Source organism: Aquimarina discodermiae (assembly GCF_040786235.1).
In the GTDB taxonomy this organism is placed as follows: Bacteria; Bacteroidota; Bacteroidia; order Flavobacteriales; family Flavobacteriaceae; genus Aquimarina.
This window is the reverse complement of record NZ_JBFMKP010000024.1, coordinates 1-57,671: the sequence shown is the minus strand read 5'-3', so window position 1 is coordinate 57,671 and position 57,671 is coordinate 1. Positions and strand designations below refer to the sequence as shown.

Below are 57,671 nucleotides of genomic sequence, written 5' to 3'. Positions count from 1 at the left end.
GGGTTTATTTAGGAATTAATAAGCTCGTTAATCAAAAAACGTTGCAGTTTTCTACAAATTTTGTGCTTCAGCCAAAGTATGAAATCTCTGATGTAAGACCCGATTCTCCTGCTTATTTAGAAGGATTAAGAAAAGGAGATGTTGTATTATCGGTAAATGGAAGGTTAGCATATCGCTATAAACTCTCTGATTTGAATGATTTATTCTATTCTGAAGAAGGAAAAAGTATTAAGATGCAAATAGAAAGATTAGGAGTAAAAATAAAGTTCCAGTTTTTTCTTAAGAAAGTGATTTAATTTAGAGAAGTATTAAAAATAAAGTATAAAAAAAGGATATCTTATTGATATCCTTTTTTTGCATGTTGTATAATTGCTTATTAGTTTTCTAAAACACTTTTGTCTAATACCGTTCCTTTAATTTTTATAGCCTTGGTGGCCTCTTCGGCGTTAGAATATACTGTTATTGTTTTACGAATAGGTCCGACTCTTTTTGTGTCATATTTAACCTCGATAACGCCAGTTTCTCCAGGAGGAATTGGCTTTTCTGGTTTTTTAGGAATTGTACATCCACAACTAGAGTATACTTTTGAAATAATTAAAGGGGCGTTTCCTGTATTTGTAAATTCAAATTTTCTCACACCATCACTTCCTTTGGCTATTTCACCATAATCTACAACTTCATTTTTAAATTGTATACGTGCTTGGCCATCCTGCGCTTGAAGGGTTGTGGCTAGAAAACCAATACATAAAACGATTAATATTTTTTTCATAACGTAGGTTTTTGTTGAATGTAAAAGTAATTACTTTTTATTCAATTGCAAAATCATACCTTTAAATGTTACACTATTAATTAGAATAAATTTATAACAAATCAAGTGTAACTATTTAATGTTCTTAGTAATGTTTTATACTGTTTTCTTGTTTAATTTTTAAAAAAATTCATATTTCTGGTTTTATTCTTCATACTTTAATAAGTATTTTTGCATTTCAAAAATCAAAAACCAGACCAAAGTATGGCTTTAGCAGGAAAATATGATGCAAAATCGATAGAAGAAAAATGGTATTCCTATTGGATAGAAAATAATTATTTTCATTCAGAAGTCGACGAAAGAGAAGCGTATACAATTGTTATTCCACCTCCAAACGTAACAGGGGTTTTACATATGGGGCATATGCTTAATAACACAATTCAAGATGTGTTAATAAGAAGAGCTCGTTTAAAAGGGTATAACGCTTGTTGGGTACCAGGAACAGATCATGCATCTATTGCAACAGAGGCCAAAGTGGTTGCAAAGTTAAAAGAAGAAGGAGTAGATAAAAAAGACCTTACAAGAGAAGAGTTTTTAGAACATGCATGGGATTGGACTCACAAACATGGTGGGATTATTTTAGAGCAATTAAAAAAATTAGGAGCCTCATGTGATTGGGAACGTACCTCATTTACAATGGATCCTAATCTATCAGCATCGGTAATAAAGGTTTTTGTAGACCTGTATAATAAAGGCCTTATTTATAGAGGTTATAGGATGGTTAATTGGGATCCTGAAGCAAAAACGACTTTGTCAGATGAAGAGGTGATTTATGAAGAGAAACAAGGAAACCTGTATTATCTAAAGTATAAGATAGAAGGAACCGAAGATACTCTTACCATTGCAACTACGCGTCCAGAGACAATTATGGGAGATACAGCAATCTGTATTAACCCTAATGATGAGCGCTTTACTCATTTAAAAGGTAAAAAGGCAATTGTGCCGATTGCCAATAGAGTAATCCCTATTATAGAAGATGAGTATGTCGATATAGAGTTTGGTACTGGATGTTTAAAAGTTACTCCAGCACATGACCCTAACGATAAGGTATTGGGTGATAAACACAATTTAGAAATAATTGATATTTTTAATGAAGACGCTACTCTAAATTCTTATGGATTACAATATGAAGGTAAAGATCGTTTTGTAGTTCGTAAGGAGATTGTTAAAGAGCTTAAGGAAATTGGAGTTCTTGAGAAAGTAGAAACTCATCTTAATAAAGTGGGGACAAGTGAGCGTACTAAGGCAGTAATTGAGCCAAGGTTAAGTGACCAGTGGTTTTTAAAAATGAAAGACCTGGCCCAACCGGCTTTAGATGCGGTGTTAGATAAGGAAGTGAATTTGGTTCCCGAAAAGTTTATCAATACCTACCGTTATTGGATGGAAAACGTTCGAGATTGGAATATTTCACGACAATTATGGTGGGGGCATCAGATACCTGCGTATTTTTATGCAGACGGAAAAGAAGATTTTGTAGTTGCAGAAAGCAAAGAAGAAGCCTTGCAACTTGCCAAAGATAAAACAGGCAATACTGATTTGACTATTGCAGATTTAACTCAGGACCCAGATGCACTTGATACTTGGTTCTCATCATGGTTATGGCCTATGAGTGTGTTTAATGGTATCTTAGAACCCGATAATAAAGAGATAAATTACTATTACCCAACTAACGATTTGGTGACAGCTCCAGAAATTTTATTTTTCTGGGTCGCTAGAATGATTATTGCGGGATATGAATATAAAAAAGAGAAGCCCTTTACCAATGTTTACTTAACGGGAATCGTACGAGATAAACAACGCCGTAAAATGTCCAAATCATTGGGTAATTCTCCTGATCCTTTAGAGTTAATTGGTAAATATGGAGCAGATGGGATTCGTGTGGGAATGTTATTAAGTTCACCTGCTGGAAATGACCTAATGTTTGATGAAGACTTATGTAAGCAGGGAAGTTCGTTTGTAAATAAAATATGGAATGCCTTTAGGTTGATCAAAGGTTGGGAAATAGATAATACTATTGAACAGCCAGAAGCATCAGCAATAGCAATAGAATGGTATGCTTCTAAATTTCAAAAGTCACTCATAGAGCTAGAAGATCATTATTCTAAATATAGGATAAGTGACGCCTTAATGACAACCTATAAACTGGTTTGGGATGATTTCTGTAGCTGGTTATTAGAGATGATAAAACCGGCCTATGGAAGCCCGATAGATGCAAAGACCTATGAACAGGTAATTGCTATACTAGAAAATAATCTAAAGGTTTTACATCCTTTTGTACCTTTTATTTCTGAAGAAATTTGGCAACAAATTACAGAAAGGTCTACAGAAGAAGCTTTGATTGTTGCAAGTTGGCCAGAGGCTCAAAACGTAAATAATGAGGTGATCGAGGGATTTGAGATTGCTGCAGAAGTAGTTTCAGGAATTCGTACCGTGCGGAAAGAGAAAAATATTTCTTTTAAAGAAACAATAGAGCTTTCAGTTCTTTCTAAAGAAGAAGACAATACTTTTTTTGATGCGGTAATATCTAAACTAGGAAATGTATCTTCCTTAAATTATGTAGCTGCCAAAATAGATGGTGCGCTTTCTTTTAGAGTGAAGTCTACCGAGTATTTTATTCCAATTTCAGGAAATATTAATGTAGAAGAGGAGATTAAAAAGTTGACCGAAGAACTTTCCTATACAGAAGGTTTTCTGAAATCTGTTCAGAAAAAACTGCAAAACGAGCGTTTTGTAAGTAATGCTCCAGAACAGGTGATTGCCAATGAAAAAAAGAAACAGGCTGATGCCGAAGCCAAAATAGCAACACTTAGGCTTAGTTTAGAAAACTTACAATAATGCGTTATATGTGAGTTGCTTATGAAGCGCCAAAAAATATGATTATCAACAAACAACTTCGTTCAGGAGTTGTTTGTTGTTTATACGGTAGATGTTTTAATTGATTTATAAATCAGTAGTATCTTTTTTTAGGATTTTTAAAAGATAGTTTGCTGCTGCAAAAGGAGTTGTTTTGTGTTGTCGAACTGCTTCGAGTTTGATAGGTAATTCTTTCTTTATTTTTGCATTAGTATAGAACGATTTTTTTAATTGTTCATCAATTGTTTGTAATAACCAGGATGAATTCTGTTCTATTCTGTTTTTTTCAAAAAAACCATTTTCGGTTGTTAGCTTCACATAACTTGTAATCATATCCCATATCGCTTCAATACCGATTTCTTCAATAGCGCTGCAGGTAAGTACTTTTGGAGACCATTCGTTTTGAGCAATAGGGTAAAGGTGTAATGCTTTTGCGAATTGATTTTTTGCTTTTCGAGCATTTAGGACATTGTCTTTATCTGCTTTATTTATAACGATGGCATCTGCCATTTCAATAATTCCACGTTTAATTCCTTGAAGTTCATCACCAGCTCCTGCTAGTTTAAGCAATAGAAAAAAATCTACCATACTATGGACCGCTGTTTCGCTTTGTCCTACACCAACTGTTTCTATTAGGATCGTATCATATCCTGCTGCTTCACAAAGAATAATTGATTCTCTTGTTTTTTGAGCTACACCTCCAAGAGACTTACCAGAAGGAGAAGGGCGAATAAATACTTTTGATGATTGAACTAGAGATTCCATTCTGGTTTTGTCACCCAAAATACTTCCGTTAGATAAGCTACTGCTTGGGTCTATAGCAAGTATCGCAATCTTTTTTCCTTTTTTTAGTCCTAGTTTTCCTAGAGCTTCTATGAAAGTACTTTTTCCAACACCAGGAACTCCCGTTATACCTATTCGAACAGAGTTGTTAGCATGTGGGAGACACATTTCCAAAAGCTGTTGGGCTTTTACTATATCTTTCTTTTTGGTGCTTTCGATCAAAGTAATTCCTTTGCTTAATGCAGCAGATTTTCCTTTTACTATGTCATTAAATATAGCGTCTACGACAACCTCTTTTTGTTGTAATTTTTTAAATCTATCAATAGCCTTGCTGTTGGTGTTAACAGAAGATGTTTCAGATTTTTGAATATGTTTATGAGAATCTTTTGACACTGTATGGATTTATAACAAAAGTATAAATTCCTAGTAGAATTATATAATAAGCACGATCTTTTATAGGGTGATAGGAACAGCAATGGCAGTTCTGTCCCAAGCCAAATAAAGTATGGTAAAATCTTTAGCGTTTTCAAAGTAAATAGAAAATTGCTCTACAACATTTAATAATGGGTGCACAGGTACTTCTACGGTAAGAGCATCATAGGTTTCATTTCGTTTAGGAGTGCCATTCATGTCTACTCCCCAGCTATATTCTTTTTTATTAAAAATTACTTTCCAAGATTTTGCGTTAGGAACAGTCCAAAGCGTATATGTGCCTCTTTTTAGTATAGAACCATCTACCATAATATCCTTAGAAGTAGTAAAGGTTGTTGCTTCATTGGCACCTGTTCTCCAGACTTGATCAAATGGTACAAGATTTCCAAAAATTTTACGTCCTTTTTTAAACGGTCTGTTATAAAACACAGTAAAGGTTACATCTTTTGCTGTGTGTGTTATCGTTTCTTCGGGGCTATGTTTTTTTGTATTTTTTTTCATTAAATACATAGCTAAAAAACTAATAATAACTAACCCTAGGATTATAAATAATGTTTGTTTTAAAAGCTTTGGCATCCTGATGTAATTTTGATCCTAAATATAACTCTTTGCCATTACAATTTTGGTTTATTGTTGATAAAAGTAATTGTAAAAAAACAACACATTTTTTAAATAATAGTATCTAGAATAAGTCTTTATTTGTTTGAAAGCTAGGGTTTTGTTGTAATTATGGTTTTTTTATATATAATTTTGCAACAAGAGAGATGTGTTTTCGTCTTTTATAAAGAGAGCTATTTAAAGCAGTTTTAGATAAGTAGTCACTAACCAAAAGTAAAAGAAGTTTGTTACAGAGCGAATTAATAGAGCAATGTAGGGCCAATGATCGTAGAGCGCAAATGAAACTCTATAATAAATACTGTGATGGTATGTATTATGTAGCATTACGTTTTCTTAAAGATCCGTTTGAAGCAGAAGAAGCAATGCAAGAATCTTTTATTAAGGCATTTGCTAGACTTCATCAGTTTACGGGGGACGTGACGTTTGGTGCTTGGTTGAAAAGAATTGTTATAAATAAAAGCATTGATATGCTTAAGGCAAAGAAGTTAAATATGGTGGCGATAAATGAACAAGTAATGGGTACGGTAGAAGAACAAAATGATTGGTCTGTATCAGATTCTGTTACTGTAGATGAGGTTAAGAGAGCTATTGAAAAATTACCAGAAAAATATAAATATGCAGTGATGTTGTTTTTGATAGAAGGCTATGATCATAATGAAATTAGTGAGATATTGGATATTACTCCTGTTTCTTCGAGAACTTTGGTGCATAGAGGAAAAAAACAATTGCAAGAACAATTAAAACATTTAAAAGATGGCACAGGATATTAGAGAGCTGCTTAGGCAGGACAAACAAATTCCTTCTGAAAGACTAAGAGATGGCCATGATGTAAGATTTATGGCTAGGTTAGAAGCAGAGCTTCCGGTTAAAAAGGCAAAATCCCGAGCTTATAGCTGGCTTAATATTGCTGCAAGTATTGTGGTTATCATTTCTGTGTCGGTCCTTACTTATAATCAGTTTGGGAGTAAAAATCAGGGAGATGGTCAAGTAGTAGATATTGATAATGCAGTGATCAAAAACTCTTCAGTAGTGTTGGCAAAACAAACATCTCCTTTGGCAAAAATATCCCCAGAGTATGAAGAAGTAGAGAATAATATCCTTACGAGTATACGATTTCAACTATCAAATATAGAAATTGATGATAAAAATAGAGAATTGGTTGAAAGTTTTAAATCTAAGTTAAATGATCTCGATAAAGAATATCAAAGATTAAATAAAGAATTACTAGAGGTAGGACCAAACGTTCAGAGTGTTGAGGCAATGATGGAGAACTTGACTATTAGACTATCACTATTAACAAGACTAAAAGATAAATTAAAAGAATTAGAGCGAATTGAAAATGAAAATTACAATGAAATACAAGCTTAGTTTTTTTGTTATTAGTGCTTTGTGTGTTTGTGCTGAAGGTTTCTCGCAAAGCAAACAAAATAAATTAAGCGAAAAGATAACAACTAATAGCGATGTTGTTGTTACCCTTAATTCAAGCCATACAAGTGTCGTTTTTGAGACCTGGAATAGAAATTCGGTAGGAGTAGAAGCTTATATAGAAGGGGATCTTTCTGATGAAGATGCAAAGAGAATATTAGAGAGCTGGCAAGTAAATGTTATTGGAAATGAAAATGAGGTAATGATAAGTTCTACTGCAGGTAATTTTTGGAGTAGAAATAATAGAGCGGTTTCTAGTGCAGAACTGGATAAAAATATTCAGGAGTTAAGAAAGCTAAGTCCTATGATTTCTGATATGCTAGGACCTTTGATGGAAAACATAGCCAGAAACCCTATGCCAAGCACTCTTTCGCAAAATCAGGCCAACGTGAGTTATGACACAAACAGATCTAATAATGGTAATGATGAAAAATACATTCAGCAATGGGAGAGTCAGATTCGTGAGAAATTTAAAGATGATGTGGATAATGGAAAATTAGAATGGGTAAAACGACTTGATGAAAATGCTATTAATGGAAAACCTATTCAAATGGAAATTCGCTTGGAAACATGGGGAGAGCAATACGGAAAACAAATGAATGCGTGGGCGACGCAATTAACAAGAGATATAGAAAGCCAAAATAGAGGAGGAGCAAATATCACGGTATATCAATATAATTATAATAGTTCAGCTCCTTCTAATGTGGTAAATAAAACTATAAAAGTAAATGTGCCTAAAGGAGTTCGATTAAGGATTAATGCTCGTCACGGAGATGTGAAATTGGCAGAAAGAGCAATTGATGTGCGGGCGTCTTTATCTCATACCAAATTATCTGCTAATGTTATAGATGGAAATCAAACTTTTATTAAATCTTCATACTCACCCGTTTCCATTCGAGAGTGGAATAGTGGAAGATTGGTTGTGAATTATGTTAAAAACTGTAGAATACAAAAAGCAAAGAACCTATTGGTTAATGCAGATTCTAGTAACATTTTTATTCAAAACTTAGAAGAAAATGGGGCTATTTCTGGAAGCTTTGGAGCAATAAACATAATGAGTCTAGGGGAATCTTTCTCTACATTAGACTTGGCAGTAGAGAAATGCGATTTCAAGTTAAACTTACCTCGAACGGCTTTTAACTTGTCCTATAGTGGAGCACAAAGTATTATCTCTTTACCAAAAACCTTAGAGATAAATACAAGGAAAAATTTTGGGAATGTTTTTGTTAACGGTTTCCAAAAAACAAGAAGTACAAATAAGATGATTACAATTAATGCAAAGTATAGCAAAATTGTGCTAAATGATGAATAAAACTTCTGATATATAGAATATTATAGTTGTAGTGTTAATTATAAAAATGCCTTGCTAATTATATAGTGAGGCATTTTTTTTATAACATAAATTTAACAAAAATAAAACATCAATTCGTAAAAAGATGTGTCTTTTCATCTGGTTAAAATGGTTCTTTGTCTGTTTTTTTATGTTTTTTAATTTTTAAATAATTGATAGTCAGTTATTTATTGTTTTAGGAAGGTGATTTTAACACTTTTTGTGTAATTTGTCGAAAAACAAAACCACTTGATCTAAAAGTAAGGTTTTTAGTTTGCGTAACGGCAATTTAATGATATTATTGTATGGTAAAACCGTAGTAAAGTATTGAAGCTTTACTGTAAAGTATACAGAATGAAATCAATAGTATTTTTTTTAATTAGTATCTTTTTTGTTGGTAATATTTGTGCAAATGACACAGATCAGTCTCTTGAGGTTGAAAAAGAAGGTCTTGTTGTGTCTGTGGTGAATTTTGAAGAAGGAGATAAAATCAAACTTTTTGATGTAGAAAGTGGTGACCACATTTTGTCTAAAACACATGGAGATATTGATCTTAGTCAATTACCTATAGGTATGTACTTGTTAGAGAATACGCATGGTAAGTCTGTAATGATAGAACGTTTTGAAGAAGAAATACAAATAGAAGGAGTTTTAGAAACAGCAAATAATGATTTTGTTTTGGAAAGAGATTCAGTAAGAGCTGATATGCCTTCTAAAGTTAATGAAGAGGAAGAGTTTATCAATTATTACGAAAATACACAAAGAGATCTTTTGGCTATAGAAAGAGAAGGAGATGTTATAACTGTGGTAGATTTTGAAGAAGGAGATGTTATAAAGTTATTTGAAGTAAAAAATACGGTACATATATTATCTAAAACAATTAATATAGTTGACCTTAGTCAATTACCAGCAGGGATTTATTTTCTTGAAAATAACAAAGGAGAATCTGTGGTGTTAGAAAAGTTCTTAGATAATGATCAAGTTGCAGATATGGAATAGTAAAATAATTACTTACAACAATAGATAAACCCTGATGATTTTTCATCAGGGTTTTTTTATGAATTTATGCTCTATATTCTTCTATGTTTTAGATCTATTTACTTATTAGATCGGTGTATTATGTAATAGTGTTTTGAAGAAGGTAGTTGTAAAATGTCTTTGTTGATTTCATTATTTACTCAAACGATTGGTTCTAATGCAAGAGTAATACCATTTCTGATTTGAATTTACCCAATAAAACGGCATCCTTTTACATGATCCTTCAAAATAAAAATTAACCGTAGCTATGGCTATGCTGAACTTTTCTTTTTTGTCCAATGCAAAAATATATTGTTTTCTTATGAGCAAATTCAAATCAGAACTGGTATAACTTTGGGCAGTATATGGGAAATAATGCGATTTATGAATAAAAATTTAGCATCTGATCACGTTATTTTTCCCCTGCATGTTCTTCATAAAATAAAACAATAACTATGGTTATTCTTTAAGTTGATTCATTAGTCTAGCAAAAAATTATTGCAATTGTTTTAGGCAATTCTCATCTATAAATCGCATAACTTTTTTTTCTAAATGGTTTGTTTCATAAAAAAAAGACAATCTTGTTTATAAGATTGTCTATACTCATTATTAACAAAAACGACTAAAGTTATTGTTTGTCTAAATTTTTTGTCATGTTAAACCCGACAAATAAACCTAAACCTGCCATTAGGAATATAGTACCAGGATAAGCAATATCCTCATCAACATGTAAAGAAAAATGTAAAATTCCTGCAATAAAAATCCCAATTCCAATTCCCATTAATAACAATGAAAAGTTTAAAACAAGGACTTTCCATACAGGGGTTACTCTTTTTTCTTTACTACTATAAAAAATAGAGGCGTCTGCACCTTTTTCTATAAGGGCCATTCGTTCTCTGTTTCTTGCAGAAACAAATAAATAAAAAATTCCAAAAATACACCCAAATACGGATAGTGGGATTAAAGCTTCTAAAAATGTCATAATTCCTAAAATTTTATTGATTGATATACTGTTCGTTTTCTATTAAGACGCCTGTTTTTTTTAGCCGGTTACAAAAACGGTAAAAATATTTTGTATTTTATATTTCGAGTTGTAACCGATATGAATGTTCTGTCGTCTTATGAAGAAATGAACCATCAATCAGATCAATATTATATATCCAAAGTACTCGAAGGGCATGTAAATGCATTTTCGACTTTGGTAGAGCGATATCAAAACCTGGTATACACCGTTGCATTTCGAATGGTGAAGAATAAAGAGTTGGCAGAAGAAGTAGCTCAGGATAGTTTTGTAAAAGCTTTTAATTCATTGAGTATGTATAGAGGTGATGCTAAGTTTTCGACTTGGTTATACACCATTGTTTACAGAAAAAGCTTAGACGCAATAAAAAGGAATAAAAAAAAGGTAACTACAGCACTTATTGAAGAAGTTAGTGAGGGTGATATTGGTACAATAGGGGATGCTTTGGGGTATTTGGAGGATAAAGATAGAAGGAAGGTGGTGTCCGCCAGTATCGCGAGTCTTTCTGAAGATGAGGCTGCTATTATAACATTGTATTATTTTGAAGAAAAATCTGTAAAAGAAATTGTACAGATTACGGGTTTAACAGTGGATAATGTGAAAATTAAGTTGTACCGAAGTAGAAAAAAACTATATTCGATATTAAAGCATCACGTTTCCCCAGAAATATGTAATAAAAATGGAAGAGCAATATAAAGATATTCGTGATTTGGTAAAGGAAGCAGGCTTAGAGTGTCCTTCGTCAGATTTTTTGAGTAATGTAATGAATAAGGTAGAAGTTTCTTCGGTGCAAGCCCCAGTATCTTATAAACCTCTTATTTCTCGTAAAGGATGGGGTGGGATTATTTTTGTGATAAGTCTAGTGATATTTTTGTTGTTGTCGTTTGAAAGTGACGAAAACTCTTTTTTTGATAAGCTCAATTTTTTGAATATATCCAAGAGAAATTTTGAAGCCCCTTTTTCGGGATATACACTTCATAAATCTACCATTTATGGAATTTTACTTTTGTGTTTTCTCTTTTTTGTTCAGGTAACTATGCTAAAAAGAAAAATTGATAAAGACTTCTCTTAGAGAATTTGTCGTAAATTTTTGTGAAATGAGTGTGGTATCAGTTTAATATTTTGTTTTTTGTATAATATTAAAATTAAGAGAACGTTACGTTTTTATAAATACCTATATAAATACAAAACTCAACACACAAATGAAAAATTATTTATTATGCTTACTCGTTGTGTCATCGCTGTTTACAGCTTGTAAAAGTGATGATGAAGAAACACATGATCATGATCCTAATGCGAGCGTAGATTATTCTGCGACGATCATGTCTCCTGATACAGAGAATAAAAAAATGGATGAAGAAATTCATATTCATGCTGTATGGGAAAGTAAAACCAAACAAACAGTTCATCATGTTAAGGTGAAAATATATAACAAGGCAGACAATACGGCTGTTGTTTATGAAAAACCTAAGGAAGCTCATGTGCATAAAGAGAACGGAAAACATGAGTTACATGATGATGTAACATTGTCTACAGAAAATGGATTTTCAAGTAACTCTGATTGGGTAGTCGAAGCTAAAACCTGGGGGCATGAAAAGGGGGAAAATGAAGTCGTAAAAACAATGGAGTTTCATATTGATTAATCCATTTTATAATAAACAAAAAGCCAAAACATTTTTCTGTTTTGGCTTTTTTATTTGTGTTATGTTGAAAGGTTAATTGTCAATAATCACCCATTCACCTTTTTCTATTAAAGGGATAGCTTGTTTGTATTTTACAGTTTTATTTTCACCACTCATAACGTGTTTGATGGTTACCCTGTCGTTACGACCAATTTTTGGTTGCTCTCTAACAATAGTTTCTGTAACCTGAGGTTGCCCTTGTGTTTGTCCGGCAGCTCGGTTTTGAGCCGCTCGTTCATCCATATTAGGGATTTCCTCTTTAGAGGTTTCTAACTTCTCTTTCTTTCTAACTTGACGTGCTTCAGAAATGTCCTGAGTATTACCTGTCGGCAATTCTCCTTTAAACAAGAAAGAAATTACATCTTTATTTACTTCCTCGATCATAGCTTTAAACAATTCAAAAGCTTCGAACTTATAGATTAGTAAAGGATCTTTTTGTTCGTGTACTGCTAGCTGAACACTTTGTTTTAATTCATCCATTTTTCGAAGATGCGTTTTCCATGCATCATCGATAATAGCTAATGTGATATTTTTTTCGAAATCGGTGATTAATTGTTTTCCTTCAGATTCGTATGCTTTTTGTAAATCTGTAGCAACATTGATACTTTTTATACCATCTGTAAACGGCACTAAGATTCTTTCGTAGTTGCTAGAAGGGTCTTCGAATACTTGCTTGATTACTGGGTATGCAGTTTCTGCATTACGTTTCATCTTATCTTGATAATGCTCATATGCAGTTTTGTAAACTTCTCCTGCAATTTTTTGAGTATCCATCTTTTCAAATTCAGCTTCAGATACCGGACTGCTCATAGAGAAATAGCGAATTAGCTCAAATTCGAAATTTTTAAAGTCCTGAGCGTCTTTATTTCCGCCGGTGATAACTTCTACTGTGTCATAGATCATATTTGCAATATCGACTCTTAAACGCTCTCCAAATAATGCATGATAACGACGTTTGTAAACTACTTCACGCTGTGCATTCATTACATCATCATATTCTAATAGTCGTTTACGGACACCAAAGTTATTTTCTTCGACTTTTTTCTGCGCTCTTTCTATGGATTTAGAAATCATAGAATGCTGAATAACCTCTCCTTCTTTTAAGCCCATTCGGTCCATCATCTTTGCAATTCTTTCAGAACCAAATAATCGCATAAGATTATCTTCTAACGATACATAGAATTGAGAGCTTCCTGGATCTCCTTGTCGACCAGCACGACCTCTTAACTGTCTGTCTACACGTCGAGAATCATGACGCTCTGTACCTACAATTGCAAGACCTCCCGCAGCTTTTACTTCGTCAGATAGTTTAATATCTGTACCACGACCTGCCATATTGGTTGCAATAGTTACCATACCTGTATTACCTGCTTCGGCAACAATATCGGCCTCTTTTTTATGCAATTTGGCATTTAATACATTATGAGGTACTTTACGAATCGTAAGCATCCTTCCTAACAACTCAGATATTTCTACAGAGGTTGTACCAATAAGTACAGGCCTCCCTGCTTTTGATAGTTCGGTAACTTGATCTATTACTGCGTTGTATTTTTCGCGCTTAGTTTTGTATACCAAATCTTCTCTATCATGTCTCGCAATAGGACGATTGGTTGGTATTTCTACTACATCTAATTTGTAAATTTCCCAAAGTTCACCTGCTTCTGTAACGGCGGTACCTGTCATACCTGATAGTTTACCGTACATTCTAAAATAATTCTGTAATGTTACAGTAGCAAAAGTTTGCGTTGCATCTTCAATCTTTACATTTTCTTTGGCTTCTATTGCTTGGTGTAATCCATCACTATATCTTCTACCGTCCATAATACGACCGGTTTGTTCATCGACAATTTTTACTTTATTGTCCATTACTACATATTCTACGTCTTTTTCGAATAATGAATATGCTTTTAGAAGTTGTCTTAATGTGTGTATTCTTTCACTTTTTACACTATAATCTCTAAAAAGTTCTTCTTTCTTTTCGGCTTCATCTTCTTTAGATAGTTCTAGCTTCTCGATTTTTGCAATCTCCATACCGATTTGAGGTAAGACAAAAAAATCGGGATCTTCTTTGCCAGAAAGGTAATCTACTCCTTTATCGGTAAGGTCAATCTGATTATTTTTTTCTTCTATAACATAGTACAAATCTGCATCGATTTTATGCATTTCACGATTGTTGTCCTGCATATAGAAGTTTTCAGTTTTTTGAAGTAATTGTTTTACACCTTCTTCACTTAAAAACTTGATTAATGCTTTATTTTTAGGAATTCCCCTATATACCTGAAGTAGTTTAAAACCACCTTCTTTAGTATCCCCTTCTTTAATTAGCTTTTTGGCTTCTGCTAGGACGGTTGTAAGGTATTTTTGCTGTACAGAGACAATGTCTGATATTTTTGGTTTTAGTTCATCAAATTCGTGAACATCTCCTTTTGGAATAGGACCAGAAATGATTAATGGTGTACGTGCATCATCGATCAATACTGAATCTACCTCATCTATGATCGCGTAATTATGAGGTCGTTGTACCAAATCTTCTGGAGCGTGAGACATATTATCTCTTAGGTAGTCAAAACCAAATTCGTTATTGGTTCCGTATGTGATATCTGCATTATATGCTGCTCTACGTTCTGCAGAGTTAGGCTTATGGTTGTCGATACAGTCTACAGTAAGACCATGGAATTGAAAAATAGGCGCCATCCATTCACTATCACGACGAGCAAGATAATCGTTTACGGTTACAAGGTGAACACCATTACCAGATAAAGCATTAAGATAAACAGGAAGTGTGGCCACTAATGTCTTTCCTTCTCCTGTTTGCATTTCGGCTACTTTCCCTTGGTGTAGTGTAATTCCACCAATTAACTGCACATCATAATGGATCATGTCCCATTTAACTTCTTTTCCTGCAGCATCCCAACTTGTTGACCAAATGGCTTGGTCATTGTCAAGGGAGATATGGGTTCTGGTTCCCGATAACTCTCTGTCATATGCAGAGGCGGTTACCGTAACAGTATCGTTGTTTGCAAATCGTTTTGCAGTTTCTTTTATTACAGCAAAAGCTTCTGGTAGAATATCGTTTAAGGCTTTTTCGGTAGTTTGATAAGCTTCTTCTTTTAGTTTATCAATCTCGCCATAGATATCTTCTTTTTTGTCTATGTCTTCTGTAGTATTGGCTTCTTCTTTAAGTAAGTCGATTTTAGAATTAATGGCTGCTCTGGCATCATCTATTCGTTTTTTAAACTCAACAGTTTTGGCACGTAATTCGTCATGAGAAATGTTTTCTAATGCTTTTCCGGCTTTTTTAATGAGCTCAACTTTTGGTTGAACCTCTTTTATATCTTTTTTGGATTTATCTCCTACAAATACTTTTAATACAGAATCTAAAATTCCCATAATATATGATTATGTGTTTAATGAGATTTTAATTTCAATTTTGAAACTAACTGATTTACCTCTTGCAAAGAGGTAGCAATAAGGCTTGATCTCTTAAATATCGAGATTTATCCTATCTCAAGACCAAATGATGGCCTGTTATACAATACTTTTATGTCGTAAATAACATTTTAATCCAAATTCTATTTTATAAAAACGAATACATGTTAAGGTTGTTGTGAAATATGATGTTTATATATTTCACAATTTTTTAGCACATGTAACCGATTCTAATAATAGAATTAAGGTTAAAAGCGGCGTAATTTACGCAAAAAAAAAGCCTCTTTCGAGACTTTTAATACTATTTTAATTCATTTAATATTCATCCTCATTCCAAAGATAATCTTCGTCAGTCGGATAATCAGGCCATATCTCTTCTATAGAGTCATATGAGTCTCCTTCATCTTCAATTGCTTGTAGGTTTTCTACAACCTCTAGAGGTGCTCCAGTACGAATTGCATAATCGATTAATTCGTCTTTTGTAGCTGGCCAAGGCGCATCACTTAAATAGGATGCTAATTCTAAAGTCCAATACATATGTTTACTGGTTTAATTTTTTTTGCAAAAATAATTTTTTAGTTTAAAAAGTCAAGTAAAAAATTAATTATTTAAACAATAATTATAAGAACGTGATTTTCTGGGCTTTCCCATTAATTATTTTGCAGTGGTTTTGTTGTTAGGATTTTTTTCAGGAATCCATTTAATTTCTTCTGCTCTTAGATCGAATGACAACTTTCGTGCCAGTACAAAAAGGTAGTCAGATAGTCGGTTTAAATACTGTAAGTTTTTCTCTTCAAAAGGCTCGATTTCATAGAGAGCACTAGCCAAACGTTCTGCTCTGCGACATACACAGCGGGCTACATGACAGAATGACACAGTTTGGTGACCTCCTGGTAATACAAAATGTGTCATAGGCGCTAGTGATTCATTCATAGCATCAATTTCTTTTTCTAAAAACTCAATATCTTCAGAAGAAATAGTTGGAATGTTAAGTCTTTTTTGACCACTCTTTAAAATCGCTTTTTCGGGATCGGTCGCTAACACTGCTCCAACTGTAAAAAGTTTATCTTGTATGTCGATAAGTGTTTTTTTGGAAGAGTTATCAATTTCTTGATCTCTAATAAGTCCTATATAAGAGTTTAACTCATCTACAGTGCCGTAACTGTCGATACGAATATGATGTTTAGGGACTCTGGTTCCTCCAAACAATGCTGTGGTCCCTTTGTCACCTGTTTTTGTGTATATTTTCATAGAGAGTTATTTTTTCTTTTTTTCGTAATTCTTTCTGAAATTACGTTTATCACGGTTATATAGCTTGTTTTTGTTTCGTTTTGTGTTCCAGGAAACGATCACAAATAAAACAGCAATTGCTAATACTGTTAAAATAAGCTGTGTTTGTTCTGAAAGCATAGCTACTATCTTGATGTTTTTAAGTAAAAGTAATAAAATACAGAGTAGCTACACGATCAATACTATTTTTTTTGTGTTCTGAAGTGTAGTAAAACAAAATATACACGGCTTGTTTGATCTTTGATGTATTGCAGTTTTAGTGAACAGCGTTATTATGATGTCAAACCAACGACTACAAACATTAAAAAAACTGTACATTTGTAGTGCTATGGAATTTTCTTCAAAATTATTAGAGAATGCTGTCTATGAGATGTCCCAGTTACCTGGGGTAGGTAAGCGTACAGCATTAAGATTGGTATTACATTTACTAAGACAGCCAGAAACACAAACAGAGCATTTGGTGAAGGCTTTGGGGGCCTTAAGGTCAGATGTGAAATTTTGTAAATCATGTCATAACATAAGTGATGTCGCTATATGCGAAATTTGCAATAACCCAAATAGAAATAGAGAACTGATTTGTATAGTAGAGGATATACGAGATGTTATGGCAATTGAAAATACGGGTCAATATAGAGGGCTATATCATGTCTTAGGCGGAAAAATAAATCCATTAGAAGGCATCGGCCCTCATGAATTAACTATTGCTCCTTTGGTAGAAAAAGTAAAAAAAGGAGAAGTAAAAGAATTAATTTTTGCTTTGAGTGCTACCATGGAAGGAGATACTACAAATTTTTATATTTATAAGCAATTAGAAGGGTTATCTATAAAAACATCTACCATTGCTAGAGGAATAGGAGTAAATGATGAATTAGAATATGCAGATGAGCTTACGTTAGGAAGAAGTATACGTAATAGGATACCTTTTGAAAATGCTTTGAAAAGTTAAAGAAGCAAAACTTAAATTTTTACACCCTGAAACTATCTGTTGTTATTGTAAATTACAATGTTCGTCATTTTCTTGAGCTATGCTTGATAAGTGTTAAAGATGCATTGCGAGATAGTAAGGCAGAGGTTATTGTAGTTGATAATGGTTCTAAAGATCAGAGTTGTAAAATGATAAAAGATCGATTTGCTTGGGTGCGGCTTATTGAAAATGAACAAAATATAGGCTTGTCGAGAGCTAATAATCAAGGAGCTAATCAGGCAAAAGGAGAATATGTTTGTTTTCTTAATCCAGATATAGTAGTGGGATCAAGAACATTTTCTAATTTATTAGATAGAGCTAAGCTATTACCGAATTTAGGGATTGTGGGTCCAAGACTCATAGATGGTAAGGGTAGGTTTCTTAATGATAGTAAACGCAATATTCCGTCACCGTTAACCTCATTACAAAGACTTTTAGGGGTTAATTTTGGTAGTGTAAAGAATTATTATGCCAAGCATATACCTTCAGAAAAAAATGGTTATGTCGATGTGCTGTCGGGTTCTTTTTTATTAATAAAGAAAAAAGCGTTCGATTCGATAAATGGTTTTGATGAAGATTTCTTTTTATGTTGCGAGGATATAGATTTGTGCTATAGAATGAAAAAAAAAGGATTTCAGAATTATTATATAGGAGATACTGTAGCAATTCATTATAGAGCAGAAAGTATTGGGCGTAATGAGGTTTATGTAAAGCAATTTTATAATGCAATGAGAATCTTTTATAAAAAGCATTTTCAAAGCAATTGGTTGTTTGATGTGCTGATTTCTATTGCCATACAAATGGTAGCTTCGATTTTGGGATTACAGAAACGTATTAAAAAAAGCAATAGTATAAATCAATATTATTTGATTTCAGAAGATGCACGTTTAAAACAGAAATTAAAGGCGATTCTATCTCAAAAAATCAAAAAGATTTCAAGAGAAAGGTTAACAAATTTGGGAGATCAAAATATCGAGATTATCTTTGATAACAATTTTATAGCTTTTGATGATATTATTGATTGTATGCAAAAGAATAAAAGTAATAGAATAACATATAAAATACGACCACAAGGTAGCGATTATGTCGTAGGTAGCGATTTTAATGATGGAAAAGGAGAAGTAATTTGGTTGTAGAAAAATATATAAGGAAAAATTAATTTTTTAGCCTTGTTTTTATTAAATTCGCAAAAACGTAAACAAATAAACACTTTTGATTAAGGATATGGCAAAATTTGAGCTAAAACTTCCAAAGATGGGTGAGAGTGTTGCAGAGGCAACAATAACAACTTGGTTAAAAGAAGTTGGGGATACTATAGAGTTAGATGATGCGATTGTAGAGATTGCAACAGATAAAGTCGATAGTGAAGTGCCTAGCGAAGTAGAGGGAGTTTTGATAGAAAAGCTGTTCGAAGTTGATGATGTTATACAGGTGGGGCAGGTGATTGCTGTAATTGAAACAGAGTCTAATGGAGCTGTAGAGGTAGCGTCTGATTCTTTTGTAGAATCAACGAATAACCAGGAAGTTCCAGAAGAAGCGAATGTCATAGAAACTCAAATAGCAGAGGTTACAGAAGTGGTTACTGCCAATACAAGTGCTGATTTTGATGGCAGTACAAAATTTTATTCTCCACTAGTAAAGAATATTGCAGCGACAGAGGGAGTTTCTCTTAGTGAACTAGAATCTATCGAAGGGACAGGGAAAGATAGTCGTGTTACTAAAAAAGATATGCTTCAATTTGTAGAAGATCGTAAAAGTGGTAAAGTAAAAGAGCCGGTTGCTACAAATCAATTACAAGAAAAAACAATAGCTTCAGAAAAGGAAAAGAGTAGCTCTAAGGCGGCTCCAGTTATTGCTTCAGGAGAAGATGAGATTATAGAGATGACTAGAATGGGTAAACTGGTAGCAAACCATATGGTAAACTCGGTTCAAACTTCTGCTCATGTTCAATCTTTTATAGAGGCAGATGTTACAAATATCTGGAACTGGAGAAAGAAGGCCAAAGTAGGTTTTATGGAGAGGGAAGGAGAAAAACTGACATTTACTCCTATATTTATGGAGGCTGTGGCAAAAGCTCTTAAGGATTTTCCTATGATGAATATTTCGGTTTCGGGAGATACTATTATTAAAAAGAAACATATTAATCTTGGTATGGCAGCTGCTTTATCCGATGGTAATTTAATAGTACCTGTGATCAAAAATGCAGACCAGTTAAATTTGGTAGGTATGACCAAAGCCGTGAATGATCTTGCAAATAGAGCTCGTAACAATGCATTAAAACCAGATGATATACAAGATGGCACTTATACCGTAACGAATGTGGGTACTTTTGGAAGTATTATGGGGACTCCTATTATTAATCAACCTCAGGTAGGGATATTAGCTTTGGGGGCTATAAGAAAGGTTCCTGCGGTAATAGAAACACCAGAAGGTGATTTTATTGGTATTCGATATAGAATGTTCTTATCACATTCTTATGATCATCGTGTTGTTAATGGTGCTTTAGGAGGGCAATTTGTACAACGAGTAAAAGATTACCTAGAAGCTTGGGATGTAAATAGAGAATTTTAAAAAGCATAACAAAAAATATTTATAATAATAAACCATGGCAGTTTTGTCATGGTTTATTTATTTTGGTGTTATTGTAAATAATAAAATTCCAGACATTACTTATCTTTATGCAAGAACAAAAAGAATGTTCTTTGGATAAATATATCAAGTAAACATAAAAACAAGCCTTGTAATTTGCTTTTATCGCACTCATATTTCATAATAAAATAAAATCGTAGCTAATGCTATGCTTGGATTTTCTTGTTTATCTGATCACGATATAATCTAAATTCTTTAGATTCATTTTTAAATTCATTTGGTATCGGTTCTAAGTTTTAAGTAATTACCATTTGAAAATAATAGTCCTTTTAGATATATGAAAAAAACAGCTCAGATAAGAAAATCATTACATAAGCCTTATTGGTATGATAGAACTAATGGAGATCATATTAATAATATAGAATTATTAGTATCGACGAATCTTCCTGTTACCGTTGCTATTGTACTAGGATTACTTTATAGTCCTTGGTTTTTATATGCATTGGGGTTATTTGTAGTATTAGTTGTTATTATATTTAAATGGTATAACAACAATTTTGATCGTTATTTTCGGTTTATAAAAAGAATAGAAAAAAGAGGAGATAAAGAAAATATATTTTATGTTGTTCAATCCAGTATACTGGCAAAAAAAAATGGAAAGCCATTCGTTGAAGAAGGTGTAAAATGGAAAGATAGTGAAACATTTTATTCCAATTCAGGTAAAGAAGAAGCAGCACAATTTTTTGATCAGAAAACGATTAAAAAAGAAGTAGGAGAGCAAGTGTTGTCTGATGTGATGAAATCTGTACATAAACCTAATAAGGTTTATGGTAAGTTTAGAGAGAAAAATAACATATCAAAAAAAGAGGAGACTTTATTTATTAGTGTTTTTCTATTACCTATACTGGCAACTTTTTTTGTGCTATTGTTGGTAAAACCGGTTATAGCTGTATATGTATTTGGATTTGTTATATTGTGTTTAATACTAGCGTATGCTTATTATGTTAGGTCAGAAAAACGTTTTCTTCGTGTTATAGAAAGAACCGAAGAGCAGGGTAGATATAGAAAAACGACTTATCATATACAATCCTTTATAACAAAGATGGATTTAAATGATGTTGTATCGGATAATAGTTTGAAATGGAGGGATTATTATCCTTATGGACTTAGCGAAGGAGGTACTCGCTTAACCGTATTTTCTCATTTCGAAAAAGAAACTATTGAAAATATAGTAGTAGAGAAAGTTTTATAGTTAAAAAATATGCTACAGAAATTATAGAATATCTTTAGAGAAAGAAATTGATCACTAACCTTTTCTTTTCAAGAAAAATAGAAGATTTTTATAAAGGTAGCGCCCCATCGTCACATACAAAAAGCTCTAACAAGAAGATAATTGTCTGCATAAAGTAATTGATCTATAAGTATTATATGGCTAATGACATATAGGGTTAAAGCAGCTAAAAACAAAAACCCTACGAGGTTACCGATCTTTTTTTAAGACATAAGTGTTTTGCTTTTATATAGATGTTTCTTATACTTTAAAAGTTGCCTGGAAATATAGGCTGTATTTATTTTGAATAAAGAGTTCGGATTGGTGATGTTTTTTTTATCGAACACAAAAAGGATCAGAGTTGTAGTTTTTGAACAAATAGATCAATATCATCAATAGGAAGATTTATGATGCCTTTTACAATACCTAGTGGCACTGCAACATTTTTTTTATCATACCCTTCTTTATGTAATAGCTCCCATAAAAATTCGCGATACCGCGTTCTAGTGTCTATGTTTACCTCTCTATATTTGATGTGATTTTTATTAAGCTGGGATATTAAGGTTTCACATTTATTGCAAGTTTCTCGGGTAAATATGATGATCTCTGACCCCATAATAGAGGATAAAGGGGCTTCTTTTTGGGGAGTTTTATCTCTCTCTACATCAATTGTTTCTAGTTCATTGTTGACAATCAGATTATATGTGTAGGAGGATTCTGTGTCTGCTAAAGGGATGAGAATTGACATTTGTACTTTGCTATTAGCAGGAATATTTTTTATAATAGGCCTATGGGCACTTCTTCGGTATCCGGTTGGATTGATCTTTAAAAAAACGCTTTTATCTGTAGAACTGTCATTTTGAACATAGATAATTGTTCGTTTTTTTTGCTTTTCCTCTACTAAATAAACGTTCTTAACCTGAGAGTAAATACTTATAGGAATAAGGAATAAAACCCATAAAATTCGTTTCAGAAAACAGATCATATTTCTTTTTTTTAAAAGATACGGTTTCTTTTAAAAATGCCAAAACAGAACTAAAATCTATTTTTAAATATATGCGATCATTGGTGATGTAAAAGAGAACCCCCTGAAACATTTTTTTTCAGGGGGTAATATTGAAACTTTAAAAATTATAAAGTAACACACACTCAGTTTATAATGATAATAGTTTCAATACGATCGTTTAAATAACTGTGAGAGTATTCAAAGTTTAGTTAGTGGCTAATTATATGACAAAAAGAAGGAATACTCACTAGATTATTTAATCGATACATTTAGGGTTATTCAAAAGATGTTACTCCTACATTTGGGTTATAAACATACTTGAAGGTGTAGTAACGACCTTCGTTTGTCATTACATTTGGATTAGCAGGAGCATCTTTATAGTAGCTTAAAATCTCTACTTTTGCATAATTTCCGTTGCTGGTTTTAAAAACAAGAATTTTTCCTGGGATCGGTGTGATCAAATGATTAGGTGCTCCCGAATAGTTGTACCACCCATTGTCACTCCCTGTTGGGATAGCAAATCCCTGATCGGTATCTTGAGAAAAGCTAAGCCCGTCTGCCGTTGTGATATTGCTAAAAATACCTTCTGCAATGGCCACACTTACTTCTCCGTTACGTGCGGGTTCATCAGCTGTTCCTGTAGTAGCACCTCCATTAACAGCAATAGTAGTTCCTCTAAAAGCAATATCCCAATCGGTATCACTAGTGGTTATTTCACCAGTTTCAAAATCAAATTTTGTAAAATCTCCCCCTACAGGTTGTCCTTGTCCTCCTGTTTGAGGAGCACTTAGGTTTTCTACTTTGTTTTCTACTAATGGTTTTAGAACTGCAAAAGTACCTGCATTAAGAGTTTTAGTACCGTATTTTACAATAATGTCTCCCGATGTTGCATCTTCTGGGATGGTTACTACGATAGCCGTGCTAGTAACACTTTTAATGGTTGCTGTAGTGCCATTAAAAGTAACACTTAGTTCAGCGGTCGAACTAGGAAACCCTGTTCCGTTTATAGTGATTTCAGATCCTAAAACACCTTGTTCTGCAGATAGTTCCTGAACGGCAAACTCTGCTGTTTCTGTCATAACTGCATCATCATCACTACTACAAGAAGCTAGAAGTATGCTTAGCATTAAGAATATAAATTTTACTTTTTTCATTTTGACTTTATTTAGTATTAGTATTTAAAATTGATAATTAAGTTTTATAAAAGCTTGTATTCCTGGTAGTGCAGGAATATTGGCATCGGTATGATCAAAAAGATTGTTGGCTCCGGCCTGAAGTGTAAAATCATCATAAAAAGTTTTACTGGCGGCGATATTGGTAGTTACAAAACCATCAACAAAACTGGTGTCATAGTTATCTATAATGTTGTTTCCATTGGTGTCAAATTGACCATATTTACTGCGATATAACAGTCGAAGATTAATATTTCCTTTTATTGAAGGGATATCGTAGAATACTTTAAAATTTGCATTATGCCTTGAACGATTTGGTAAACCAAAATAATCTGATGATTCTAGCGCTACGGTTTCTAAAGTTTCTGGATTACGAATAAATACTTCTCCGTTTTCGACTTCTTCTTCTCTTGTTTTGTCATAGGCATATAAAAGCTGGTACCCACCACTAATATTAATATTTTTTAAAACCCTAAAAGAAGAGTTGAACTCTATTCCAGTGGTGTAACTCTCATCAACATTAACATAGCTAAAAACATTTTGACCGTTTGCTTTTCTTGCAATTACCCGAGTGTCAATAAAGTTTTTTCGATCATTTCTAAAGAGGTTAATTTCGGTATTCCATTTTCCTCTTTTGAAAGTGAACCCTGCATTATAACCAATAGAGCTTTCTGCTTGTAAAGGATCTTGTAACTCACTTTCTTCAACAGTTATATTTTGGATTTGCCCTTGAGTTTCTAGCTCTTTTAATTTATCTACTGCAACATTATAGCCCAACACAGTATAACCGACAGTAGAATTTGTGAAATCAAAATACAGTTGTCTAAAATCTGGAGCTTTATACCCATATCCAATAGATGTTTTGAATGCAAACTCATTGGTGATTTTAAATCTAAATGCTAGTTTGGGGCTAAATTGATTGCTGTATTCTGAGTGATTATCAAAACGAGCTCCAGCAATTATATTGATTCGGTCAAGTACGTTAAAATCATATTGTGAATAGACATATTGAGAACTAAAATCTACTTTGTCATCAAAATAGGTACGATCCAATAAATCATATTGAAACCCTACTCCAGAAGTTAGTTTACTATTGTTGTTAAAAGTATAAGTAGCTCTAATTTCTGGGCGCAATAGCTTTTGGTCAAAAAAGGAATCATTTAGAATGTCGGTAGGAGCGTTTACCGATGTCAATTTTTCTGAAGCTTTGTAATTGGTGTAATAAAACTCATAAGTAGCATTAAATTTTTCATTCCATAAGTGATCTAATTTAAGCTGAGTGTTTAAATCATTTTCTTCATTATCACCTCTATATATTGATTCTTCTGTAATGAGTTCGCTATTTTGTAATTGATGATAAAACCTTGTAGAAGAGAACAGTGATATTTTGTCATTAAAATCATAATAGATTCTACCGTTAACGGTATAATTTTCAAATGGGTCTATTGTATTTCCTTGGGTATCAGAATTCAGATCATACCCTTCACTAGAAAATCTGTTGGCAAAGAAAGCGTAACGTAGTTTTTTGAAGCTTTGCTCTATCCCAAGGTTGAGGTCTTGTTCTGTAAAACTACCAATTCGATACGAAGCATTTCCAGAAAGTTTTTTGGTTTCTGGTTTTTCAGTAATAATGTTAACTACACCTCCCATGGCTTCAGAACCATATAAACTACTAGAAGGACCTTTTACAACTTCTATTTGCTTAATATTTCCTACGGTGAGTCTTTCCAAATTAAAGTTACCAGAACTTCTACCAATTAAAGGAACACCATCTATTAAGATGAGAACATAATCCGATTCCATTCCTTGGATCTGTATCCCTTCAAAACCACTTCTATCTGCAACGGTTATAATCCCTGTTTGTTCACTAAGAATTTCATTTAACCTTACCGACCCAGATTGCGCAATTTTTTTTTGGGATACTAAAGTAACGGGTAAGGGTAAAGAAGAAAGTTGTCTTTTAGTTCTAGTGGCAGATATAACTATTTCTTCTATCTCTGTAACTAGGGGCTTTTCAATGTTTTCGACATCTTGAGAATGCGTGAATACCGTAGTTAAAAAAAATAAAATAGTAATATTCAGAAACTTGTAATTCATTATTTTATTTAAAATGATTCTTAATAGTGCGCAAATATATACATAATTCTTATTTAGAATAAATAAAAATAATTATTTTTGCATCAAAATTTTAATCAATAAGTGATCTAATGAAAACAACTTTTTATACGCTAATAGCATTTTTTGTAGTGTTAACGGCAGATGCGCAAATCAAAAACAAACAAAAACAAGACAGTGATGCAATAAAAGAAATGTGCGGCTGTTACGAAGTAACTTTTAATTTCGTAGAAACATTTCAGTACAGTAAAGATTCTCTTTACAAACCTTCAAAGACCAAAATTGCCTCTGGATTAGAATGGGCTCAATTGGTAGTTGATAAAGACGATAAAATTTCTATTCAACATTTATTACAAGTTGGGAATCCAGCAGAACCAAATATTGTAAAGCACTGGAGACAAGACTGGATTTATGAAAATACAGATTTTTATATGTTTAATGGGGATAATGTCTGGAACTTTACACAAAAATCTCAAGACGATGTAAAAGGTCAGTGGACTCAAAAAGTATTTCAGGTAGATGATAGCCCTCGTTACGAAGGATCTGCAACCTGGGTTCATGTAGACGGCAAGAGTTTTTGGGAAAATACAACAGATGCACCCTTACCAAGACGAGAGTATACTAAAAGAAATGACTATAATGTAACTATTCGAGGTAATAGACATGAAATTACAAAAGAAGGGTGGATACACGATCAAGATAATAGTAAGGTGATTAGAAAAGAAGGAAAAGAAGATGTTCTTTTGGCGAAAGAAAAAGGGTATAATACCTATGTAAAGGTGGCTGATGAAAGATGTAAAGTAGCAAGCGATTGGTGGAAACAACATGGTGATAAATGGGCCTTGGTTCGTGATAAATGGGAAGAGATATACGGTAGAAATACAACATTGTCATTAGAATCTAAAGTAGATAACAAACCATTGTATAAACATCTATTTTCGGAAGATTATTCTCAGGAAAATGATATATCTAAAGTAATAGAGTCTTTTGTAAAAAAATAAAAAATGAAACATTTACAAAACATATTTTGCTTCAGTATATTTTTGTTTGCAAGTTTTCTGTTTTCTCAAAAGTCAAATGCTTTTTTAGAAAGAACATATTGGAAAACGAATCCTTCCATAGAAGATGTAGAGCAAAAAATTAAGGAAGGGCATGATATATCAGCGTTAAATGAGTTTTTATTTGATGCGGTTTCTTGGGCATTTATAGAAAAGGTAGATAATAAAACCATCAAGCATTTACTTACCAAAAAAGGGAATGATGTTAATAAATTGACTCATGATGGTAGAACTTATATTTTTTGGGCTGCTTATCGAGGCAATATAGAAATGATGCAATTTTTGGCAGATAAAGGTGCAAAGACAGATATTGTGGATAGTCATGGTTATTCGTTGCTAAACTTTGCAGCAGTAACAGGACAACTTGATGTCGCTTTGTATGATTTCTGCATCACAAATGGAGCTGATGTAACCAAAGAAAAAAATCAGAATGGAGCCAATGCTTTGTTATTGGTAGCTCCTTTTGTAAAGGAATATCAACTCATAGATTACTTTATTTCTAAAGGAATTGATCTTACTAGTAAAGATACTCACGGAAATGGTATTTTTAATTACGCAGCCAAGAGAGGAAATGTTGATTTATTAGATATGCTGATAAAAAAAGGAGTCGATTATAAAGGCTTGAATAAGGAAGGTGGTAATGCAATGCTGTTTGCAAGTCAAGGTACTAGAGGATATTCAAACCCATTAGCAACCTATCAATATTTAGAAAAGTTAGGAATCAATCCAAATGTCACGAATCAAAACGGGGTAACACCATTGCATGAATTGGCTTCTAAAACAAAAGATATTACTGTTTTGGAGTATTTTATCTCTAAAGGAGTTGATATAAATCAACAGGACACTAATGGAAAGTCAGCTATAACAAATGCCATTGCAAGAAACTCGGTAGAAATAGTCGAATTTTTAGTTGAAAATGATGCAGATCTTTTTGTTAAGGACAAAAACGGAAATAACCTGGCTTACTATCTTATAAAAGCTTTTAATCCAAAAAAAACAGAAGTTTTTGATCAAAAACTAGAAATACTTACCAAAAATGGTTTTGATCCTTTAAAAAAACAAGATGATGGTAATACATTGTATCATCTTGCGGTCAAAAAAAACGATTTGGCATTGTTAAAAAAGATTAGAAATAAAGCTATTCCAATCAATGCGAAGAATAAAGAGGGTAATACAGCATTGCATATTGCCGCAATGAAAGCCGAAAATGACCATATTTTGAAATACTTAATAACATTAGGGGCCGATACAGCAATAAAAACAGACTTTAAAGAATCGGTTTATGATTTAGCAATTGAAAATGAACAATTACAAAAGCCTAATATCACCCTTAATTTTCTGAAATGATTATGAAAACAACCATAAAAATAGTTGTAGCATTCACTTTTTTGGTATTTGTAACCGCTGGTTTTATAAAACCAGCAGAAGTGAACACGTATAAGTGTATGATACAATTAACCAATTATACAGGAGAAGGTGCTTATGTTATTGTTTCTTTGATAAATGCAGAAGGGGCGTACGAGTCAACATTATATGTTCAAGGGCAAGATGAAGAGTGGTATCATGATATCCCAGAATGGTGGAATTTTTACGGAAAAACTAGGCCCAACATCGATGCAATTTCAGGAGAAACCGTTAAAGGAGGAGAACGCACCATTCGCATTCTAAAGATTCCTAAGGATAAAATAAATACAGGTTACAGTATTCGTTTTGAAACCGCTGTAGAAGATCAGGAGTATTATAAAGATGATGTTCAGTTCGAACTTACTTCAGAAACTGTTAATAGCAAGAAAGAGGGAAAAGGTTTTATTCGATATGTACGAATGATGCCTCAATAACACCAAACACGCAATGAGTATTTCAATATGGAGATATAGCCATTTATTATTGGCTATATCTTCTTCTGTTTTTTTAATAATAGCATCGATTACCGGAGTTATCCTTGCAGTAGAGCCAATTTCACAAGCGATTCAACCTTATAACATAAAAGGTCTTGAAGATACTTCTGTATCACAATCTATAGTGGCATTACGAAATGAATATGAAGAAGTAATAAGCTTAGAAATTGATGCTAATAACTTTGTATTGACATCAGTGTTAACCAAAGGTGGAAATAGTGAGCGTATTTATGTTGATCCTATAACCGGAGTAAAGTTAGGGATGCCCAAAAATAAACCTGTAATATTTGAGTTTGCAAGAAACCTACATCGTTCACTTTTTTTGAAAAGTACCGGGCGTTTTTTGGTTGGATTGATCTCTTTTTTACTATGTTTTATTGTAGTAACTGGTGTTTTTTTGATTGTAAAAAGACAAGGGGGTATACAGCGTTTTTTTTCAAAAGTTCATAAGGAGTATTTTGCACAACGATATCATGTTATTTTAGGAAGATGGTTACTTCTACCAATTTTAATAGTTGCGGCTACAGGAGTGTATCTTTCTGCAGAGAAGTTTTCGTTATTACCATCGACAAGGATCAAACATAAGGTAACTTCAGAAAAAAAAGATAAGGTTTTGTCAATACAAAATGAACCTTCTGTTTTTGAAACTATTTCACTCGCTGATGTCAACAAAATCTCTTTTCCTTTTTCTGATGATGAGGAAGATTATTATCAAATAGAATTAAAAGAAAAAGAATTGCTTGTAAATCAGTTTACTGGAGCTGTTATTAGTGAGGTAAGTTACCCATTTGTTCTCTTAACCAACAGATTAAGCTTTATGTTGCATACTGGACAGGGTAGTATACTGTGGTCGGTTATTTTATTGATTGCTAGTGGTTCTATTTTGTTTTTTATATACTCTGGGTTTGTTATGACCTTTAAGCGACTTGGTAATAGGGTAAAGGTTTCTTCTGTAGGTTATACCAAAGATGAATGTGAATACATTATTTTGGTAGGTTCTGAAACGGGTAGTACATTTGATTTTGCTAGATTGTTTTATAATGCACTTATTACTGCAAAACAAAGAGTATTTATAACCGACTTGAATGCGTATGAAAATTTTAAAAACGCAAAACATATTGTAGTATTTACGGCGACTTATGGAGATGGTGAACCTACTACCAATGCAAGAAAATTTGAACAATTAAGCATGTTAATAAACCCAAATAGAAAATTGCTGTTTTCTGTAGTTGGTTTTGGTTCATCTCAATACCCCAAATACTGTCATTTTGCAATAAAAGTAGATGCATTACTTCATAGTCATCCTTTTTTTAGACCTGTATTACCCTTGTGTAAAATTGATAATCAATCTTTCGAAGTGTTTCAGGAATGGGTATTGCGGTGGAGTGATCAAGTTGGAATCTCACTTATTTTAAAACCTATATCAAAAAGAGAAGAGGTTTCGAAAATAGTATCATTTAAAGTAAAGGAGCGTTCGAGATTAAATGCAGATGAAACTTTTTTAATTCGATTTAAACCAAAAAGAAAGGTAGAATTCCAATCAGGAGATTTACTATCTATACAACCCGAAGAGGATGAGGCACAACGTTTGTATTCTATAGCAAGAATTAAAAATGATGTTTTATTGAGTGTTAAAAAACATGAATTAGGTGTGTGCTCTTCGTATTTGAATCAATTGAGTGAAGGAGATACTATTAAAGCTACTATCAAAAAAAATCCCAAATTTTACTTTCCTAATGATTCAACTTTTTATAGCCGATCCACCAAAAAATCAGTTATTCTTATTGCTAATGGTACGGGTATCGCCCCTTTTTTAGGAATGTTGAATCAAAATAAAAAACATATTCCTACTCATTTATTTTGGGGTGGACGTAAAAGATCCTCGTTTGAGTTGTATAAAGATATTGTAGAAGATTTGTTTTCAGGAAAACAATTATCAAGTTTTACAATTACGTATTCTAGAGAAGAAAGAAAAGAATATGTACAAGATGCTGTTTTCAAAAAAGCAGACTTAATAGCTAGAGAACTTGACTTGGGTGGTATAATAATGATTTGTGGCTCTTTGGCGATGCAGCGATCTGTACTGGCAGTATTAGAAAAGATTTCAAAAGATACGTTAGGTAAGTCATTGGATTATTTTGAAAATCGAAAACAAATTAAAATAGATTGTTATTAGGATGTAAAAGAAAACTTTCTTGTTGCTTAAGGTGATTTAGAATATCAAATAGAAAATTACAATTACCCTCTAAACAAGAAAAATCGATCTTTCATATTTTCAATTTCAGAATAAGTGGTAGTCCACTATAATTGAGGTAAGTAGCATGGGTTTTTTGTGCCTGATTTCTGTTTAAATTAATTAGTTTTTAGGGGGTAAATTCAATATTCGTCGGAATATTAAGAGTTGTATTTATACTTTATTTCTTTTAATGCTTGAGGGTAGTAGGTATTGAACATTTTTTTGATTTTTTGAAGGAACCTTGATCTGTGTTAAGTTTTGTAATTATTGTAAATTAATGGTTTTATTATAATTGATTCTGGGATAATAATTGCATAGTTTGTTTATTAAACTTTATTTGTATTTTTGTTCGTAATGACAATTCAAGACTTTATCAATTGGTTTGGGAATAACCCGAATTTGGTTTTAAGTTATTTTATAGTAATTATAGCTATTTCTATAGTTGGATTACTTTTTGTAAACCAAAATAATTTTAAATCTCCTATCACTTATTTTTACGCAACGTTAATTTATGCTGTTACAATACCAGGGCTTTTGGCTTTTGTTTTGTTATTATATAGTTTTTTCTTTCTAAAAACTAATTTACTTCAGTTGGATATGGTTACCTATTTTGTTCCTTTAATTGCTATGGTTGCTACTTTAGTTATTATTAATAAAACTATACCGATGTCTCGTATTCCTGGTTTTGATAGGTTGTCAGGTCTTTTTATAATTGTTATTATCACTTTTGTGATTACGTATGTATTGCAAAGAATGTTTTTTGGAGTTTTCTTTGTAGGGAAGTTTCAATATTTGATAGTATTGTTTTTTGTATTGCTTATTGGATTGAAAATTGCTTGGAGTCGAATAGTAAAATAAAATAGTAGGACTGTAACATTTTGACATATAATAACACCAATTATTATAAAGCTTGTGTAGGATTTTTTTATATAAATATTAACACTATACTTATTTTTTTAAATTTGCTTAAATTCACTAACCATGTTAAAAAATTTAAAGTCATTATTTATCATAGATGATTCTGAAGATGAAAAGAAAGAATCTTCAAAATCGAGCGATACCTTAAAATCGCGTATAACGGATAAAAAAGCTGTGAACCCAACGCCTCCACCACTATCTAATTCTACAAGTAACGCGACTACTAACGGTGTAGTTGATGCGAAAATAATTGAGAAGTTGTTACAGGCAATCGAAAAAAATAATATTGAAGGATTTGATTATTTAGAATACAAAAAATCACTCAAAGCCTTAGAGAAAATGCCAATGGATGAGGCAACAAAATATCGTTCGGCTTTTGCTACCGCAGCAACAATGGGAGTTACTTTGGATAAATTATTACAAACCACAGATTTTTATATAGGCATCCTAAATAAAGAAAACGATCAATTTTTAGGAGCTTTTAAAAGTCAATTTGATGATAAAGTATCTGGTAGGGAGCGTGAAATTGCTCAATTTGAAACAATTATAAAAGAAAAATCAGAGCAAATAAAGAAACTTACTGAAGAGATATCAAAGCATCAACATCAAATAGGGGATTTAAAAACAAAATTAGAAGAAAGTAATAATAAAATTAATAAAACTCAAAATGATTTTAAGATGTCATACGATCACTTAAAATCTCAGTTAGAAGGGGATAAAATTAAAATGCAGAAATACTTAAAATAATGGAAAACTCATTTGAACCAAAATCATTTTGGAAAAGACCTGAAGGTAAAACGGGGATGTTGTTTATGGGGCTTTTAGGAGCAGGAGGACTATATGGTTTATACAAAGTGCTTCCGTTCTTGATCACTATTGTAGAAAATACATTGTACTTAGGGATATTATTGGCGGTTTTAGGCGCTTTGATTTATATGGTTTTAGATCCTAAAATGAGAAACCTAATTTTCTATATGTATAAATCTTTTATGAGATGGATTACTGGTATTTTTATACAGATTGATCCAATTGGGATTTTAAAAAGTTATATAGGTGATCTTAAGGATAATCTTAAAAAAATGAATAAGCAAATTGCTGTATTAAAAGGCCAAATGAAACGCCTACAGCAAATTATGTATGATAACAAGAAGAGTATTAATAACAACTTGAAATTAGCCAGTGCTGCAAAAGAAAAGGATAAAAAAGGAATTATGATCCTTAAGTCAAGAAAAGCAGGCCGATTAAAAGAATCAAATATGAAACTTGATGAACTCTATAGAAAGATGGAGATTTTGTATAGAGTGCTTGTAAAAATGTATGAGAATTCCGAAATATTATTGGAAGACATCGAAGATCAAGTAATGGTAAAAGAACAAGAAAGAAAGGCCGTTCGTGCTGGACACTCTGCAATGAAATCAGCAATGAATATTATTGCTGGTAATAACGATAAAAAAGAAATGTTTGATCGAGCATTAGAAGCGATTGCAGATGATGTAAGTATGAAGATTGGAGAGATGGAACGCTTTATGGAAATGTCGAATAACTTTATGGATTCTATTGATTTACAAAATGGAATATTCGAAGAAGAGGGCTTAGAACTTTTAGAGAAATGGGAAAATGAAGGAGTCTCTCTTATATTAGGAAACGATAAAGATCTATTGGTTCATGATCAACATACTGTAGATTTGGATGCACCAATTGTAAAAAATAAAACCCAAAATAATCAATACTCAGACTTATTTAATTTTGAGGATTAAAACTAACACTAATCAATTATCATGGCAAAAGGAAGATTAACACCATTTTCAAAAATTCTAATAGTAGTCCTTATTATTGGAGGGGTCTACTTTTTATTAAATAAACTTAGAGATCCTGCGGTAAAAGATAAGATTGAAGAAGTAACCTCTTCAAACAAGAATGACGCAAAAACCAAAGATGGTTATAAAGATATAATAAATATAGGAGTTGTTACATGGGGAGGATATGCCGGAGGACAGTTTTTTAATGAAGGGTTTAAAGCAAATACCAAATCTCGATTTTATAAAGATTATGGTTTTAAAGTGAATTTTGAAGTGATTGATGATTTTGATGCTTCTAGAGATGCTTTTAAGAACGGTTCTATAGATCTAATGTGGGCAACGATCGATGCTTTTCCAACAGAAGTAGAAGGATTGTCTCAGTATCAACCACAAGTAGTATTTCAGGCCGACTGGAGCCGTGGAGGAGATGCAATTGTAGCAAGAAGAGGCATTAGTAAAATTAGTGACCTTAGAGGAAAAAAAATAGCTGTAGCACCAATGACACCATCTCATTCTTTCTTGATATGGTTGTTAGAAGCTAGTGATATGACCCCAAAAGATGTACAAATAGTAGAAGTGCCTAGTGCCATTGATGCAGCCGATGCCTTTAAAAGTAGTACCGTGGATGCTGCAGTAGTGTGGAGCCCGGATGATGCAGATTGTGTTAGCAAAGTAGCTGGTTCTAGAGTACTAGAAAGCACCAAAAATGCAACACACATTATTGCGGATGTTTTTGTCGCTAAAAAAGAATTTATAGAAACTCATAAAGAACAACTGCAAAAACTATATGAAGGATGGATGATCGGAGCATCAGAATTAAATAACTCTGATAGCAATAAAAGAAAAGCAGCTAAGATTCTGGCAGAAGGATTATCACAACCAGAGGATTTCTGTTATGACGCTATCAATAATGTTCGACTAGCGACACATGGTGATAATCAAGATTTCTTTGGGTTAAACCAAAGCTATAGTGGTGTTACAGGAGAGGACCTTTATAACAAAATGAAGGTTAAATATAATAATTTGGGCTATAGTACAGCAGGTGCAAAAAGTTGGAGGTTACTATCGACAAAAGATTTAGTTTCTAAAACAAACTTATCAGGAACAACACATATTGCAGAAAAGCAAAAGCAATTTACAGCTGTGGATAAAACTTTGGAGAAAAAAGAATCTCTTTCTTCTAAGAAAGTAAGTATTGGTTTTAGAACAGGAGAATTCCAATTAGATGAAAACTCTAAACAATTGATAGATCTACAATTTACACCTATAGCAAAGGCTTTTGCAAATGCTCGTATCAGAATTGAAGGAAATACAGATAATGTAGGTTCTAGAAATCCTAATATCGCTTTGTCTAAAAAAAGAGCACAATCGGTTGCAAATTATTTGATCAAACAACATAACATGCCTACCAATAGATTTATCATCTTGGGTAATGGTCCTGATAAACCAGTTCCTGGATGCGAGAGAAATCAAAATGCAGACTGTAAATCTAAAAACAGAAGAACAGATTTTGAACTCGTAGTTGACTAATGGCAGATATTAAAAAGCTTTTTGAACTTAGAGGAACCCTAGCGTCAAAGGATAAGATTGTGCTGACTGTTATCGGCGCAATCATCCTTATAGGACTTTGGTTCTTTTTTGCAGAACTTTTATCCAAATCTGTGATCACTCAGGATGATACTGTTGATATAACTACTTTGGCACAATCAGAAAGATTGTATTATGAAAGCGATTCCTTGTTAATAGCTAATTATGATAAATTAGAACAATTAGGAAAGGAAAAATTAACATCTTATGGATTAAAAAAAACTAAAGTATATCCTTTACTACCATCACCAATCAAGGTGATTAAAGCATTTCCGGATCTTAATAAAAATGATGACGTAATAGGAAACACTTTTTTTTCTATTAAGCTTAACTTTTTTGGATATATACTCGCTATTTTAGTGTCTATTCCTATAGGTTTTCTGTTAGGACTTGTACCATTATTTAGAGGATTGTTTAGTCAAATTATAAACTCCTATCGCTTTATACCGCTAACGGCGGTAACTGGGATTTTTATTATGTGGCTAGGGTTAGGTAGTAATATGAAAGTATCATTCTTGGCCTTTGGTATTGTGGTATACCTGATTCCTGTAGTAATACAACGAATTGATGAAGTGCAGAATGTATATCTCAATACAGTTTTTACTCTAGGTGCAACTTCTTGGCAAACCATAAGAACTGTATATATACCATATGTTTTCTCCAAAATCATAGATGATATTAGAGTGTTAACAGCAATTTCATGGACCTATATTACCATTGTCGAAATGCTTAACAAAGGAGGAGGAATTGGAGAACTGATCTGGACAGCAAAACGTCAAAGTAGAATTGATAAAGCATTTGCAATATTGATCATTATTGTAGTTATAGGGATATTACAAGATCGTCTTTTTGTAATGATAGATAAAATACTATTCCCTTTTAAACATATAAATAAAGGAAACAAACACTAATATGGCACTACAGTTCACAGATGATCCTAAGATTCCTAATGTTATAGAATTGCGAGGAATTCATCAATCATATGATGGTGGGAAATCTAATATCATTGAAAACTTAGATTTGTTGGTAGAAGATAAACCAATGCAAGGACAGTTCTCTGTTATATTGGGAATGTCAGGGTGCGGAAAATCTACTTTATTAAGATATATTGCCGGATTACAAAATCCAACTTCTGGAACAGTTTTGGTAAAAGGCAAACCAGTTAGTAAAGAAAATAGGGTTAGTATGGTATTTCAGCAATATTCATCATTACCCTGGATGACCGTTTTGGATAATGTTGGATTGGGATTACGTTTTAAAGGAGTTTCTAAGAAGGAGCGAGATGAAAAGGCAATGGAAATGATTCAATTGGTAGGATTAGATGGGCATCAGAAAAAATATGCACAGTATCCTACACTCTCAGGAGGTCAGTTACAAAGGGTAGCTATTGCACGTAGTTTAATGTCTAGTCCAGAAATCTTACTTATGGACGAACCCTTTGGAGCATTGGATGTAAAAACCAGACTGCAAATGCAGGATTTATTGATTGGTATTTGGGAGAAATTTAGTCCTACAATATTATTCGTGACACATGATATTCAAGAGGCTGTATATCTAGCTGATGACATTTACATAATGAAACATGCACCTTCTCGTTTTGTAAAACATATTGATATTGATCTACCTTTTAATAGAACAAGAGAGACGAAAAGAATGCCCCATTTTGACGAACTGGTTCATGAAGTCGAAGATGCAATGATGCAGATTGATACTGAGAGTTGATGGATGTTTGGATTATAATTCTAATTGTATTTCTTTTTATAATATATCGCATAAAAATGATTTTTTATTTTGCTAAAATAAGATCAGGAGCAGAAAAAATTGAAGCAGAAGTCATCAAATACGTTAAAGAAAAAGGACCAATGAGAAATGATTATACTAGGTTGTATTATCCTTACGTAAAAATTGATTTAGAGAATGATGAGTATGCTATTAGAAAGCTTAGGTATGCAGATAGCTCGAGTAAGCCTTTTAAAATAGGAGAAAAGATTCATGTATTTTGGTATAATAATGATCTTTTGTATTGGGATACCTATAATAGAGGTTTGTATAAGTTATTACCTGAAAAATGGTTTCATCGAAATTAAAATCTTTGACCTTAATTTTTAAAATGTACGATTTAGTTAAATAAACTGATACAAGTTCTAAAAACATGAGCAACCTACAATACCATAAAACTACGAATCTTTTCTTTTCAAAATTAGAACAAGGTAATAAATCGTTTTTTTTTAAAGGAAAATCGACCAATCCTTTAAAAATACTTACTATTTCTTCAGTTTTTTCAAGCTTACGTATTAAAGACGAAGACCTGTTGCTATTGTATTCCTTGAAAGAATCGATGGATCAATTAGATTTGATCATTACAACAAAAAATATTCATGTAGCTTCTATAAAAATACCATTGGCAAAAGATGTATTTAAGGATGCAAAGTTTAATAAATATCCCAAAGAGCATATTACATTACTTACTAATCTAGTAGATGATTTATTGTTGAAAAAAAAGGAGGAGAAAAAGAGTTTGAGTGACTTTACAAATAAGTTCAAAGATTTTGTTAATCAAAAAGAAGATATCACTCAAGATTTTGATATCGATTATGAGTTTCTTCAAATTTTAAAAAATGAAGGCGAAAAGATTCAAAACCTAGCAGAGGATCTTAATAATAATAAACGGTTTTCTAATACTATAAATACGATTGTTCATAAAACAGACGATGCATTAGAATTTCAGGCAGAACATGTTATTCTTCAAGATATCATTAGAGTATTTAATATGATATATCCATTAAGTGATACAAAGAATATCATTGCGGATACTAAGATAAAATTCTTGCTAGCCTTTTTATTCGAAAAGCTGCAAGGAAATGATATTATCGCTTCTTTATCCATAGAGCGTATTAATAAATTTGTACAATCAGAAAAGTTTAATGAAAATATAGAGGTTATTAAAACAGCTAGTCTTTTTGACTTGGGGGCAGACTATAAAAATGAATTTTTGTTACCCTCTCTTCTAAAAAGATTAGATAGTCCACATTTTGCAAATTCTGGAGCTTTTTTATATCGTATAGCCTCTTTGATTACCAAGGCAGACGGAACTATATCAGAAGAAGAAACGACCTTGTTAAAAAAGATTAATAATAAGCTGTCACATCCCAAAGAAAACCTAGAGGGAGTAACTCAAACCGAAGTTGATGAAAATGAAACGCTGGATGATGTGATGGAAGAGCTGAATGAGTTAATTGGGTTGGATGCCATCAAAAACTCAATAAAAGAGCTCTCAAATTTCTTAAAAATACAGAAAGTAAGAGAAGAAAAGGGACTAAAGAATGTTAATAATTCATTGCATTCTGTATTTATGGGGCCTCCAGGAACTGGTAAAACTACAGTAGCACGGTTGGTGTCTAAAATATATAAGCATCTAGGGTATTTAGAAAAGGGACATCTTGTAGAAACAGATAGAACTGGGATGGTAGCAGGATATGTAGGTCAAACTGCAATAAAAGTTGAAGAGGTTATCAAAACGTCTTTGGATGGAGTGTTATTTATTGATGAAGCTTATTCATTAGCAAAAGACAATAAAAAAGATTTTGGCAACGAGGCTGTAGAAGTGTTACTAAAAAAAATGGAAGATCACAGGGATCAACTAGTAGTTATTGTAGCAGGATATCCTGACGAAATGGAAGAGTTTATTGAATCCAATCCTGGATTACAATCACGATTTAACCGATACTTTACCTTTGATCACTATAAACCTAAAGAACTTATTGGAATTTTTGAATTGTTCTGTTTTAAAAATGATTTTGTATTAGTAGAAGCGGCAAAAGAAAAATTGCAATTCATCTTCGATAAATTATATGAAAAGCGGCACAAAAGCTTTGGGAATGCCAGAGTAGCTCGTAATCTGTTTGAAAAAATTATAGAATATCAAGCCAATCGTATAGTTTCAATTACACCACTTACCGAAGAGTTACTAAAAAATATTGTAGAAGATGATATACCTCCTGTAAATAAAACCGTAGAAGAATATTTAAGATTTCAGAAAGACGAGGAAGAAGCCTAAATTGTAATTATGCACATAGAAAAAGTACTTTCATACTATCAGGATTGTTATAAACAAGAATTTAGAGATAATGATGTTCTTAATTTTTTTGGAACCAAAGTGCATAAACGTTTTTTTCTAAATAGTACAGATTCTCTTTATCGAGAAGAGGACACTACGTTTATGAAAATTGATTTTGGAGAAGAGCTCTATAAGTACCTAGAAATTCACCGAAAAGAAAAAACTTTTATTGCCTGTAGCTTTTTTGTTACTGGTAAACTTACTTTTTTAGGAAAACGAAGAACCATCTGTGCTCCTCTAATTGTAACACCTGTATCTATAGATATCAATAATGATGCATTATATCATCTCAATTATAACTTTACAGAGAATAGAGCCAATGATGCTTTATTAAAGTTGATAAAGACGAATTATAACCTAGATGATTCTTTTGTTTTAGAGATAAAATCCTTGATCAATGACCAATCTCCAGAAAACCAGAATATCAAGGCGATCGAGAAGAAGTTACAGGAATATATAGATATTGAAGGAAAAACGTTAGAAAATCTCCCAAACCTAGTATCTGGAGAAAAATTAAGAGGACACAAAAAATCAGAGAAGCTAGCATTATTACCAGCAGTTGCTTTAGGGATTATAGAAAAATCAAAATCCAATAGAGATGTATTGCATGAGATAGAAGAAATAAAAGAAGGACATTTGTTTAATGAACTATTACACTCCCTTTTTTCACGTAATAAAAAAATTAATGGGAAAACTTCTAAAAAAAACAAAGCCATTTATGTGCCTTCGAACTTAAGTGAGTCGCAACTAGATATTATTCACTCTACCAAAAATAACGATATAACAGTTGTGGTAGGTCCTCCAGGAACAGGAAAATCTTATACAATTGCCTCATTAGCTATAGATTTAGTATATCATAATAAAAGTGTTCTAATTTGTTCTAAATCAGATCAAGCCGTTGATGTATTACAAGAAAAAATTGTTCATGATCTAGGAGTCAAAGGCTTGTCTATTCGAGCAGGATCGGGACGAAATTACAAGTCTAAACTTAAGAAAAAAATCGAATCTGTTTTAAATTCGAGAAGTGTAAAAGGAGGAGATTTTTACATACCTCAAAAACAAAAGGAAATAGAAAATGCTGATCGTAAAATTAAAGAAATAGAAGGTGAGATTATAAGCAGGGAATCTCGTGAAATTAATACTGCAGAACTCTTTCTGGATCCCAAACCTTCTTTCTTTAAAAGAATAAAAAGAAACTATGTTTCTAAAAAAGTTCTCGACGATATTCCTTTTTGGCAATTAATTGATCTATTGCATCACTATATTTATCAAAAGAATAGATTAATCAAAGAAATAATTTCTTTGAAGTATGCTGATAGAACGACTTCATTGCTTAGAGATCATCGTAGTACTTTTCAGGATTTGTTGCGATTGGCAAAATCATCTGATCCAGATGTTAGAGATCAACTATTTCAAGCAATTAATTTTGATACAGTCCTAGAGTGTTTACCGATTTGGATTACCAAATCAACAGATGTAAGTAATGTGTTACCTCTACAAAATGATATTTTTGATGTGGCAATTATAGATGAAGCTTCGCAGTGTGATATTGCGACTATGATTCCTATTTTGGCAAGGGCAAAAAAAATAGTGATTGTTGGAGATCCTAAACAATTGCGACATGTCTCTTTTTTATCCAAAGAAGTACTAGAAAGGACAGCCAATGATCTAGGCTTATTACATGATGTTGATGTTTCTAATTATAGAGAAACAAGTTTTTTGGACTATACTCTTGAGCGTATAACTTCTCAGGAAAATATCCATTTTTTGGATGAACATTACAGAAGTTTACCTGATATTATACGGTATAGTAATCAAAAATTTTATAATGATAAGCTAAAAGTAATGTCCGATCTGTTGATCCATAAAAAGCAATCTGCTGTACATTGGATATATTGTGACGGAACTAAACAAAAAGATGGTACTAATCTAAAGGAAACAAACAAGGTACTAGAGGATATTCAATCATTGATTGCAAATGAAAAAGAAGTTCCTGCAAATGTGTGTACAACTATCGGAATCTTATCGCCGTTTAGAGATCAGGTAAACTATCTCAAGAAAAAAATAGAAGAATTTGATCTTGCTGTGATTAGAAAGCATAAAATAGCAATAGGAACACCATTTGAGTTTCAGGGAGAAGAACGTGACCATATGTATATTACATTTACGATCGATAATCAAACAAATGCATCTGTTTTTCAATACCTAGATAGAGAAGATGTATTTAACGTAAGTATTACAAGAGCAAAACAAAAACAGTTTTTATACTATTCATTTGAGCCAAAGAACTTTAAAAATAGGCATCTACTTATAGAATATTTGTCAGAAACATCCGTGTATAATAGACCAGTTAATGAGATAGATCTTATTGATAACTATGCTACAGAAGTACACGAAGAATTAATTAATTTGGGTATATCAGAAGAAGATATTATTATCAATTACCCATTGGCAGGGTATGTGATGGACGTTCTAATAACATATAATAACAGAACGGTATGTATTGATTTGGTGGGTTATCCTGGGGATTTAGAGAAAACCTTTTCTATAGCTCAATATAAAACATTATTTAGAACAAAAATACCTATTATCACAATACCCTATACCTATTGGTTGTTTAATAAAGAAGCTTGTTTATCCCATATATCCAAAAAAGTAAGAATTAAAAAGTGATTCTTCTTGATAGTCTAATTATTTTAAGAAATTAGTAAGACAAAGGTTATTAAAAATAGAAAATGAAAACTATAATATTCTTATGTGTCATTTTTGTGATCATATCGATTACTGTTGGTTGTAATCTATTTTTATCCAAAAAAACAAATACTATGACAGATTTTAATAAAGCCCAAGAAATTAAAGAGAAAATCGAAAGAGGAGATTTGTTAATAGGGTTATTACAAGAGGAAGATATTGACTTAATGATACGCTTGTATATCAAATCAGCAAAGGCAGGTGATGCTGTTGGGTGGTATGAGTTAGGGATGATTTATTATATAGGTACAGGGGTCGAACAAGATGCCGAGAAGGCAGCATCTTATTTTCAATTGGCCGGAGAATCTGGATATGGAATCGATGCTTGGATCAAATATATAAGAGTAGCTTATTTTGCCAATCTTACATCTATATCGACTAACAAAATTGTAAATTTAATAGAGACATTAAAAGATGAGGATACGAGCGGAGAAATCTATTTGCTAAAAGGATATATGCTATATAGAGGGTATGGGTATGAAGAGGATATAGTATCTTCTTTTAAAGCGCATCATAAGGCTGCTATGAAAGGGAATGCAGATGCAATGTTTGAATTATGTATTTATTATGCCCAAGGAATAGGAGTAGAAGAGAATATTGAACAATCCTTAAGTTGGTGTGTTAAGGCAGCAGAAAGTAATAATGTAAGAGCAATTTATAACTTAGGAGCATATTATGCTATTGGATATGAGAACCTACCTAAAGATACCGATAAAGCAATAAAGTATTATACAGAAGCAGCTAATCTTGGTCATGGTAAAGCTGCTGCACAACTAGCTGCCATGTATACAATGGGAAATGAGGTTGAAAAGAATGAAGAATTAGCTAAGAAGTTTTATGAACTAGCTTTTGAGCTTGACTTTGATGTAGATGTTTTTTTTGATGATCTGGGCTTAGAAGAAATAGAAATAGAAGATTAATCAAGAAGTAAGATGATTACAGAGAAAGATATTTCCAAAATCACAGGGCGAGTTATCAAGTCTCCAATCCGAATCGGAAGTGTAACTGATCTAGGAATAGATACAGCTACTTTTCTAAATTTTTTCAAGCCTTGTTTTGAAGAATTGCAGGATGATGAGTACTTAGTAAGAGGAAATCAAATTACTTTTTTGAAAAAAGCTTTTCCAGGAGAGTCTGAGACCATTGAACAATTACATAAATCGTATTTTGAAGGTACTACAACCATTGATGTTCTGCGCAGATGGATCGAGCAACTAGATACTGATCAAAAACAGGAATTCAATCATTTATCAATGGTTACTAGACGGCGCAATATCTCATCTTTTATTATTGAAATTTGGGACGATACCTTCTTTGTTGAAAGAACACAACAAGAATCATTTAAGCAAGATGTAGAAGATTTTCGCGTTTGGAAACGAGTTTTTACCCAGGCAACAAGAAAAGTTGTTGAGAATGAACTTTTTTTTAAACTATTAAAAAAAATTGCAGATTTAGTTAGAGAGATTCATCCAGAAATTCGGAAAGTACAAATCACTAGTCACTTTATGCGAACGATTTCTTATAAACAAATAAAAGGAGAAAATTCTCCGGAAGGTGTTCATGAAGACGGGGCACAATATATCATGTCTGCTTTGGTAATTAATCGTCAAAATATAGTAGGTGCCGAAAGTCAGGTATATGAAAAAGGAGCCTCAGGGAGTAATGAAATGATTTATCACAAAGTGTTAGCACCCGGAGAGTTTATTTTTCAGGCAGATACAGGGGAAGAATATACGTTTGGCAATGATTTGTGGCATTATGTAACTCCTATCGAACCATTAGATACATCAGAATCTGGTATTCGTGATATTATTGGGTTTGATATTGATATTTTAGCATAAATACGTTTGTAAATTATGCCATTGCTAATATTTCTTCAATAATTTCTCTTGTTCTTTTGTAGTAACCTGAATAATATGTAGTTTGAAGACATTTCCATTTTAAAGTTGATCTTAAAAACTTTTGTAAGTTTTCGCTTATCCCATCTTTTTTTACTTTCTTTTTAAGTCTAGTCATAAAAACACCTATAGGATAAAAGTATAAAGCATGATGTTTCCAAAATTTAATAAAATACTTATAATCTTTCTCGGTAAGTTCTAAATTAGTTTTTATAAGGAGAGAAATTAACTCTTTTTTACATTCCATAATAAACCTACTTTGATCATCTTGAAAATAAGAATTTGTTCTTACATATGTTTCCGAAATAGTATTTGTAAGCAAATAAAAAAGGGCTCTTTTAATAGGGATCGGTTCTTTTTTTAGTTCAATATAGGAATCTAATTTAGAAAATTTCAATAACCATAATTGGACAATATCACCACCTGTTTTTGAAAATACTTCTTCATAAATCTCGTCAAACCAGTCTTGTACTGTGGTGGATTCAATGAACTGTTCAGTATTTCGAATATCTTTTCTGTTTAGAGGCTTATTATTTGGTTTTGATCGATTTAATATCTCAAACTCTTCATTCGTAATCTCAAAACTCGATTTTTGATAACCAAACAAATAATTTAAAATCTTATCGAATTTCATTGGGAGGAGTTATACTATAAAATTAAGACAATACACAACTAATTTCATCTAGTGATGCTCCATAATCAAAGTTAAAATCAATATGTACCAAATCCCCAGCTTTTACCTCTTGAGTATTAGTGGTTTTTAAAACAGTAGGAGGCATTAAACTATCGGTTCCCGTAAAATTAGCGCCTTCCGTTACCTCGACATAAGATTCGAGATATAGCGCATTTACGGTTCCAGAAAATAAAACCGGAACTGAAAAACTTAGTTTTACACCTTGTTTCTTTTCTTTAAGCAATTCTATTTCGTTTACCAAAAATTGCTGTGTTAGAAACATAGGTTGATGCCTTGTAAAGTTTACAGGATAATGATGAACGTTGGTGTCGATTTCTGCCTCACATAAGCGGGCAAAATTCACAATCCGATTTGGAAATAGCTTTCCGTCTGGTTTTAAAAAATTTCGCATATGCTGGAAAATTTGAACCTGAAACTCATTGGCACAATAAATACTCATTAACTCTCCAATTACATAGTCTACTTTCTCGGGTAACTCTATTGTTAACGCGTCTGCAAAAATTATTTCTACTTTATCAGCCCAATCATATTTTGCAATTTCCTTATTGATGTACGGAATCAGATCTGGATTGTTTTCAATTAGATATGCTTTTTTTACATAAGGCATATATAATTTGGTTAAAGGAAGTGTTCCAACACCAATTTCGCAGACGGTAGCTTCCTGAAGATTATTATGCAATTGAAAAGCTTTGTGAAAAGCATCCACTCGTTGTTTATCTGTTTCCATTATTTTATAATAGATTTCGGGAAAACCATAATGCGATTCGTCAAATGTTTGTGCTTTTAATAAGTTATATTTTAAAGCGTCGTAATTATCAACAATATTTTCGAATAATTTATCTGACATAGGTTGGATTATAGATTATATAAAGATATTATTTCTTCATTTAAGTATTAATAGACTAAAAAACTCTTCTTTTCAAATTAATAGAAATAATTGTTTAAACACAAACATTTAATTTTCGTCTTTTCTGAAAATAATGAAAAAAGTTGGTGCTACCCTCTAAACAAGAAAAATCGATCTTTCATATTTTCAATTTCAGAATTTTTATTAGTAATAATATAATCGATTGCTTCTTTGGTGAATTTATCTCCTTTTTTGGTAAGCGAAACAATATCATCGTCAATAGTGATCATATTATTTTTAAGTGCCAAATCAAGAACAGATCTGGATTGTACTTTTTGCCAATTGATATGCTCATTAAGATGTTTTACATGACGCTCTTCTTTTTGATCACGATGGTTCCCTAAGTGTAAAAGAAAAGTAAGTAGAGAAACTTCGATACGTTGCTGTCGTTGTCTATATAAAACAGAAAACAACCCTTTCCTAGGGGCAAACAAATACACCAGTAAAAATATGATTCCTAAAACAGTTGTCATTGATCCAGAAATAGAAGTATCGAGTGCATGAGCTACCCAATATCCGATAATTGCACTACTAACACCAAATAAAACAGAAAGTAGCAACATTTTTTTTAGGTCACTTGTTAGTAAATAGGCAGTTGCAGCAGGTGCGATCATTAAGGCTATGACTAGAATTGCTCCTACCGCGTCAAAAGCTCCTACTGTTGTAATAGAGGAAATAGCCATTAATCCATAATGCATAACAACTGGTGACAACCCAAGTGCAGATGCCAATCCAGCATCAAAAGTGCTCACCTTTAACTCTTTAAAAAACGCAAATAGTAAACTTAAGGTAAGTATGGTAATCGTGCCTATAATCCATAATGATTTTGGTCCCAAATCCATACCAGATATAATTAGCCTGTCAAAAGGAGCAAAAGCAAGCTCACCCAATAAAACTGCGTCTACATCCAAATGTACATCATTGGCATTTCTGGAAATCATAATAATACCAATACTAAATAATGCAGGAAAAACAAGGCCTATGGCAGTATCTTCTTTTACGAGTCCTGTTTTTTGAATAAATTCTACGAGTACAACTGTTAATACACCACTAGCGGCAGCAAGAATAATAAGTAAAGGAGAAGATATATCATGAGTAATAAAAAAACCAATCACAATACCAGGTAAAATCGAGTGGCTAATTGCATCTGTGATCAAGGCCATTTTACGTAATACAAGAAAAGTGCCCGGTATCGCACAAGCGATAGCCACCATACTTGCAATTAATTGTATTTCTATTTGCGCACCGTTCATTCTTCTTCTTTAATAAGTTGGTTGTAAAGGTTGGCAGCGGTATTGTATCCAGATGGTGTCATATGCCACATATTGCCTTGCACCTTTATATATTCTTTATCTTCTAGTTTTTGAAGAGACTTTCTGGTAAAACCCTGAAAGTTATTTAATATTTTAATGGCATGCGGATGTGAAATATCATCATGAGTACTAGCGATATTATACATAAATGATAATGTCTTGTGTAGCTGAAGATCGTTTCGGTTTTTTCTAAAACGTATTTCTCTAAATAATAATCCGCGTCCAGGAGAAAAAATAAAAGAAATCAATACAAATACTCCGGCTACCAATACGATGACCGGGCCAGTAGATAAATTGTTATGACTTGCACTAATGGCAGTTCCTATTACTCCAGAAAAAGCACCAAATATTGCTGCCAGAATAACCATTACCGCCAAGTTGTTTGTCCATTGCCTTGCTGCAGCTGCAGGGGCTAAAAGCATAGCACTCATAAGAACAACTCCTACGGTTTGTAGTCCCAAAACAATTGCAATCACAATAAATGTGGTAATAAGAATGTCTAAAGATCTGGTATTAAAACCTAGCGTTTTGGTATAATCTGCATCAAACAATAACAGTTTCAGTTCTTTCCAGAATAATAATAATATGATAAGACTAATTGATGTAACGATGACCATCAACCATACATCACTCTCCAGAAGTGTAGCTGCTTGTCCAAAAAGATAACTTTCTAATCCCGCTTGATTGGCATTAGGCATTTTCTGAATATAGGTTAATAACAACATGCCAAAACCAAAGAATAATGATAAGATCAACCCTAAAGCGGTATCCGATTTTAGATGTGTTTTACGTGTTATTCCTCGAATCCAAAAAGTGCCGATAAGGCCACTAACTAATGCGCCCAATAAAAAGATTGAGCTGTTTTTTGTGCCAATGATTAAAAAGGCAATAGCAATCCCGGGTAAAGCAGCATGAGAAATAGCATCACCCAATAAACTCTGTTTTCGTAATACTGCAAAGCTACCTAACATACCACATATAGCACCAAGAATAGCGGTACCTAACGTTATCGTTCTAAGGGTATAGTCTGTAAAGACGAGCTCTATGTATTCATTTAGGTTCATAAATTGTTTACTATATACTATTATCTATTCCTGTACACTTACTTTGTAATTGATTCCGTAGGTTTTGGTTAAGTTATTATCATTAAAAATATCTTTTACAGGTCCCGTAGCAATTTTTTTTACATTAAGAAAGGTTACCCAGTCAAAATATTCTGGTACGGTTTGCAAGTCGTGGTGTACTACAATAAGTGTTTTTCCCGCTTTTCTAAGTTCTTTTAATATATTTATAATTGCCTTCTCTGTAGTGGCATCAACTCCTTGAAAAGGTTCATCCATAAAATATATAGATGCATTCTGTACCAATGCTCTGGCAAGAAAAATACGTTGTTGTTGCCCTCCTGAAAGTTGACTAATTTGTCTGTTCTTGAAAGCGAGCATTCCTACTTTTTCTAAAGCTTCTAATGAAGCTTTTTTTTCTTTTTGGCCAGGTCTCTTGATCCAGCCAAGACTACCATAAGTGCCCATCATAACTACATCTAGTGCGGTAGTAGGAAAATCCCAGTCTACACTTCCTTTTTGGGGTACATAGGCTACAAGAGATCGTTGTTTTTTGTAGGGTTTGCCATAAATCTGAACACTACCAGCGATTGGATTAATGATATCCAGAATCGATTTGATTAATGTAGATTTACCAGCTCCGTTAGGGCCGACAATTGCCATAAGCACCCCTTCTGGTATTGCCAGATCAATATCCCATAATACAGGCTTGTAGTTATATGCTACAGTAAGGTCATCTATTTGGACTGCGATTTTATTTTCTATAGTCATTAGAAAGTAGCTTTTAGTAGTTAGAAGGCTTGTTTTTAAGATGCTTTTGTAAACTCGTAATCATTTTTGAGAGTTCAGCTAGTTGACTTCTTGCAAGCTTGTTTTGTTCTGATGATATATATTTTCTTCTAAGTACTATTGTAGAACAAACGACACATTCTCTGGTTGAATCTAAAGCAATTTGAAGGTATCTATTAAATTGAGCGTTTGTATTACCAGCACCTTCAGAAATGTTTAAAGCAATTGAATTAGCAGCTCTTATATATTGGGATGATAGAATGTAAGTTTCCATTTTTGGAAATTTCTCACTAGTATGATAAACTAAGTCAATAAAATCCAAAGATTTTTGGTATACTATCAGATTTTCAAAATTAAATTTTACTTCTTCCATATGTAATGGTTTATATTAGTTATAATAACTAATTACTACTAGCTAAGAACTATTTCAAAGCATTTATGATGGTGTTTACATTGTATTCAAACATGCCTATGTAGGTTCCTTCACTGGTTCCTGCATTCCCCAAGGCATCAGAAAATAAGGTTCCACCAATAGTTACTTCATGCCCTTTAGATTTTACTGCAGCTTGTAAGGCTTCTATGGTTCTTTTAGGGACAGAACTTTCTACAAAAATAGCTTTTACCTTTTTCTCTATAATAAAATTAGCTAATTTTTGTACGTCTTGCACTCCTGCTTCGGTTGCAGTAGATAGACCTTGTAGTCCAACTACATTAAAATCGTAAGCTTCACCAAAGTAACTAAATGCATCATGGGCGGTAACCAAAATTCGCTTTTCTGTAGGTAAAGCAGCTACTGTTTGATTAAGTTTAGATTCTAAAGTGGTTAGCTGTTCTAAGTAAGCTTTTCCATTGGTTTCAAATACAGTACTGTTTTTTGGATCTAGTTCTTTTAATTTTTGAATTACAAATTGAGTAACAGTTTTCCAGTTCCTAATATCAAACCAAATGTGAGGATCGTAGTTGGATGCAAAATAATCAGATCCAATCAAGATATTTTTATCCAGACTTTCTCCAATTGCTATGGTTTTACTGTGCTGCATTTTTTCAAAAACCTCTACTAACTTTCCTTCCAGATGTAAACCATTGTAAAAAATGACATCTGCATTTACCAATTTAGAAACATCTCCCTCACTGGCCTTATATAAATGTGGATCAACACCACTACCCATTAATCCCTGGATTTCGATGGCGTCTCTACCAATATTTTTAACCAGATCAGTAATCATAGAGGTGGTAGTAACTACATTAAGTTTTTGGTTTTTAGTTTTTACTTCTTTTTTACAAGAGAGAAAACTAAAAAGTAGAATGCAAATTAGTAGTGTGTTTTTCATTGTTATGTGATATTTTTTCTAAAATTATGTTGAGGTCTTTTGCACTTAAAAAGGATTGGTATTGAAAAATAACTTCATAATCCTGATTTAATATTGTTGTGGTAGGATATGCTATTTTGTTATTAACGGTTGCAAGTTCTTTTGCTAATGAATGAATACCTGTACGATGGCCATTGGACTCGAAATGAAAAGTATGATTTAAAAAATCTATGCTCTCAAGAGATTCTGCATTGAATGAGATAAAATAAAAATCGTTGTTAAGTTTTTCAATAACCTCTGGATCATTGAAAGTCGTATTTTTCATATTTTTGCAATATACGCACCAATCTGTATGAATAAAAACTACTATGGGTTTAGCGATTGTTTTCATTTTTTCTTCTAAAGTTTCAAAAGAACTCATTTGTAATTGAGATACTGCATTTTGGTTAACAGCAAACAATAGTAATATGGTACAGAGGTGTATTGCTTTCATTGTTTTAAAAAATAGTATATCGAATTCCTAAAAATCCTCGTATTCCTTGATTAGGCCCATAGATATAGGTAGAGTCAAAAGTTAATCCATATGGATTATCTGGAGTAATTAATACCTCTCCATTTTGATCGAATTGTACATTCTTATCAAATGGATCTTCTGCTCTCGAAATCAGAAAAGGATTTCCTTTATTGGGTGTCCAGTCAAGTAAATTTTTTATCCCTCCATAGACTTCGATATTGTTCTTGTTTTTATAAGTAAATTGAATGTTTTGAATACTCCACCAAGGAGAATCTTTTTTTCTAGGATCATTAGGTCCTAAAACAGGTAATTTCATGGGGCCATATAAATTTCCTGTATAATCTATAGTAAGATTAAGAGGTTGTATTTTATAGGTTATTCCCCATGTTCCTGTAAAACTTTCTGTTAATACTTGTCTTGATCGAACTCCGTTTTCTTTATTTGAAACATCTAACAAGCTTGCGCCAGCCATAAGTTTTACTCCATTAGAAAAGTTAACTTCGGTATTTAGACTTACTCCCTTAGAAACTGCATACCCATCTAAATTACCATACCTTATTTCTAAGGGGTTGGCCTCATAATCTGGTAAAATAGCATTTGTAAAATGGGTGTACCAAGCAGAAGCGTCTAGCCCAATAAAACTTCCGTTATTTAGGAATATTTTTTTGATATAATTTAGATTAACATTATAAGATTCTTCTGGGTCCAGATCTTCTTCAATGATAACTTCTCGAGAACCTGTAAGAGCTGCGTGATCTTCTGTAAATAAATTAACGACTCTAAAACCTGTTCCAGTATTAAGCCTAAAAATATTAGTGTCATTAATACTCCATTTATAGGCTAATCTAGGAGTAAAAATGGTTCCGTGACTATCATCATAATCTAATCGGGATCCCAATAATAGTTTATGTTTTGCTGCTAAAGTAATTTCATCTTGTACAAATATTCCCGGTACATTTTTCACTTCCGGGTCATTCGAGTTTTCTAATGCTGTTGCAGGAGTATTGTCGTCATAATATTGGTAGCGAAAAGCAACTCCTGTAAGTAAATCATGGTTTTTTAGCGTCTTATCCCATGTTAATTGAGTGAATCCGATTCTCTGTTCTGCTTGATATGATAGATCTCCATAAAAAGAGTTTTGATCGTGGTTGGTGTATGAAAACGAAAGATTCATCGTTTCCTTTACGGGCAGTTCATAACTTCCTAAAAGTTCATAACGATTGGTGTAAATACTTTCGCCATAGATTTCATCACTTCCTCTAAATGAACTATTCCATTCATTTTCTCCTCCCCAGCGATCTTCATAGTATAACCTTCCTGCCAAAGTAAAGTTTTTTCCACTTTTTCGTTTAAAATTCCATTTGTTAAATATAGATATACGATCTTGTAATGTAAGATCTGTAAATCCGTCGTCATTATTATCTATAGGGTTGTCATAAAAGAAATAGTTTGCCCCTAATAAGGTAGTTGCGGTTCCTAACTTAGCTTTAAAACCAAGATCTACATTGGTCTCTCCCCATCCTGTGGCAAAAACATCAGTGCTAAACCTTGGGGCATCGCCGGGGTTTTTTGTTATTATATTGATTAATCCACCAACGGCTTCACTACCATATAAGGAAGAAGCAGGGCCTTTTACAACTTCAATTCTATCTACCAAAGAATTTGGTATGCCTGATAAACCATATACGGTGGATAACCCACTTACTATAGGCATTCCATCAATCATAACCAGGGTATATGGTCCTTCTAGTCCGTTAATATGGATATCTCCTGTATTACAAATACTACAATTTAGCTGGGGTCTAACACCGTTAATATTTTGCAAAGCCTCAAACAAACTAGGAGTAGGGTTTTTCTTGAAAAATGTAGGTTTAAATATTTCTACAGGTACGGGACTTTCAGATCTAACCACTGGTTTCATTGTTCCTGATATCACAATTTCGTCTAGAGAAGCTCCTTGAGTAAGAAATGTTTTGATTCTTGTTTCTCCTTCTTTAATAGTAATTTTTTTCTTAACTGTATTATAACCTGTAAATGATATAACAACCCTATAAACTCCTACTGGGATATTAGAAATGATAAACGTTCCATCATCTGCCGTCGATGTTCCTAAAGAGGTAGACTCTATAAAAATGTTTGCATATGGTAAAGGACCATTTTGATCAGAAATAATCCCTTTTAAAGAACCTGTTTGAGCAAATGCCGAATTCATAGCGAATAAATAGAAGGCTAAGATATAAAATAAGCTACTACTATTAGTATTAGTTAATGTCATATATTTGTAAAAATTAATTCGGCAAAACTAAAAAAGTTAGTTATGACTAACAAATTAAATGTGTATAATTTAACAAAAAGTGAAGAAGATTACTTAAAAGCTCTTTTTCAGCTACTTATAGAGGGAGATTCGACCAAGGTTGGGAATAATCAGTTAGCAGATTATTTAAAAGTTTCTCCTGCCTCGGTAAACAACATGGTAAAAAAGTTAAAGGCTAAGTCTTATATGGTAAGTGAAAAGTACGGTAAATTAGACTTAACCGAAGAGGGAAGGTCAATTGCAGTACGGCTGATTCGAAAACATCGTCTTTGGGAAACTTTTTTATGCAATTATCTTAATTTTACTTGGGATGAGGTTCATGAAGTGGCAGAGCAGTTAGAACATATCAAATCATATAAACTCATTGACGAATTGGATAGATTTATGGATTTTCCAAAAACGGATCCTCATGGAGAGGTAATCCCTGATGCTAATGGTGAATATACGATCATTCCAAAAATTACTTTATCTTCTTTAGAAGAAGGCGATGTATGTAAATTAGTAGCTGTTAATGATGGTTCTGTTAATTTCTTAAAATATGTTTCAGCAATAGGGTTGGCATTAAGTAGTGAAATTAAGGTTTTAGAAGTAAGAGAATTTGATAAGTCTATACGTATTCAGTTTGACGATACAATAGAAACTGTGAGCAGAAAATTTGCTGATAATGTGTTTGTAAAGAAGGATGTATAGATTTTGTAAATGTTAAAATAGGGTTAGACTATAAGAATCTTAATTAATAGCTGTTATCTTTGAATATCACACATCTTATTTATGGAACTTAATTTAAAGAAGCCGATATGTTTTTTTGATCTTGAAACTACCGGTATAAATATTTCTAAAGATCGAATTGTAGAAATTTCTATATTAAAAATTTTCCCAAACGGAACTCAGGAAAGTAAAACCTGGTTGGTGAATCCAGAAATGCCAATTCCACCAGAAACTACACTGGTGCATGGTATTGATGATGCAAAAGTGGCTAATGAGCCTACTTTTAAAGAGTTAGCTTCCAAGATAAGTGAAATGATAAAAGGTTGTGACCTGGGAGGGTTTAATTCTAATCGTTTTGATATTCCGTTATTAGCAGAAGAGTTACTAAGAACAGGATATGATTTTGATATGAAAAGCACAGTTTCTATCGATGTACAAACGATATTCCATAAAATGGAAAAGAGAACCTTATCTGCTGCGTATAAATTTTATTGTGATAAAGACTTGACAGATGCGCATTCTGCAGAAGCCGATACGATGGCAACTTATGAAGTGTTAAAAGCGCAATTAGATAGATATCCAGAGTTGGAAAATGATGCTAAATTTTTGTCAGAATTTAGTTCTAGAAAACAATTTGCTGATTTTGCCGGTTTTATTGCTTTTGATGATAAGAGAAGAGAAGTTTTTACGTTTGGAAAACATAAAGGTAAGTTGGTAGAAAAAGTTTTGGAAGAAGAACCAGGATATTTTGGATGGATACAAAATGCTGATTTTCCTTTGTACACTAAAAAAGTTCTTACCGCAGTAAGACTTCGTAAATTGAATAATAGTCTTAAGCTGTAATCCTTTATAAAATTGTATGAAGCTTATTTGTATAGGGCGTAATTATACCGATCATATTGAAGAATTACAAAATGAAAGGCCCTTGGACCCCGTGGTTTTTATAAAACCTGACACTTCAATATTGTTAAAAAAGCAACCTTTTTTTATTCCAGATTTTTCAAACGATATCCATCACGAAGTTGAAATATTGATCAAGATTAATAAGGTAGGTAAATATATCGATAAGAAATTTGCTCATAAATATTATAATGAAATTGGTCTGGGGATTGATTTTACCGCTCGTGATTTGCAAAGTAAACTTAAGGAAAAAGGATTGCCATGGGAGAAAGCAAAAGGGTTTGATGGTTCTGCTGTCATAGGTAAGTGGATCGCTAAGGATACCCTTGATGATGTTAATCAAATTGACTTTCGTTTAGAGAAAAATGGAGACATCGTTCAGAAGGGAAATACCAGATATATGTTATGGAAGATTGACGAAATAATAGAATATGTGTCAAAATATTTTACTTTAAAGATTGGAGATGTTATATTTACAGGTACACCTGCCGGCGTAGGGGTGGTTAAGTCAGATGATATTTTAACTGGATATATAGAGGATCAACAATTTTTTTCAATAAAAGTAAAATAAATGAGTAAAAGATATAGTTTAAAAAATGTAAATGAATTATCAGGCGGAGATACCGAGTTTATTGCGGTACTTGTGCAAACCTTTCTAGAAGAGATACCACCAGATCTAGATAGTATGGTTCAGGCTGTGAATTCTGACAACCCACAAATGGCTTATCAATATGCGCATAAAATGAAACCAAATCTGCAGTTGTTTGATATAGATCTTTTGACACAAATAAAAAAAATTGAAGCGTGGTCCAAATCCAGTAAAACCAAAGAACAGATTTTACCGGTGTTAAATCATATAGTTGATATCGTAAATGGAGCTTTAGAAGAATTGAAAGCAGATTTTAACTAGGATGTTAGCAGAAGTTATTACTATTGGTGATGAAATTTTAATTGGACAAATTGTTGATTCTAATTCTGCCTTTATAGGAAAAGAACTCAATAAAATAGGAATAGATGTATATCAAATAACATCTATTAAAGATGAAAAACAGCATATTCTTGATGCACTTGACGCTGCAAAAAAAAAGGTTGATGTAGTATTGATTACAGGTGGTCTAGGACCTACCAAAGATGATATAACCAAACATACGATTTGTGAATATTTTGATGATACCTTGGTGCAAAACAAGGAAGTGTTATCTCATGTCGAAAATTTATTTAAAAAGTATATAGCAACACCAATTTCAGAAGTAAATAGAATGCAGGCACTAGTTCCCAGTACTTCGACAGTATTGATGAATCTCTATGGTACAGCCCCAGGAATGTGGTTAGAAAAAGATAATACTGTTTTTATCTCGATGCCCGGAGTTCCTTTTGAGATGAAAGGTTTGATGAAGAATGAAGTGCTGCCTAGGTTACAAGAAAAATTTGATAGACCCTATATCATTCATAAGACGATTCACACCTTTGGGGTGGGAGAAAGTGCTTTGGCAGAAAAAATTGAAGATTGGGAAGATGGTTTACCATCTTTTATTAAACTAGCCTATTTACCAAATTTAGGTAAGGTAAGACTTAGATTGTCTGCAAGAGGGAGAGATAAAAAAGAATTAGAGGATACGATAGCGATAAAAATAGAGGCGCTAAAAAAGATTATAGGAGCGTCTATCTCTGGTTATGAAGATGATGAAACGATAGAAGTTAGTATTGGAAACCTATTAACAATACAAGGAAATACATTGGCGGTTGCCGAGAGTTGTACAGGAGGAAAAATTGCTCAGGCATTTACAGCCAATGCAGGAGCTTCTAGTTATTTTGTAGGAGGAGCGGTGACCTATGCGACTCAATCAAAAATTGATGTTTTAGGAGTAGATCCTAAGGTTATCAAAAATCATACGGTAACCAGTATACAAGTAGTAGAAGAGATGGCTATCAAGGTAAAAGAGAAATTTAATGCTGATTATGCAATTGCTACTTCGGGAAATGCAGGTCCTACAAAAGGAGATGGTGATGTAGAAGTGGGAACGGTTTTTATAGCAATAGCAACCCCAAAACAGGTTTTTTCCAAAAGATATGAATTTGGAAATCATAGAGAACGTACGGTAAGTAGGGCTGTAAATAAATCGTTTGAAATGCTATACAATGAGTTGTTGTAACTAATCTATTATAATTAGTTCTTCTGCCCATGCAATTGCTTCTTCGAGACTGTAGAAAATATTTGTTGGTTTGTTGATGAATGTTTGCTCTATCTTTGCGACATCACTATTTAACTGATCATAGATTACCACGCCAAACCCTTTTAAATTTGGGAACATTTCAGTTGATTTGAAATGTGATGTTGGTTCGAAAGAATAAGAGTTAATCCTATTAGATATGTAAATAAAAGGTACTTTTGTTCCGTAATACTCAATGCCAAGCTGAAGAAGCTTAGCAGCTTTTTCAAAATTTAAAACAACCCCTTCATTAATTTCGGTAATCACATAGTTTTTGTAGAAATAGACAACACCGATGTCTATCTCAAATTTTTTGATGAGTTTTTTATTGATTTTACGATATACCATTGATAAAAATATAGTTAAAGTACAATTTTGTATACTAAATTAAAAAGAAACGAATTGTTTTTTATCTTATTATCAGGCAAAAACAAGTTTTGTAAGTGTTTTTTTATAGAAAATGTATCTTAGGTAAGAAGATTCTTATAAAAGTGTTTGCGAATGTTTTTTATTGTGGTTGTCTAAGCATAATTTTTATCTGATTTACTTAGTTATCGTTGATTAAGAGAGGGTTACTATTTTGTCCTTTTGTAGTATAGTTAAAAAAAAGCGGGAATATTCCCATTTCCCGCTTCGTTGACAACTTAATCACCCCAAATTAAGTAGTTAGAAAGACTAACTGGGAGTAAAATTAAATGTATCACTATCTTTGTCAAATACGTAAAAACCCTTGTTTTGAAATTTTTATCGAGGATAAAAAAAATAATAGGGTTACCCATATAAGTCTCAAATTATTGTAAATGAGTATGTTATTTTGTAAATTGTATGTAAATACACAAAAGATGAAGATATTAAAATCACTTGACAGGCAGGTGTTTACAGATC

At 32.6% G+C, this 57,671-nt stretch carries 53 protein-coding genes (1 of these 53 running past the window's edge); 33 read left to right on the top strand and 20 right to left on the bottom strand.

The annotated features are described in order from the left end of the window. Positions 1-296, top strand: the 3' portion of a protein-coding gene (locus ABW636_RS15950; RefSeq protein ID WP_367591061.1) for an aspartyl protease family protein. 1,054 nt of this gene lie to the left of the window's left edge; 296 of the gene's 1,350 nt are visible here — the last part of the coding sequence; its start codon lies off the left edge, out of view; it ends in the stop codon at positions 294-296. An 80-nt stretch (positions 297-376) separates the two neighbouring features. Here ABW636_RS15950 and ABW636_RS15945 read toward each other — a convergent pair whose 3' ends face one another. Beyond that, entirely contained in the window at positions 377-769 is a 393-nt protein-coding gene (locus ABW636_RS15945) for a DUF1573 domain-containing protein (RefSeq protein ID WP_367591060.1), read from the bottom strand. Positions 770-1,012: 243 nt separating this feature from the next. Here ABW636_RS15945 and ABW636_RS15940 point away from each other — a divergent pair, with 243 nt between their 5' ends. Next, positions 1,013-3,643: a valine--tRNA ligase gene (locus ABW636_RS15940; RefSeq protein WP_367591059.1), complete on the top strand. Its 2,631-nt coding sequence runs from the start codon at positions 1,013-1,015 to the stop codon at positions 3,641-3,643. A 105-nt stretch (positions 3,644-3,748) separates the two neighbouring features. Here ABW636_RS15940 and meaB read toward each other — a convergent pair whose 3' ends face one another. Further along, the gene (meaB, locus tag ABW636_RS15935) at positions 3,749-4,837 is read right to left on the bottom strand and encodes a methylmalonyl Co-A mutase-associated GTPase MeaB (protein WP_367591058.1); all 1,089 of its coding nucleotides are present in this window, start codon (positions 4,835-4,837) and stop codon (positions 3,749-3,751) included. A 60-nt stretch (positions 4,838-4,897) separates the two neighbouring features. Further along, the gene (locus ABW636_RS15930) at positions 4,898-5,377 is read right to left on the bottom strand and encodes a DUF2911 domain-containing protein (RefSeq protein WP_367591057.1); all 480 of its coding nucleotides are present in this window, start codon (positions 5,375-5,377) and stop codon (positions 4,898-4,900) included. Between the two features lie 395 nt (positions 5,378-5,772). Here ABW636_RS15930 and ABW636_RS15925 point away from each other — a divergent pair, with 395 nt between their 5' ends. The 4 genes from ABW636_RS15925 to ABW636_RS15910 all read left to right on the top strand — a co-directional run bounded on the left by ABW636_RS15925 (position 5,773) and on the right by ABW636_RS15910 (position 9,248). Further along, entirely contained in the window at positions 5,773-6,264 is a 492-nt protein-coding gene (locus ABW636_RS15925; RefSeq protein ID WP_445012693.1) for an RNA polymerase sigma factor, read from the top strand. Continuing rightward, positions 6,248-6,862 (top strand): hypothetical protein, encoded by a 615-nt coding sequence (locus tag ABW636_RS15920; RefSeq protein ID WP_367591055.1) that lies wholly within the window; start codon positions 6,248-6,250, stop codon positions 6,860-6,862. The genes ABW636_RS15925 and ABW636_RS15920 overlap by 17 nt, the downstream gene beginning before the upstream one ends. Further along, the gene (locus ABW636_RS15915) at positions 6,846-8,231 is read left to right on the top strand and encodes a hypothetical protein (protein WP_367591054.1); all 1,386 of its coding nucleotides are present in this window, start codon (positions 6,846-6,848) and stop codon (positions 8,229-8,231) included. Before ABW636_RS15920 ends, ABW636_RS15915 begins: the two co-directional genes overlap by 17 nt. Before the next feature lie 372 nt (positions 8,232-8,603). Beyond that, positions 8,604-9,248, top strand: coding sequence for a hypothetical protein (locus ABW636_RS15910; protein ID WP_367591053.1), 645 nt, complete (start codon positions 8,604-8,606; stop codon positions 9,246-9,248). A gap of 646 nt (positions 9,249-9,894) precedes the next feature. Here the strand turns inward: ABW636_RS15910 and ABW636_RS15905 are convergent. Then, on the bottom strand, positions 9,895-10,248 hold the full coding sequence (locus ABW636_RS15905; protein ID WP_367591052.1) for a DUF6249 domain-containing protein: 354 nt from the start codon (positions 10,246-10,248) through the stop codon (positions 9,895-9,897). Positions 10,249-10,368: 120 nt separating this feature from the next. Here ABW636_RS15905 and ABW636_RS15900 point away from each other — a divergent pair, with 120 nt between their 5' ends. The 3 genes from ABW636_RS15900 (at position 10,369) to ABW636_RS15890 (ending at position 11,930) form a co-directional block, all read left to right on the top strand. Then, positions 10,369-10,983: an RNA polymerase sigma factor gene (locus tag ABW636_RS15900; RefSeq protein WP_367591051.1), complete on the top strand. Its 615-nt coding sequence runs from the start codon at positions 10,369-10,371 to the stop codon at positions 10,981-10,983. Next, positions 10,967-11,359 (top strand): hypothetical protein, encoded by a 393-nt coding sequence (locus ABW636_RS15895; protein WP_367591050.1) that lies wholly within the window; start codon positions 10,967-10,969, stop codon positions 11,357-11,359. The genes ABW636_RS15900 and ABW636_RS15895 overlap by 17 nt, the downstream gene beginning before the upstream one ends. 130 nt (positions 11,360-11,489) lie before the next feature. Further along, on the top strand, positions 11,490-11,930 hold the full coding sequence (locus tag ABW636_RS15890) for a hypothetical protein (protein WP_367591049.1): 441 nt from the start codon (positions 11,490-11,492) through the stop codon (positions 11,928-11,930). Positions 11,931-12,002: 72 nt separating this feature from the next. On the opposite strand, the gene secA is transcribed toward ABW636_RS15890, so the two are convergent. The 3 genes from secA to ABW636_RS15875 form a co-directional block, all read right to left on the bottom strand. Further along, a complete protein-coding gene (gene secA / locus ABW636_RS15885; RefSeq protein WP_367591048.1) occupies positions 12,003-15,359 on the bottom strand; it encodes a preprotein translocase subunit SecA in 3,357 nt (1,118 codons plus the stop codon). 354 nt (positions 15,360-15,713) lie between these two features. Further along, positions 15,714-15,935, bottom strand: a complete 222-nt coding sequence (locus tag ABW636_RS15880) for a DUF2795 domain-containing protein (RefSeq protein WP_008272287.1) — start codon at positions 15,933-15,935, stop codon at positions 15,714-15,716. A gap of 117 nt (positions 15,936-16,052) precedes the next feature. Next, positions 16,053-16,649: a cob(I)yrinic acid a,c-diamide adenosyltransferase gene (locus tag ABW636_RS15875; RefSeq protein WP_367591047.1), complete on the bottom strand. Its 597-nt coding sequence runs from the start codon at positions 16,647-16,649 to the stop codon at positions 16,053-16,055. Between the two features lie 367 nt (positions 16,650-17,016). On the opposite strand from ABW636_RS15875, the gene recR reads away from it, so the two are divergent. The 4 genes from recR (at position 17,017) to ABW636_RS15855 (ending at position 21,493) form a co-directional block, all read left to right on the top strand. Next, a complete protein-coding gene (gene recR / locus ABW636_RS15870; protein WP_367591085.1) occupies positions 17,017-17,634 on the top strand; it encodes a recombination mediator RecR in 618 nt (205 codons plus the stop codon). Positions 17,635-17,660: 26 nt separating this feature from the next. Next, positions 17,661-18,788 (top strand): glycosyltransferase family 2 protein, encoded by a 1,128-nt coding sequence (locus ABW636_RS15865; protein WP_367591084.1) that lies wholly within the window; start codon positions 17,661-17,663, stop codon positions 18,786-18,788. A gap of 88 nt (positions 18,789-18,876) precedes the next feature. Continuing rightward, positions 18,877-20,223, top strand: coding sequence for a dihydrolipoamide acetyltransferase family protein (locus ABW636_RS15860; protein ID WP_367591046.1), 1,347 nt, complete (start codon positions 18,877-18,879; stop codon positions 20,221-20,223). A 355-nt stretch (positions 20,224-20,578) separates the two neighbouring features. Next, on the top strand, positions 20,579-21,493 hold the full coding sequence (locus ABW636_RS15855) for a hypothetical protein (protein WP_367591045.1): 915 nt from the start codon (positions 20,579-20,581) through the stop codon (positions 21,491-21,493). A 373-nt stretch (positions 21,494-21,866) separates the two neighbouring features. On the opposite strand, the gene ABW636_RS15850 is transcribed toward ABW636_RS15855, so the two are convergent. The 3 genes from ABW636_RS15850 to ABW636_RS15840 all read right to left on the bottom strand — a co-directional run bounded on the left by ABW636_RS15850 (position 21,867) and on the right by ABW636_RS15840 (position 25,786). Continuing rightward, positions 21,867-22,496 (bottom strand): glutaredoxin family protein, encoded by a 630-nt coding sequence (locus ABW636_RS15850; RefSeq protein ID WP_367591044.1) that lies wholly within the window; start codon positions 22,494-22,496, stop codon positions 21,867-21,869. Between the two features lie 296 nt (positions 22,497-22,792). Beyond that, positions 22,793-23,671, bottom strand: coding sequence for an IPT/TIG domain-containing protein (locus ABW636_RS15845; RefSeq protein ID WP_367591043.1), 879 nt, complete (start codon positions 23,669-23,671; stop codon positions 22,793-22,795). Positions 23,672-23,695: 24 nt separating this feature from the next. Next, positions 23,696-25,786: a TonB-dependent receptor plug domain-containing protein gene (locus tag ABW636_RS15840; protein WP_367591042.1), complete on the bottom strand. Its 2,091-nt coding sequence runs from the start codon at positions 25,784-25,786 to the stop codon at positions 23,696-23,698. A gap of 110 nt (positions 25,787-25,896) precedes the next feature. Between ABW636_RS15840 and ABW636_RS15835 the strand changes: the two genes are divergently transcribed. The 15 genes from ABW636_RS15835 to ABW636_RS15765 all read left to right on the top strand — a co-directional run bounded on the left by ABW636_RS15835 (position 25,897) and on the right by ABW636_RS15765 (position 44,009). After that, positions 25,897-26,805, top strand: a complete 909-nt coding sequence (locus ABW636_RS15835; protein ID WP_367591041.1) for a DUF6607 family protein — start codon at positions 25,897-25,899, stop codon at positions 26,803-26,805. Between the two features lie 3 nt (positions 26,806-26,808). Continuing rightward, positions 26,809-28,209: an ankyrin repeat domain-containing protein gene (locus tag ABW636_RS15830; protein ID WP_367591040.1), complete on the top strand. Its 1,401-nt coding sequence runs from the start codon at positions 26,809-26,811 to the stop codon at positions 28,207-28,209. A 2-nt stretch (positions 28,210-28,211) separates the two neighbouring features. After that, positions 28,212-28,700: a DUF2271 domain-containing protein gene (locus ABW636_RS15825; protein WP_367591039.1), complete on the top strand. Its 489-nt coding sequence runs from the start codon at positions 28,212-28,214 to the stop codon at positions 28,698-28,700. Positions 28,701-28,713: 13 nt separating this feature from the next. Next, complete coding sequence (locus tag ABW636_RS15820) at positions 28,714-30,936, top strand: PepSY domain-containing protein (RefSeq protein ID WP_367591038.1); 2,223 nt, start codon at positions 28,714-28,716, stop codon at positions 30,934-30,936. Positions 30,937-31,350: 414 nt separating this feature from the next. Next, the gene (locus ABW636_RS15815; RefSeq protein WP_367591037.1) at positions 31,351-31,854 is read left to right on the top strand and encodes a hypothetical protein; all 504 of its coding nucleotides are present in this window, start codon (positions 31,351-31,353) and stop codon (positions 31,852-31,854) included. 123 nt (positions 31,855-31,977) lie between these two features. Further along, entirely contained in the window at positions 31,978-32,661 is a 684-nt protein-coding gene (locus tag ABW636_RS15810) for a hypothetical protein (RefSeq protein ID WP_367591036.1), read from the top strand. Then, entirely contained in the window at positions 32,661-33,671 is a 1,011-nt protein-coding gene (locus tag ABW636_RS15805) for a PspA/IM30 family protein (protein WP_367591035.1), read from the top strand. The genes ABW636_RS15810 and ABW636_RS15805 overlap by 1 nt, the downstream gene beginning before the upstream one ends. A 21-nt stretch (positions 33,672-33,692) precedes the next feature. Continuing rightward, positions 33,693-35,243: a phosphate ABC transporter substrate-binding/OmpA family protein gene (locus ABW636_RS15800; RefSeq protein ID WP_367591034.1), complete on the top strand. Its 1,551-nt coding sequence runs from the start codon at positions 33,693-33,695 to the stop codon at positions 35,241-35,243. Then, complete coding sequence (locus ABW636_RS15795) at positions 35,243-36,211, top strand: ABC transporter permease (RefSeq protein ID WP_367591033.1); 969 nt, start codon at positions 35,243-35,245, stop codon at positions 36,209-36,211. The genes ABW636_RS15800 and ABW636_RS15795 overlap by 1 nt, the downstream gene beginning before the upstream one ends. 1 nt (position 36,212) lies before the next feature. Next, positions 36,213-37,022: an ABC transporter ATP-binding protein gene (locus tag ABW636_RS15790; RefSeq protein ID WP_367591032.1), complete on the top strand. Its 810-nt coding sequence runs from the start codon at positions 36,213-36,215 to the stop codon at positions 37,020-37,022. A gap of 56 nt (positions 37,023-37,078) precedes the next feature. Continuing rightward, positions 37,079-37,387 carry a hypothetical protein gene (locus ABW636_RS15785; RefSeq protein WP_367591031.1) on the top strand — a complete coding sequence of 103 codons (309 nt, stop codon included), beginning with the start codon at positions 37,079-37,081 and terminating at the stop codon, positions 37,385-37,387. A 65-nt stretch (positions 37,388-37,452) separates the two neighbouring features. Then, positions 37,453-39,357 carry an AAA family ATPase gene (locus ABW636_RS15780; protein WP_367591030.1) on the top strand — a complete coding sequence of 635 codons (1,905 nt, stop codon included), beginning with the start codon at positions 37,453-37,455 and terminating at the stop codon, positions 39,355-39,357. Between the two features lie 9 nt (positions 39,358-39,366). Beyond that, positions 39,367-42,090, top strand: coding sequence for an AAA domain-containing protein (locus ABW636_RS15775; RefSeq protein WP_367591029.1), 2,724 nt, complete (start codon positions 39,367-39,369; stop codon positions 42,088-42,090). Between the two features lie 62 nt (positions 42,091-42,152). Then, entirely contained in the window at positions 42,153-43,088 is a 936-nt protein-coding gene (locus ABW636_RS15770) for a tetratricopeptide repeat protein (RefSeq protein ID WP_367591028.1), read from the top strand. 12 nt (positions 43,089-43,100) lie between these two features. Further along, positions 43,101-44,009, top strand: coding sequence for a 2OG-Fe dioxygenase family protein (locus tag ABW636_RS15765; RefSeq protein ID WP_367591027.1), 909 nt, complete (start codon positions 43,101-43,103; stop codon positions 44,007-44,009). Between the two features lie 13 nt (positions 44,010-44,022). On the opposite strand, the gene ABW636_RS15760 is transcribed toward ABW636_RS15765, so the two are convergent. The 9 genes from ABW636_RS15760 to ABW636_RS15720 form a co-directional block, all read right to left on the bottom strand. Then, entirely contained in the window at positions 44,023-44,700 is a 678-nt protein-coding gene (locus tag ABW636_RS15760; RefSeq protein WP_367591026.1) for a hypothetical protein, read from the bottom strand. A gap of 22 nt (positions 44,701-44,722) precedes the next feature. Continuing rightward, positions 44,723-45,607 carry an rRNA adenine N-6-methyltransferase family protein gene (locus ABW636_RS15755; RefSeq protein ID WP_367591025.1) on the bottom strand — a complete coding sequence of 295 codons (885 nt, stop codon included), beginning with the start codon at positions 45,605-45,607 and terminating at the stop codon, positions 44,723-44,725. Positions 45,608-45,756: 149 nt separating this feature from the next. Then, positions 45,757-46,920 carry a metal ABC transporter permease gene (locus tag ABW636_RS15750; protein ID WP_367591024.1) on the bottom strand — a complete coding sequence of 388 codons (1,164 nt, stop codon included), beginning with the start codon at positions 46,918-46,920 and terminating at the stop codon, positions 45,757-45,759. Then, the gene (locus ABW636_RS15745; protein ID WP_367591023.1) at positions 46,917-48,044 is read right to left on the bottom strand and encodes a metal ABC transporter permease; all 1,128 of its coding nucleotides are present in this window, start codon (positions 48,042-48,044) and stop codon (positions 46,917-46,919) included. The genes ABW636_RS15750 and ABW636_RS15745 overlap by 4 nt, the downstream gene beginning before the upstream one ends. A 24-nt stretch (positions 48,045-48,068) precedes the next feature. Next, on the bottom strand, positions 48,069-48,812 hold the full coding sequence (locus ABW636_RS15740; protein WP_367591022.1) for a metal ABC transporter ATP-binding protein: 744 nt from the start codon (positions 48,810-48,812) through the stop codon (positions 48,069-48,071). Between the two features lie 13 nt (positions 48,813-48,825). Then, a complete protein-coding gene (locus ABW636_RS15735) occupies positions 48,826-49,203 on the bottom strand; it encodes a four helix bundle protein (RefSeq protein WP_367591021.1) in 378 nt (125 codons plus the stop codon). 49 nt (positions 49,204-49,252) lie between these two features. Continuing rightward, positions 49,253-50,161 (bottom strand): metal ABC transporter solute-binding protein, Zn/Mn family, encoded by a 909-nt coding sequence (locus tag ABW636_RS15730; RefSeq protein WP_367591020.1) that lies wholly within the window; start codon positions 50,159-50,161, stop codon positions 49,253-49,255. Continuing rightward, on the bottom strand, positions 50,124-50,633 hold the full coding sequence (locus tag ABW636_RS15725; protein WP_367591019.1) for a thioredoxin family protein: 510 nt from the start codon (positions 50,631-50,633) through the stop codon (positions 50,124-50,126). Before ABW636_RS15725 ends, ABW636_RS15730 begins: the two co-directional genes overlap by 38 nt. A 4-nt stretch (positions 50,634-50,637) precedes the next feature. Continuing rightward, positions 50,638-52,929, bottom strand: a complete 2,292-nt coding sequence (locus ABW636_RS15720) for a TonB-dependent receptor (RefSeq protein WP_367591018.1) — start codon at positions 52,927-52,929, stop codon at positions 50,638-50,640. 42 nt (positions 52,930-52,971) lie between these two features. On the opposite strand from ABW636_RS15720, the gene ABW636_RS15715 reads away from it, so the two are divergent. From ABW636_RS15715 to ABW636_RS15695, 5 genes are all read left to right on the top strand, one after another. Next, positions 52,972-53,658, top strand: a complete 687-nt coding sequence (locus ABW636_RS15715) for a metal-dependent transcriptional regulator (protein WP_367591017.1) — start codon at positions 52,972-52,974, stop codon at positions 53,656-53,658. 81 nt (positions 53,659-53,739) lie between these two features. Further along, complete coding sequence (locus ABW636_RS15710) at positions 53,740-54,519, top strand: exonuclease domain-containing protein (protein WP_367591016.1); 780 nt, start codon at positions 53,740-53,742, stop codon at positions 54,517-54,519. Positions 54,520-54,535: 16 nt separating this feature from the next. Further along, entirely contained in the window at positions 54,536-55,147 is a 612-nt protein-coding gene (locus tag ABW636_RS15705; RefSeq protein WP_367591015.1) for a fumarylacetoacetate hydrolase family protein, read from the top strand. Further along, positions 55,148-55,486, top strand: a complete 339-nt coding sequence (locus tag ABW636_RS15700) for an Hpt domain-containing protein (RefSeq protein WP_367591014.1) — start codon at positions 55,148-55,150, stop codon at positions 55,484-55,486. It abuts the gene before it with no gap. Position 55,487: 1 nt separating this feature from the next. Further along, a complete protein-coding gene (locus ABW636_RS15695) occupies positions 55,488-56,729 on the top strand; it encodes a competence/damage-inducible protein A (protein ID WP_367591013.1) in 1,242 nt (413 codons plus the stop codon). Here ABW636_RS15695 and ABW636_RS15690 read toward each other — a convergent pair whose 3' ends face one another. Further along, positions 56,730-57,134, bottom strand: a complete 405-nt coding sequence (locus ABW636_RS15690) for a hypothetical protein (RefSeq protein WP_367591012.1) — start codon at positions 57,132-57,134, stop codon at positions 56,730-56,732. Positions 57,135-57,671: the final 537 nt, after the last annotated feature.

Excerpts from the sequence above, each read along its gene's own strand:
- ABW636_RS15780 (WP_367591030.1), top strand. The coding sequence starts at position 37,453 with ATGAGCAACCTACAATACCATAAAACTACGAATCTTTTCTTTTCAAAA.
- ABW636_RS15720 (WP_367591018.1), bottom strand. The coding sequence starts at position 52,929 with ATGACATTAACTAATACTAATAGTAGTAGCTTATTTTATATCTTAGCC.
- ABW636_RS15825 (WP_367591039.1), top strand. The coding sequence starts at position 28,212 with ATGAAAACAACCATAAAAATAGTTGTAGCATTCACTTTTTTGGTATTT.
- ABW636_RS15730 (WP_367591020.1), bottom strand. The coding sequence starts at position 50,161 with ATGAAAAACACACTACTAATTTGCATTCTACTTTTTAGTTTTCTCTCT.
- ABW636_RS15855 (WP_367591045.1), top strand. The coding sequence starts at position 20,579 with ATGAAAAAAACAGCTCAGATAAGAAAATCATTACATAAGCCTTATTGG.
- ABW636_RS15810 (WP_367591036.1), top strand. The coding sequence starts at position 31,978 with ATGTTAAAAAATTTAAAGTCATTATTTATCATAGATGATTCTGAAGAT.
- ABW636_RS15700 (WP_367591014.1), top strand. The coding sequence starts at position 55,148 with ATGAGTAAAAGATATAGTTTAAAAAATGTAAATGAATTATCAGGCGGA.
- ABW636_RS15725 (WP_367591019.1), bottom strand. The coding sequence starts at position 50,633 with ATGAAAGCAATACACCTCTGTACCATATTACTATTGTTTGCTGTTAAC.
- ABW636_RS15800 (WP_367591034.1), top strand. The coding sequence starts at position 33,693 with ATGGCAAAAGGAAGATTAACACCATTTTCAAAAATTCTAATAGTAGTC.
- ABW636_RS15805 (WP_367591035.1), top strand. The coding sequence starts at position 32,661 with ATGGAAAACTCATTTGAACCAAAATCATTTTGGAAAAGACCTGAAGGT.
- ABW636_RS15790 (WP_367591032.1), top strand. The coding sequence starts at position 36,213 with ATGGCACTACAGTTCACAGATGATCCTAAGATTCCTAATGTTATAGAA.
- ABW636_RS15735 (WP_367591021.1), bottom strand. The coding sequence starts at position 49,203 with ATGGAAGAAGTAAAATTTAATTTTGAAAATCTGATAGTATACCAAAAA.
- ABW636_RS15695 (WP_367591013.1), top strand. The coding sequence starts at position 55,488 with ATGTTAGCAGAAGTTATTACTATTGGTGATGAAATTTTAATTGGACAA.
- ABW636_RS15845 (WP_367591043.1), bottom strand. The coding sequence starts at position 23,671 with ATGAAAAAAGTAAAATTTATATTCTTAATGCTAAGCATACTTCTAGCT.
- ABW636_RS15860 (WP_367591046.1), top strand. The coding sequence starts at position 18,877 with ATGGCAAAATTTGAGCTAAAACTTCCAAAGATGGGTGAGAGTGTTGCA.
- ABW636_RS15795 (WP_367591033.1), top strand. The coding sequence starts at position 35,243 with ATGGCAGATATTAAAAAGCTTTTTGAACTTAGAGGAACCCTAGCGTCA.
- ABW636_RS15890 (WP_367591049.1), top strand. The coding sequence starts at position 11,490 with ATGAAAAATTATTTATTATGCTTACTCGTTGTGTCATCGCTGTTTACA.
- ABW636_RS15830 (WP_367591040.1), top strand. The coding sequence starts at position 26,809 with ATGAAACATTTACAAAACATATTTTGCTTCAGTATATTTTTGTTTGCA.
- ABW636_RS15765 (WP_367591027.1), top strand. The coding sequence starts at position 43,101 with ATGATTACAGAGAAAGATATTTCCAAAATCACAGGGCGAGTTATCAAG.
- ABW636_RS15925 (WP_445012693.1), top strand. The coding sequence starts at position 5,773 with ATGAAACTCTATAATAAATACTGTGATGGTATGTATTATGTAGCATTA.
- ABW636_RS15915 (WP_367591054.1), top strand. The coding sequence starts at position 6,846 with ATGAAATACAAGCTTAGTTTTTTTGTTATTAGTGCTTTGTGTGTTTGT.
- ABW636_RS15875 (WP_367591047.1), bottom strand. The coding sequence starts at position 16,649 with ATGAAAATATACACAAAAACAGGTGACAAAGGGACCACAGCATTGTTT.
- ABW636_RS15715 (WP_367591017.1), top strand. The coding sequence starts at position 52,972 with ATGACTAACAAATTAAATGTGTATAATTTAACAAAAAGTGAAGAAGAT.
- ABW636_RS15910 (WP_367591053.1), top strand. The coding sequence starts at position 8,604 with ATGAAATCAATAGTATTTTTTTTAATTAGTATCTTTTTTGTTGGTAAT.
- ABW636_RS15815 (WP_367591037.1), top strand. The coding sequence starts at position 31,351 with ATGACAATTCAAGACTTTATCAATTGGTTTGGGAATAACCCGAATTTG.
- ABW636_RS15745 (WP_367591023.1), bottom strand. The coding sequence starts at position 48,044 with ATGAACCTAAATGAATACATAGAGCTCGTCTTTACAGACTATACCCTT.
- ABW636_RS15775 (WP_367591029.1), top strand. The coding sequence starts at position 39,367 with ATGCACATAGAAAAAGTACTTTCATACTATCAGGATTGTTATAAACAA.
- ABW636_RS15750 (WP_367591024.1), bottom strand. The coding sequence starts at position 46,920 with ATGAACGGTGCGCAAATAGAAATACAATTAATTGCAAGTATGGTGGCT.
- ABW636_RS15710 (WP_367591016.1), top strand. The coding sequence starts at position 53,740 with ATGGAACTTAATTTAAAGAAGCCGATATGTTTTTTTGATCTTGAAACT.
- ABW636_RS15905 (WP_367591052.1), bottom strand. The coding sequence starts at position 10,248 with ATGACATTTTTAGAAGCTTTAATCCCACTATCCGTATTTGGGTGTATT.
- recR (WP_367591085.1), top strand. The coding sequence starts at position 17,017 with ATGGAATTTTCTTCAAAATTATTAGAGAATGCTGTCTATGAGATGTCC.
- ABW636_RS15835 (WP_367591041.1), top strand. The coding sequence starts at position 25,897 with ATGAAAACAACTTTTTATACGCTAATAGCATTTTTTGTAGTGTTAACG.
- ABW636_RS15880 (WP_008272287.1), bottom strand. The coding sequence starts at position 15,935 with ATGTATTGGACTTTAGAATTAGCATCCTATTTAAGTGATGCGCCTTGG.
- ABW636_RS15785 (WP_367591031.1), top strand. The coding sequence starts at position 37,079 with ATGATTTTTTATTTTGCTAAAATAAGATCAGGAGCAGAAAAAATTGAA.
- secA (WP_367591048.1), bottom strand. The coding sequence starts at position 15,359 with ATGGGAATTTTAGATTCTGTATTAAAAGTATTTGTAGGAGATAAATCC.
- ABW636_RS15690 (WP_367591012.1), bottom strand. The coding sequence starts at position 57,134 with ATGGTATATCGTAAAATCAATAAAAAACTCATCAAAAAATTTGAGATA.
- ABW636_RS15930 (WP_367591057.1), bottom strand. The coding sequence starts at position 5,377 with ATGAAAAAAAATACAAAAAAACATAGCCCCGAAGAAACGATAACACAC.
- ABW636_RS15940 (WP_367591059.1), top strand. The coding sequence starts at position 1,013 with ATGGCTTTAGCAGGAAAATATGATGCAAAATCGATAGAAGAAAAATGG.
- ABW636_RS15770 (WP_367591028.1), top strand. The coding sequence starts at position 42,153 with ATGAAAACTATAATATTCTTATGTGTCATTTTTGTGATCATATCGATT.
- ABW636_RS15760 (WP_367591026.1), bottom strand. The coding sequence starts at position 44,700 with ATGAAATTCGATAAGATTTTAAATTATTTGTTTGGTTATCAAAAATCG.
- ABW636_RS15820 (WP_367591038.1), top strand. The coding sequence starts at position 28,714 with ATGAGTATTTCAATATGGAGATATAGCCATTTATTATTGGCTATATCT.
- ABW636_RS15740 (WP_367591022.1), bottom strand. The coding sequence starts at position 48,812 with ATGACTATAGAAAATAAAATCGCAGTCCAAATAGATGACCTTACTGTA.
- ABW636_RS15755 (WP_367591025.1), bottom strand. The coding sequence starts at position 45,607 with ATGTCAGATAAATTATTCGAAAATATTGTTGATAATTACGACGCTTTA.
- ABW636_RS15945 (WP_367591060.1), bottom strand. The coding sequence starts at position 769 with ATGAAAAAAATATTAATCGTTTTATGTATTGGTTTTCTAGCCACAACC.
- ABW636_RS15850 (WP_367591044.1), bottom strand. The coding sequence starts at position 22,496 with ATGATCTGTTTTCTGAAACGAATTTTATGGGTTTTATTCCTTATTCCT.
- ABW636_RS15840 (WP_367591042.1), bottom strand. The coding sequence starts at position 25,786 with ATGAATTACAAGTTTCTGAATATTACTATTTTATTTTTTTTAACTACG.
- ABW636_RS15895 (WP_367591050.1), top strand. The coding sequence starts at position 10,967 with ATGGAAGAGCAATATAAAGATATTCGTGATTTGGTAAAGGAAGCAGGC.
- ABW636_RS15920 (WP_367591055.1), top strand. The coding sequence starts at position 6,248 with ATGGCACAGGATATTAGAGAGCTGCTTAGGCAGGACAAACAAATTCCT.
- ABW636_RS15900 (WP_367591051.1), top strand. The coding sequence starts at position 10,369 with ATGAATGTTCTGTCGTCTTATGAAGAAATGAACCATCAATCAGATCAA.
- ABW636_RS15705 (WP_367591015.1), top strand. The coding sequence starts at position 54,536 with ATGAAGCTTATTTGTATAGGGCGTAATTATACCGATCATATTGAAGAA.